The organism is Wolbachia endosymbiont (group A) of Aleiodes leptofemur (assembly GCF_964028465.1).
Classification (GTDB): domain Bacteria; phylum Pseudomonadota; class Alphaproteobacteria; order Rickettsiales; family Anaplasmataceae; genus Wolbachia; species Wolbachia pipientis.
Window position 1 is genome coordinate 1,265,878 of the sequence record NZ_OZ034782.1, and the last position, 57,671, is coordinate 1,323,548.

At 35.7% G+C, this 57,671-nt stretch carries 50 protein-coding genes, 1 tRNA gene and 10 pseudogenes (2 of these 61 only partly in view); 22 read left to right on the plus strand and 39 right to left on the minus strand.

What is annotated here, in order from left to right; translation table 11 throughout:
* From ABWU67_RS06745 to ABWU67_RS06765, 5 genes are all read right to left on the minus strand, one after another.
* Positions 1-980: the start of a type VI secretion protein gene (locus ABWU67_RS06745; protein WP_353281990.1), read on the minus strand. Its footprint begins 1,375 nt before the window's first position; only the first 980 of its 2,355 coding nucleotides appear in the window; the start codon lies at positions 978-980; the stop codon falls past the left edge of the window.
* A gap of 44 nt (positions 981-1,024) precedes the next feature.
* A complete protein-coding gene (locus ABWU67_RS06750) occupies positions 1,025-1,399 on the minus strand; it encodes a hypothetical protein (RefSeq protein WP_022626145.1) in 375 nt (124 codons plus the stop codon).
* Positions 1,400-1,493: 94 nt separating this feature from the next.
* Entirely contained in the window at positions 1,494-2,717 is a 1,224-nt protein-coding gene (locus ABWU67_RS06755) for a hypothetical protein (protein ID WP_264329821.1), read from the minus strand.
* A 122-nt stretch (positions 2,718-2,839) separates the two neighbouring features.
* A complete protein-coding gene (locus tag ABWU67_RS06760) occupies positions 2,840-3,868 on the minus strand; it encodes an NAD(P)H-dependent flavin oxidoreductase (RefSeq protein WP_353281991.1) in 1,029 nt (342 codons plus the stop codon).
* 5 nt (positions 3,869-3,873) lie between these two features.
* On the minus strand, positions 3,874-4,395 hold the full coding sequence (locus ABWU67_RS06765; protein ID WP_010082022.1) for a cytochrome b: 522 nt from the start codon (positions 4,393-4,395) through the stop codon (positions 3,874-3,876).
* 838 nt (positions 4,396-5,233) lie between these two features.
* Between ABWU67_RS06765 and ABWU67_RS06770 the strand changes: the two genes are divergently transcribed.
* Complete coding sequence (locus ABWU67_RS06770; RefSeq protein ID WP_174515946.1) at positions 5,234-6,430, plus strand: phosphoglycerate kinase; 1,197 nt, start codon at positions 5,234-5,236, stop codon at positions 6,428-6,430.
* Between the two features lie 49 nt (positions 6,431-6,479).
* Positions 6,480-6,767 carry a hypothetical protein gene (locus ABWU67_RS06775; RefSeq protein WP_012673373.1) on the plus strand — a complete coding sequence of 96 codons (288 nt, stop codon included), beginning with the start codon at positions 6,480-6,482 and terminating at the stop codon, positions 6,765-6,767.
* Between the two features lie 418 nt (positions 6,768-7,185).
* Here the strand turns inward: ABWU67_RS06775 and ABWU67_RS06785 are convergent.
* Positions 7,186-8,018, minus strand: a protein-coding gene (locus ABWU67_RS06785) for an IS5-like element ISWpi1 family transposase (protein ID WP_353281801.1) whose coding sequence is annotated in 2 segments (ribosomal slippage) — positions 7,186-7,649 and positions 7,649-8,018 — 834 coding nt in all. Because the reading frame shifts where the segments join, the coding sequence is not laid out codon by codon here.
* A gap of 125 nt (positions 8,019-8,143) precedes the next feature.
* Here ABWU67_RS06785 and ABWU67_RS06790 point away from each other — a divergent pair.
* Positions 8,144-9,002, plus strand: a pseudogene (locus tag ABWU67_RS06790) (IS630 family transposase).
* On the opposite strand, the gene ABWU67_RS06795 reads toward ABWU67_RS06790, so the two are convergent.
* The 8 genes from ABWU67_RS06795 to rsfS form a co-directional block, all read right to left on the minus strand.
* Positions 8,915-9,310 carry a hypothetical protein gene (locus tag ABWU67_RS06795; protein ID WP_353281993.1) on the minus strand — a complete coding sequence of 132 codons (396 nt, stop codon included), beginning with the start codon at positions 9,308-9,310 and terminating at the stop codon, positions 8,915-8,917. The pseudogene ABWU67_RS06790 and the gene ABWU67_RS06795 overlap by 88 nt on opposite strands.
* A gap of 65 nt (positions 9,311-9,375) precedes the next feature.
* Positions 9,376-10,356 (minus strand): Holliday junction branch migration DNA helicase RuvB, encoded by a 981-nt coding sequence (ruvB, locus tag ABWU67_RS06800; RefSeq protein ID WP_010963048.1) that lies wholly within the window; start codon positions 10,354-10,356, stop codon positions 9,376-9,378.
* The gene (ruvA, locus tag ABWU67_RS06805) at positions 10,353-10,925 is read right to left on the minus strand and encodes a Holliday junction branch migration protein RuvA (RefSeq protein WP_209472514.1); all 573 of its coding nucleotides are present in this window, start codon (positions 10,923-10,925) and stop codon (positions 10,353-10,355) included. The genes ruvB and ruvA overlap by 4 nt, the downstream gene beginning before the upstream one ends.
* A gap of 882 nt (positions 10,926-11,807) precedes the next feature.
* Entirely contained in the window at positions 11,808-12,215 is a 408-nt protein-coding gene (locus ABWU67_RS06810) for a transposase (RefSeq protein WP_007548764.1), read from the minus strand.
* A gap of 203 nt (positions 12,216-12,418) precedes the next feature.
* Complete coding sequence (locus ABWU67_RS06815; RefSeq protein WP_264329437.1) at positions 12,419-12,748, minus strand: transposase; 330 nt, start codon at positions 12,746-12,748, stop codon at positions 12,419-12,421.
* A 398-nt stretch (positions 12,749-13,146) separates the two neighbouring features.
* Entirely contained in the window at positions 13,147-14,397 is a 1,251-nt protein-coding gene (gene tyrS / locus ABWU67_RS06820) for a tyrosine--tRNA ligase (protein WP_007548582.1), read from the minus strand.
* A 1-nt stretch (position 14,398) separates the two neighbouring features.
* Positions 14,399-14,638: a hypothetical protein gene (locus ABWU67_RS06825; RefSeq protein WP_010963049.1), complete on the minus strand. Its 240-nt coding sequence runs from the start codon at positions 14,636-14,638 to the stop codon at positions 14,399-14,401.
* A complete protein-coding gene (rsfS, locus tag ABWU67_RS06830) occupies positions 14,629-14,946 on the minus strand; it encodes a ribosome silencing factor (RefSeq protein WP_006279567.1) in 318 nt (105 codons plus the stop codon). Before rsfS ends, ABWU67_RS06825 begins: the two co-directional genes overlap by 10 nt.
* 179 nt (positions 14,947-15,125) lie before the next feature.
* Here rsfS and ABWU67_RS06835 point away from each other — a divergent pair, with 179 nt between their 5' ends.
* From ABWU67_RS06835 to ABWU67_RS06845, 3 genes are all read left to right on the plus strand, one after another.
* Positions 15,126-15,623 carry an AAA family ATPase gene (locus tag ABWU67_RS06835; RefSeq protein ID WP_353281994.1) on the plus strand — a complete coding sequence of 166 codons (498 nt, stop codon included), beginning with the start codon at positions 15,126-15,128 and terminating at the stop codon, positions 15,621-15,623.
* A 258-nt stretch (positions 15,624-15,881) separates the two neighbouring features.
* Positions 15,882-16,328 carry an RNA pyrophosphohydrolase gene (locus ABWU67_RS06840; RefSeq protein ID WP_007548581.1) on the plus strand — a complete coding sequence of 149 codons (447 nt, stop codon included), beginning with the start codon at positions 15,882-15,884 and terminating at the stop codon, positions 16,326-16,328.
* Positions 16,325-17,092 carry a TatD family hydrolase gene (locus ABWU67_RS06845; protein ID WP_353281995.1) on the plus strand — a complete coding sequence of 256 codons (768 nt, stop codon included), beginning with the start codon at positions 16,325-16,327 and terminating at the stop codon, positions 17,090-17,092. The genes ABWU67_RS06840 and ABWU67_RS06845 overlap by 4 nt, the downstream gene beginning before the upstream one ends.
* A 27-nt stretch (positions 17,093-17,119) precedes the next feature.
* Here ABWU67_RS06845 and mdh read toward each other — a convergent pair whose 3' ends face one another.
* The 7 genes from mdh to ABWU67_RS06880 are packed head-to-tail and all read right to left on the minus strand — an operon-like array spanning position 17,120 to position 20,925.
* Positions 17,120-18,070, minus strand: coding sequence for a malate dehydrogenase (gene mdh / locus ABWU67_RS06850; protein ID WP_353281996.1), 951 nt, complete (start codon positions 18,068-18,070; stop codon positions 17,120-17,122).
* A 3-nt stretch (positions 18,071-18,073) separates the two neighbouring features.
* Positions 18,074-18,646, minus strand: a complete 573-nt coding sequence (locus ABWU67_RS06855; protein ID WP_006279573.1) for an NADH-quinone oxidoreductase subunit C — start codon at positions 18,644-18,646, stop codon at positions 18,074-18,076.
* Complete coding sequence (locus ABWU67_RS06860; RefSeq protein WP_006279574.1) at positions 18,639-19,145, minus strand: NuoB/complex I 20 kDa subunit family protein; 507 nt, start codon at positions 19,143-19,145, stop codon at positions 18,639-18,641. Before ABWU67_RS06860 ends, ABWU67_RS06855 begins: the two co-directional genes overlap by 8 nt.
* Positions 19,146-19,148: 3 nt before the next feature.
* Complete coding sequence (locus ABWU67_RS06865) at positions 19,149-19,502, minus strand: NADH-quinone oxidoreductase subunit A (protein ID WP_006279576.1); 354 nt, start codon at positions 19,500-19,502, stop codon at positions 19,149-19,151.
* Between the two features lie 18 nt (positions 19,503-19,520).
* Entirely contained in the window at positions 19,521-19,889 is a 369-nt protein-coding gene (locus ABWU67_RS06870) for an HIT domain-containing protein (protein WP_353281997.1), read from the minus strand.
* A 3-nt stretch (positions 19,890-19,892) separates the two neighbouring features.
* A complete protein-coding gene (locus tag ABWU67_RS06875) occupies positions 19,893-20,150 on the minus strand; it encodes a hypothetical protein (RefSeq protein WP_006279579.1) in 258 nt (85 codons plus the stop codon).
* 16 nt (positions 20,151-20,166) lie between these two features.
* Entirely contained in the window at positions 20,167-20,925 is a 759-nt protein-coding gene (locus ABWU67_RS06880) for a hypothetical protein (RefSeq protein WP_264329491.1), read from the minus strand.
* Between the two features lie 183 nt (positions 20,926-21,108).
* Between ABWU67_RS06880 and ABWU67_RS06885 the strand changes: the two genes are divergently transcribed.
* Together ABWU67_RS06885 and ABWU67_RS06890 are read left to right on the plus strand one after the other, a co-directional pair.
* A complete protein-coding gene (locus tag ABWU67_RS06885) occupies positions 21,109-22,638 on the plus strand; it encodes a UDP-N-acetylmuramoyl-tripeptide--D-alanyl-D-alanine ligase (RefSeq protein WP_264329492.1) in 1,530 nt (509 codons plus the stop codon).
* A gap of 50 nt (positions 22,639-22,688) precedes the next feature.
* Complete coding sequence (locus ABWU67_RS06890; RefSeq protein ID WP_353281998.1) at positions 22,689-23,639, plus strand: complex I NDUFA9 subunit family protein; 951 nt, start codon at positions 22,689-22,691, stop codon at positions 23,637-23,639.
* Between the two features lie 8 nt (positions 23,640-23,647).
* On the opposite strand, the gene ABWU67_RS06895 is transcribed toward ABWU67_RS06890, so the two are convergent.
* Positions 23,648-23,721: transfer RNA gene (locus ABWU67_RS06895), tRNA-Arg, on the minus strand.
* An 860-nt stretch (positions 23,722-24,581) separates the two neighbouring features.
* Here ABWU67_RS06895 and ABWU67_RS06900 point away from each other — a divergent pair.
* Positions 24,582-25,440: pseudogene (locus tag ABWU67_RS06900) on the plus strand (IS630 family transposase).
* Positions 25,441-25,465: 25 nt separating this feature from the next.
* Here the strand turns inward: ABWU67_RS06900 and ABWU67_RS06905 are convergent.
* The 11 genes and pseudogenes from ABWU67_RS06905 to ABWU67_RS06955 all read right to left on the minus strand — a co-directional run bounded on the left by ABWU67_RS06905 (position 25,466) and on the right by ABWU67_RS06955 (position 36,310).
* Positions 25,466-26,419, minus strand: coding sequence for an IS481 family transposase (locus ABWU67_RS06905; RefSeq protein WP_353281999.1), 954 nt, complete (start codon positions 26,417-26,419; stop codon positions 25,466-25,468).
* A 530-nt stretch (positions 26,420-26,949) separates the two neighbouring features.
* The gene (locus tag ABWU67_RS06910) at positions 26,950-27,498 is read right to left on the minus strand and encodes a hypothetical protein (RefSeq protein WP_353282000.1); all 549 of its coding nucleotides are present in this window, start codon (positions 27,496-27,498) and stop codon (positions 26,950-26,952) included.
* Positions 27,499-27,520: 22 nt separating this feature from the next.
* Positions 27,521-28,379 (minus strand): annotated as a pseudogene (locus ABWU67_RS06915) (IS630 family transposase).
* Positions 28,352-28,537, minus strand: a complete 186-nt coding sequence (locus tag ABWU67_RS06920; protein ID WP_353282243.1) for a hypothetical protein — start codon at positions 28,535-28,537, stop codon at positions 28,352-28,354. Before ABWU67_RS06920 ends, ABWU67_RS06915 begins: the two are co-directional and overlap by 28 nt.
* Positions 28,538-28,665: 128 nt before the next feature.
* Positions 28,666-31,182, minus strand: coding sequence for a leucine--tRNA ligase (gene leuS / locus ABWU67_RS06925; protein ID WP_341820332.1), 2,517 nt, complete (start codon positions 31,180-31,182; stop codon positions 28,666-28,668).
* 12 nt (positions 31,183-31,194) lie between these two features.
* On the minus strand, positions 31,195-31,791 hold the full coding sequence (locus ABWU67_RS06930; protein ID WP_353282001.1) for a murein hydrolase activator EnvC family protein: 597 nt from the start codon (positions 31,789-31,791) through the stop codon (positions 31,195-31,197).
* A gap of 45 nt (positions 31,792-31,836) precedes the next feature.
* Complete coding sequence (locus ABWU67_RS06935) at positions 31,837-32,163, minus strand: MerR family transcriptional regulator (RefSeq protein ID WP_006279880.1); 327 nt, start codon at positions 32,161-32,163, stop codon at positions 31,837-31,839.
* Positions 32,163-32,468: an integration host factor subunit alpha gene (locus ABWU67_RS06940; protein ID WP_006279881.1), complete on the minus strand. Its 306-nt coding sequence runs from the start codon at positions 32,466-32,468 to the stop codon at positions 32,163-32,165. The genes ABWU67_RS06935 and ABWU67_RS06940 overlap by 1 nt, the downstream gene beginning before the upstream one ends.
* A gap of 60 nt (positions 32,469-32,528) precedes the next feature.
* Positions 32,529-33,641 (minus strand): MFS transporter, encoded by a 1,113-nt coding sequence (locus ABWU67_RS06945; protein WP_341822167.1) that lies wholly within the window; start codon positions 33,639-33,641, stop codon positions 32,529-32,531.
* A gap of 437 nt (positions 33,642-34,078) precedes the next feature.
* Entirely contained in the window at positions 34,079-35,581 is a 1,503-nt protein-coding gene (locus ABWU67_RS06950; RefSeq protein ID WP_353282241.1) for a leucyl aminopeptidase, read from the minus strand.
* Between the two features lie 96 nt (positions 35,582-35,677).
* Positions 35,678-36,310 (minus strand): protocatechuate 3,4-dioxygenase, encoded by a 633-nt coding sequence (locus tag ABWU67_RS06955; RefSeq protein ID WP_022626196.1) that lies wholly within the window; start codon positions 36,308-36,310, stop codon positions 35,678-35,680.
* A gap of 424 nt (positions 36,311-36,734) precedes the next feature.
* Here ABWU67_RS06955 and ABWU67_RS07290 point away from each other — a divergent pair.
* The 10 genes and pseudogenes from ABWU67_RS07290 to ABWU67_RS07005 all read left to right on the plus strand — a co-directional run.
* Positions 36,735-37,451, plus strand: a pseudogene (locus tag ABWU67_RS07290) (DUF6444 domain-containing protein); the annotation flags it as partial.
* 54 nt (positions 37,452-37,505) lie between these two features.
* Positions 37,506-38,885, plus strand: a pseudogene (locus ABWU67_RS06970) (IS4 family transposase).
* Between the two features lie 7 nt (positions 38,886-38,892).
* Positions 38,893-39,024: pseudogene (locus tag ABWU67_RS07295) on the plus strand (transposase); the annotation flags it as partial.
* 104 nt (positions 39,025-39,128) lie between these two features.
* A pseudogene (locus ABWU67_RS07300) lies at positions 39,129-39,344 on the plus strand (PD-(D/E)XK nuclease family transposase); the annotation flags it as partial.
* Between the two features lie 510 nt (positions 39,345-39,854).
* Entirely contained in the window at positions 39,855-40,190 is a 336-nt protein-coding gene (locus ABWU67_RS06980; RefSeq protein WP_209473178.1) for a reverse transcriptase N-terminal domain-containing protein, read from the plus strand.
* Positions 40,191-40,241: 51 nt separating this feature from the next.
* Positions 40,242-40,559 (plus strand): reverse transcriptase/maturase family protein, encoded by a 318-nt coding sequence (locus ABWU67_RS06985; protein WP_256437793.1) that lies wholly within the window; start codon positions 40,242-40,244, stop codon positions 40,557-40,559.
* On the plus strand, positions 40,505-41,530 hold the full coding sequence (locus ABWU67_RS06990; RefSeq protein WP_197907114.1) for a group II intron maturase-specific domain-containing protein: 1,026 nt from the start codon (positions 40,505-40,507) through the stop codon (positions 41,528-41,530). The genes ABWU67_RS06985 and ABWU67_RS06990 overlap by 55 nt, the downstream gene beginning before the upstream one ends.
* A complete protein-coding gene (locus ABWU67_RS06995; RefSeq protein ID WP_264329424.1) occupies positions 41,527-41,670 on the plus strand; it encodes a hypothetical protein in 144 nt (47 codons plus the stop codon). Before ABWU67_RS06990 ends, ABWU67_RS06995 begins: the two co-directional genes overlap by 4 nt.
* A gap of 209 nt (positions 41,671-41,879) precedes the next feature.
* On the plus strand, positions 41,880-42,785 hold the full coding sequence (locus ABWU67_RS07000; protein WP_353282002.1) for an IS110 family transposase: 906 nt from the start codon (positions 41,880-41,882) through the stop codon (positions 42,783-42,785).
* A gap of 60 nt (positions 42,786-42,845) precedes the next feature.
* A pseudogene (locus ABWU67_RS07005) lies at positions 42,846-43,704 on the plus strand (IS630 family transposase).
* 29 nt (positions 43,705-43,733) lie between these two features.
* On the opposite strand, the pseudogene ABWU67_RS07010 reads toward ABWU67_RS07005, so the two are convergent.
* Positions 43,734-43,994: pseudogene (locus tag ABWU67_RS07010) on the minus strand (hypothetical protein); the annotation flags it as partial.
* 354 nt (positions 43,995-44,348) lie between these two features.
* The gene (locus tag ABWU67_RS07015) at positions 44,349-44,525 is read right to left on the minus strand and encodes a hypothetical protein (RefSeq protein ID WP_353282003.1); all 177 of its coding nucleotides are present in this window, start codon (positions 44,523-44,525) and stop codon (positions 44,349-44,351) included.
* A 117-nt stretch (positions 44,526-44,642) separates the two neighbouring features.
* Between ABWU67_RS07015 and ABWU67_RS07020 the strand changes: the two genes are divergently transcribed.
* Positions 44,643-49,106 (plus strand): NB-ARC domain-containing protein, encoded by a 4,464-nt coding sequence (locus ABWU67_RS07020; RefSeq protein ID WP_353282004.1) that lies wholly within the window; start codon positions 44,643-44,645, stop codon positions 49,104-49,106.
* A 94-nt stretch (positions 49,107-49,200) separates the two neighbouring features.
* Here the strand turns inward: ABWU67_RS07020 and ABWU67_RS07025 are convergent.
* From ABWU67_RS07025 to ABWU67_RS07035, 3 genes and pseudogenes are all read right to left on the minus strand, one after another.
* Positions 49,201-50,060, minus strand: a protein-coding gene (locus ABWU67_RS07025) for an IS630 family transposase (protein WP_156518142.1) whose coding sequence is annotated in 2 segments (ribosomal slippage) — positions 49,201-49,736 and positions 49,736-50,060 — 861 coding nt in all. Because the reading frame shifts where the segments join, the coding sequence is not laid out codon by codon here.
* Between the two features lie 34 nt (positions 50,061-50,094).
* Positions 50,095-50,338, minus strand: a pseudogene (locus ABWU67_RS07030) (integrase core domain-containing protein); the annotation flags it as partial.
* Positions 50,339-50,369: 31 nt separating this feature from the next.
* A protein-coding gene (locus ABWU67_RS07035; RefSeq protein ID WP_353281801.1) for an IS5-like element ISWpi1 family transposase occupies positions 50,370-51,202 on the minus strand; the annotation gives its coding sequence in 2 pieces (ribosomal slippage) (positions 50,370-50,833 and positions 50,833-51,202; 834 coding nt in all).
* 63 nt (positions 51,203-51,265) lie between these two features.
* On the opposite strand from ABWU67_RS07035, the gene ABWU67_RS07040 reads away from it, so the two are divergent.
* Entirely contained in the window at positions 51,266-51,868 is a 603-nt protein-coding gene (locus tag ABWU67_RS07040; RefSeq protein ID WP_353282005.1) for a transposase, read from the plus strand.
* 125 nt (positions 51,869-51,993) lie between these two features.
* On the opposite strand, the gene ABWU67_RS07045 is transcribed toward ABWU67_RS07040, so the two are convergent.
* Positions 51,994-54,792, minus strand: a complete 2,799-nt coding sequence (locus ABWU67_RS07045; protein ID WP_353282006.1) for a WPE palindromic element domain-containing protein — start codon at positions 54,790-54,792, stop codon at positions 51,994-51,996.
* A gap of 99 nt (positions 54,793-54,891) precedes the next feature.
* Between ABWU67_RS07045 and ABWU67_RS07050 the strand changes: the two genes are divergently transcribed.
* Positions 54,892-57,671: the 5' portion of an AIR synthase-related protein gene (locus ABWU67_RS07050; protein ID WP_341821883.1), read on the plus strand. It continues 220 nt past the right edge of the window; only the first 2,780 of its 3,000 coding nucleotides appear in the window; its start codon is at positions 54,892-54,894; its stop codon lies beyond the right edge, outside the window.

Sequence of the window (57,671 nt, forward strand, 5' to 3'; positions counted from 1 at the left end):
TGGCAGAAGTCTATACTAGAGGTCTTTTCAAGCTCTATTATTTCTTCAATTCCTGAGCTTTTAAGTAAGGTATTATCCTCACTAATTTGCAGCATGTTGATTTGTTTTTTAAATTCTTTTATTGCTTTGTTATTACTAGTAAATATCATTATTTCTGTAATGATAAATTCAGATTCAAGCTGCAAGCATCTATCTATATTACCTAAAGAGATTTCCCGGTATTCTTTTATGCTGAAAACAGAGCCAAATTTCTGTTGATTTTCAAATATTGTTTGAAACGTATTGAAACCAAAAGCTATTTTAAAATTTCTAATATATTGCGACAGGTCCCTTTCATGTATTGGATAATCTTTGTGCGTTAATGTAACAATATAGTGGAGAAATTCTATCATTTCAGAATATATTTTACCTTCACTAAACCTTAGACTCAGTTTTTTAGCTCCAAAAGGTCCTAAATCATCTTGAATTACGTCAGTTATCTTTTGCAACTCCTGATGGCTTTCTTGTAAAGACAACTTATGCTTATTCTTTATTCTATTGAAAAAAAACGAATTATTAGTATGCTTGCCAAAATCGCTAAACAATATTACAATGTATAGTTCATTTATATACTGTAATTTACTATCAGTTAGTTTATTAAACCACGTTGAATGTAGGTTGTCAGAGAAGTCTTCAGTTTTATTCCATTTCAAGCTCAGTTTATTGCGCTTTCTAACGGTATGAATCCAAACGGTAAAACACAGGCTATTAATATTTTTTGATATGCTTTTTCTAATTTCAGTTCTGAGGTCGCTGTAGTTATCAACAGAAGAATAATCTTCTAACTTGATTATTTTTAACAATTCTCCCTGTTTTGTTAGTATGGTTTCTTCATCGTAATGACAAGCATAAGGAACAAAATCTAAATCAATGCTTTCTAGTAATGCTAAGTTGTTCTTTTTTTTAAGCTTAGAGTTAACTGTTGGTACTTTTAACTGCATATGCGTATTCAATAAAGATAATTAAAAAAGATAAAAATACTATCTTAATTTTTATCTTTTTTTTCGCTATCGGATTGTAATTTTATATCTTTTGCAAAGTTAAATTTTTCTTTTAAGTAGTCTGTTGCCTTTTCTGTACTACCGAACATCAGGACCAGTACACCAAACATTATCATAAAAAAGATTAGACCTCTGAACACTACTGCAAGTATCACTGCAGCTATACACAACCCTATGATTGTTGAAGGACTCATATTTTCTACAGTATCTTTAACTGAAAATGAAGAAATAAAATTTTTTACCGTTTCTTGTATACCCTTTAATTCATCACTCGCCGAACTTGCTTCGCTAGAATATGATGCAAAAATGAAACTTAATAAGGCTATAAAAACCAAAACTTTATTCAATTGAATGCGCATCAACTAAACACCTTTTAAACATCCCTCAAATATAACAACTTTTATATCAATAGGCAAGAACTGAATTCACTTATCCACTACAAGTAACACATATTTAATTTTTACCGCTGCGAACATGCTGTAAGCTCTTATCATCAACAAGAGGACTCACATTAATGGATGTTAATTTACTTGATAGGAAGTTTGAATGCAATTCAGCTACTGCTGCTATAGCAAGCACTGCAACCATAGCAAGTAGTCCTGCTCCTATCAATCCTGATGTCATTGCTCCTGCAACAATGCACCCTATTGTGGAGAGAGCACAACCTGCTACAAGTGCAACGTGAAGATTTCTGTTATTGGGTTGGTTTTTAAGTAGGATATCTTTCTTAACTTGATCTGGATTTGCTTGACCATCTGAGTTTTCATTTTCTTGCATTTTTGGCTCTTTTTTTACAGTCTGCTCTGGCTGCACTTGAGTCTCGTTTTCTTTTGGGGATTCCAAATTTGATTCTAATAACTCAGTTTTTTCTCCACCCTCTGGTTGTAAGCCATTATCTCCTTCAACAGAGCTCAATGTTGAGTTTAAACTTTCCTCAGATGAAGTGCTTGTTACTAAAGTTAAACTGCTCCTTCTGCTACTTACTGGTGATTTCAAACTTTCTTTACTCGTTCTAGGTGAGTCTATTCCACTATCTGAGTCATTGCCACTACTGAGTTTAGAAGTTTTCTTCTCCTCTATTTCTTTCACAACCTTGCTATATTTTTCAAACACTTCCTCTGCAACATCTGAATTACTAAGTATTTTATTATCACCACTTTTTTTCTCAGCTACATTCAAGGGTGTTTCTTGTGTGTTGTTTTGCTCTTCAATATGTTTTAGCTGCATTTGATCTTCAATATTTTCTTCAACAGCATTTGGTATTGAGCTTACACTGCTGCTCCTGTTAGTAATATCCAAAATTGTTTTTACTATTTTTCCTCTTATTGTTTGTGGTCTTTGTGATTGTTCTCTTTCATTGTTAAATACTGTAGGTACAGCTAGTTCTTCTGATTTTATTACTTCATCTTTCAATGCAGGAAGAAAGTTTTCGATATAATACTTATAATGTTTTTGATATTCCTCTTGTTTTTCTGGTGATTTTTCTAATTGTTCTCTCAGCGATTTTTCTAATTCAGTTAATACCTCAGGACTAGCTCCTTCCTTGAACAACTCTATGCATTTTTTGATAGTTCCATCTCCCTTTTGTGGGCTTCCATATTTATGATTTTCTTTTGTTACCTTTTTGTATATAGTGTCGTGCAATTGTTGGTTAATATCTTTTTTAGAACTTAGCATAGACTCCTCCATACATAACAAAATGTATAGATACCTCTTTAGCGTTAATTTTACATTAAAACTGGGCAATTATGCCATATTATAAATAATTGCGGCAACTTGCTTATTGGAAGGTCGCTTAACTATTTGCTTTCTGGGCTTTCTACTTCTACAGATTTGCTATTAATATGATTCTTTGCTTGTTGAACTAACATATCCACTACTTCTTTTACAGGCTTTTCCTTATCAACCATGCCAACACTTTGGCCAGCCATTAAAGATCCCGTTTCAACATCTCCATCAATTACTGCTCTTCTTAAAGCTCCAGCCCAGAATTTTTCTATTTCAAGCTGCCCATCTTCTTTTGAGATCTGTCCCTTTTGGTATTCATCAATAACTTCTTTTTGACGCTTCATAAAGTCATCGCTTGCTTTGTTGGCTATAGCTCTTACTGGAATTACAGGAAAATCAGCACTTATCTGTACAGAAGGTATTGCATTACGTGCGGCTGATTTAATAAACACTTCCTTAAAATTTTTGTGGGCAATTGACTCATTAGTGCAGACAAATAATGTGCCTATTTGACAGCCACTTGCTCCTATTTCTAAGTAATTAACTATCACTTCGCCTCTACCTATTCCACCTGCAACAAACACTGGTATTTGTTCATTTTTAAAATGAGGCAATATCTCTTGTGCAAGAACAGAAGTGCTCACTGGACCTATATGTCCACCTGCTTCCATTCCTTCTATTATTAACGCATCTACTCCCATTTTCACTAACCTTTTCGCAAGGCTTAATGCTGGTGCAAAGCACATAACTTCAATGCCTGCACCCTTGATTTTTTCTATATTAGGCTTTGTTGGCAGTCCACCGGCAAGCACTATATGGCTCACTTTCGTTTCAATACACACATCTATCAACTCACTCAACTTTGGGTGCATAGTAATTAGGTTTACACCAAATGGCTTGTTAGTTAATTTTTGTGTCTCTATGATTTCTTTTTCCAGTAAGTCTGGGAACATTGCACCACATGCAATCACACCAAAACCACCAGCGTTTGAGATTGCCGAAACCAAATTTCTCTCTGAAACCCAGCTCATAGCACCACCCATTATAGCAAACTCACTGCCAAGAAAATCTGTTCCTTTTTTCCAGAGGCTACTTAACATATAACCTATATCATGCGTTTAAAAATGTTTTGTTTATCTATAAATGTGTGCTTCAAAGCGCCAAGTATATGTAAGATTATAAAGAGTACCATAAAATATGCAAGCATCGAATGTAGCTCGTTAGCCGTGTTAGCTAGATCTTTGTTTTGATTAATCAACAAAGGGATATGAAAAAAATATTTGATCTGTTTGCCAGAAGCAGAAGACATGACATAGCCAGATAGTGGCATTAGCACCATCAAAGAATATAAACCAAAGTGTACTGCTTTACTTATATTGATTACAAACCGAGAAAAATTTGCTGGAAGTGGTGGAACATAAGTAAAGACGCGAAAAAATATGCGTACTATGATTAATCCAAGAATAGTGATACCGCAAGCCTTATGAATAGCGTATATGTTGAACTTAATTTCATTGCTAAGTGGCAGGCTTTTCATATAAAGTCCAGAACAAAGCATACCGATAATAAAAACAGCCATCAACCAATGGATAACCCTTAAACCTAGGCTATATTTATCGTCTTCCATTTTGATTACCCTAAAGTAGCATTTATATAATAGAAAAACTATTTTTCAATCAAAATTATTAAAGCAATTTAGATTTACCGACAATGTAGCTATACAAATTCGACCCAGCCGAGAGTCAAGTAGCAGGCACTGGCATCTAAGTCATAGAAACGGATCAAATGCAAAACTTGCTTGACAAGCCTTACCAGTCCCCTTATCATGAAACTGAAGCTATTTATTTATCTTCTCTGTACAGATTAAATGACAAAAAAACTCAACGTATCTGGCGTCTCATGTTTAATTTTTTGCACTATGTGCACTCTATGTCTTTATCAAATTTCTAGGTTTTTACCTATACAAGCTGAAATACGCTTATAAAGCATTTAAAACATCAAAAAACGCCAACTTAAAAAATGGATAGTGAATAATTAGCTACCCTAGGGTTTCTTTTGCCTTTTTTTCTGTTTAGTAAATTTCTTAAACATTTATGACTAAAGGTTAGTTGCATTAAAAAGCAGCTAAATCGCGGTTATTAAGCGTTTAGAATAAAAAAACGCCATACTTGAAAGTATAATGTAAGTAATTAGCCAACCACGGGGCTTCTTTTGCCTTTTTTTCTGTTTAGTAAATTTCTTAAATATTTATGGCTAAACGACAATCGTCATCCCTGTAAAGGTCAAGTATCCCGCTACGTGTTAGCGGCTAAGAGATACCCGGCGGTATGACGGTTCGTGATGGCATGACGATAAGGTTCCAGTGTCAAGCGTTTGGCGTGCAAATTTCCTTAAACGTTCGTATAACTCAAAACTTTACTTTAGGTCAAACTGCTGTATAGTGGCTTTATAGCTTTAGTTTTACAATGAATATACCCAGTATAGAAAATTGTGATCTTCACAATAAAACCGTCTTACTCAGAGTTGACTTCAATGTTCCTATAAAAGATGGAGAAATTCGTGATGTCACTCGTATTTTGAGAGCATTGCCTACTATTCAGTATTTAGTGAATGCGAGTGCAAAGATTATTATTATATCACATTTCGGACGCCCAAAGGCCAGAGACAATAATCTGTCGCTAAAAAATGTAATTGACACTTTATCGCAGTTACTAAATAAAAAAGTGAAATTTATTGACGATTGCGTTGGTGAAAAAGTACAAAGAGCAGTAAGTGTTATGGATGCAGGAGATATAATATTACTAGAGAATCTAAGATTTTATGAAGGGGAAAAGGAGAATGATGCAAACTTTGCCAGACAATTAGCATCTCTAGTGGATATATATGTAAATGATGCATTTTCTTGCTCTCACAGAGCTCACGCTTCTATTTCACGCATTACAGAATTTTTACCTTCCTATGCAGGATTTTGCTTGCAAGATGAGCTAAAGTATCTTGAAAAAGCTGTATCGTTTAAAGCTAAACCTATTACTGCGATAGTTGGGGGAGCTAAAATATCAACTAAAATAAAAGTGCTTATGAAGCTAACAGAAAAGGTTAATTACCTAGTTCTAGGTGGTGCAATAGCCAATAATTTTTTGTCATTTAGCAAAGTAAATATAGGGAAATCTTTCTTTCAAAATGGTGTTGACGACCTTCTACATAATATTGTTGAAACAGCAAATAAAAACAATTGCAAAATAGTTGTGCCAGAAGACGTTCTGGTTGCAGTAAACTCTGATTACAGCACTAGTATTTCAAGAAGAACTGAGTCCATTTTGGACGGTGATATAATTTTGGATATCGGACCACAAACTTTGAGTACAATAAGCAGTATAATAGCAAGCAGTAAGACTCTGCTGTGGAATGGACCTATTGGTGTTTTTGAACATTCAGCTTTTGCAAGCGGTACAATAGGGGTAATGAAAATCGTAAGTGACTTAACGCACAAAGGAAAGTTAACCAGCATAATAGGGGGAGGCGATAGTCTATCTGCAATAAGCGCTGCAGGCCTTACCGATAAGGATTTTACATATGTTTCCACTGGTGGAGGAGCATTTTTAGATTGGTTAAGTGGCGATGAAATGCCGGGAGTTGCTGCTCTGCAAAAACGATTAGATTAAAACTTTTTTAAATTATTTCTTATAGGCTAGCTTTTTTGTGAACGTGATTATGTCGAAGACAGTTAAACTAATTTTGTGTTTAATAATACCAATAATAGGATTTATTTTTTATATTAAGGATCATTATTTTCACACCGGCTATGTAGAAGAAAATGTTGAAGTCAATTTTGAACCATTTTTCAGTTCACAACCAGCCACCGTTTCAGAATTAACTGACTTCGATAGAGGAGTGTTGAAAGTTTGTGGAGATTGGGGAGCACATCCAGATAAAGAAGATTTCAAAATTTTACTTAGTTGTCCGCAGCATCAAGAAGTAGTGAAAGGAATATATAAGTGATTACGCCAGATGCGGATTTGGAGTTACTTAAAGATGAACTGGCTAACATTTGGTTTACAAATAGTGGAAGTGAAAAAGAAACTATAGGAACAAATGGGTGTCATGCAAGTAGCTGACACTGGCATCCAGTTCTTTCGCGCAGTTCCATCAAAAACGTTGTAAAGCGCTTTCGTGTTTACCAACTTAGTGCCCAATCTGGATCCCAGACTGGGATGACAAGAAAGGAAGCACTGGGATGACACCATCATAAAGTGAACCAGTGTCAGCTACTTGCATGACACCCATTTGTTGTAAACTCACTTTTTCTTGATTTTTTGGTTTATCTTATCTACCTACTTTGCTACTCTGCTGAACGGATACCCTTTCTTAGGTATATTTTCAAACTCACCAATTAGAGGTTGTCCGGAAACTAGTAAATTCAAGCATATTCCCTCTTTAACATAACCCTACTCATAGCTAGGTATATGAAATTCTCAGTGGATGTTGTGAGTAAATCATACTCCTTCGATAGCCTTCTATTCCTATTAACCCAAGCAAAAGTCCTTTCTACAACCCATCTTCTTGGCTGTACTTTAAACCCTTGTTCTCTTGTTGGTAGTAGCTCAGGTGGAGTATCTTTGTGCACCCAAAATCTACATGGAGGCCTTTTAACAATTTCAATATCTATGTCATATTCTTCCTTTATGTGATTCTTTAAATTTCTTCCTTGGTATCCCATTTCAGCCCACATTTTTTTAACTTTAGTATATTTTGTTCTCATATTGTTTAATGCTATTTTAATACCATCTCTATCATTTTCGTTAGCAGCGCCTACGTAACAACCTAGTATAAAACCCTGAGTGTCTGTAATTATATGCCTTTTTCTACCCTTTACTTTTTTACTTCCATCATAGCCTTTGATCCCCCCTTTTCTGTAGTCTTTACAGATTGACTATCTACTATACAGGCACTCGGCTGCTCATTCATTCCTATTTTTCTTCTACTATATTTTGTAATTTCATAATTCATTTTCTCAAAAATTCCCTGCTTCTTCCATTGCCTGAACTGCTCATACACAGTCTTCCATAGCGGAAAATCATTTGGTAAATACCGCCATTGACACCCTGTACGCAATACATAGAAAATTGCTTCTAATATTTCTTTTTTGCTATACTTTGGCGGCCTTCCTCCTTTCTTGTATGATACTCTGAAGTGTTTTTCTATTCTTGCCCATTCCCTTTCGCTTAGATCTGTTGGATACTTTTTTCTCATCTTTACCCCGTACTAAAATTTCAGATATTATAGCCTTTTACTTGTTTCCGGACAACCTCTTATAGCTCTTTCCACAGAAGTCCGGATATGATAAGATTAAGGATAGATGGCGATAAGGAGGTTGGATGCCGGCAGCATATAGTTATGATTTAAGAAAAAAAGCAATGGAAGCACTAGACGAAGGGGAAAGCAGAGAAGCAGTGGCAGCAAGATTTAAAATTGGACGAACTACTTTGTGGGAGTGGAAGCAAAGAAAAAAAGAAACAGGCGACTTTCAGTCAAAAAACTCGGTAATGGAGGTTACAATCAGAAAATTATCGACTGGAATAAGTTTATCGAATTTGCTAAAAAACACGGTAGAAAAACTCTGTCGGAAATGGCTAAACTTTGGGGCAACGTTAGTATCGAAACGATCCACCGAGCTCTCAGAAAAATTGGATTTACGCGCAAAAAAAGACATATGGATACAAGGAAAGGAACGAAGAAAAACGTGCTGAATTCTTAAAAATTATAGCAACAAAAGAACCAGAAAACTTAGTGTATATAGATGAGTCTGGGATTGATAACACGGAGGACTATCCATATGGGTATTGCCAGAAAGGACAGCGATTTTATGCCCTAAAATCTGGAAAAAAAACTCAACGAATCAGCATGGTTGCAGCCTTAAGTAGAAGAAAGATAGTTGCTCCATTAACATTTGAAGGCCACTGTAATATGGATATTTTTAATGGATGGTTTGAGCAATTTTTGGCACCGATCTTAGAACCTGGACAAACTGTCATTCTTGATAATGCTACTTTTCATAAGTCTGATAAGCTTATCAAGCTCGCTAAAGGAGTCGGTGCAGAAATTTTGTATCTGCCGCCTTATTCTCCAGATTTTAACAAAATTGAGCATCATTGGTTTGCTATAAAAAACAGAGCCAGGAAAAACATTCCTCTATTCGAATCCTTTCGTCGTGCTGTTGATTCTGCCTTCCTATGACCTATTCGGACTATTATGAGAAATGCTATATATGTACATATACCATTACTATCCTTATGAATATAAGGTTTTGGTTTCTTTTTATTAGTGGTATTAGTAGAAGTGTTGTTCTGCATTATAAAGAACTCATTCCATTCTTCTGCATTATTAAGAGTGACGTATTTAGGTACATTCTCATCTAGTGTTGATTTAGGTACATTTTTAGTATCCGAAATCGAATTATTATCAGAAGGACTGATATTTAGATTAGAAGAAGTTTCAATTAAAGATACAGTTTCAGTGCTATTAGTTAACATATATGCCTCCATTATTTTTAATATATCAATGTTAGCATATAGATACCACGCCAATTAGTCAATATAAATTATGATGTTTAATGTTGAAAGCTCAAATACTCCTTTGCTTGATCGGTTAGAACGCGCCCTCTTGGTGTGCGCTTTACAAAACTAATTTTGATTAAATAAGGTTCTACTGTTTCTTCAATATTGCCAACATCTTCGGATAGCGCAATAGATATGGTGTCAATTCCAACAGGGCCTGAAGTGTTGAATAAAAATCTTAGATAATTCATATCAAGTTTATTGAGTCCCATTTTATCTACACCCAATTTTAGTAATACAGAATCAGCGACTTCATAAGTAATTTTTTTATCATCTTTCACTTCAACAAAATCCCTTATTCTTCTGAGTAACCTCAAAGCAATTCTTGGAGTGCCGCGTGCACGGCAGGCAATTTCCCGTGCTGCATCCTCTTCAATTTCAGCAGAAAGAACTCTTGCGCCTCTTTTTATAATATTAACCAGCTCCTCAAAGGAATAAAACTCAAGATGCAAAGGAATGCCAAAACGATCTCTGAGTGGCGCAGAAAGTAATCCAAGCCGTGTTGTTGCTCCAATTAGCGTAAATGGTGGTAGATCTATCCTTAAAGTGCGAGTAGATGGACCTTCACCTACTAATATGTCCAGGCAAAAATCTTCCATAGCAGTATATAAAACTTCTTCGATGCTGCGATTTAATCTATGAATTTCGTCGATAAATAGAACATCTTTTGCATTTAAAGTGGTAAGCACTGCGGCCAAATCTCCAGCTTTACTAAGTAAAGGACCAGAAGTTGCGCGAAAGCTAACTCTTAATTCTTTAGAAACAATTTGTGCTAAAGTTGTTTTGCCAAGCCCTGGAGGACCATATAATAAAACGTGATCTAAAGCTTCAGTTCTCGTCTGTGCAGCGTTTATAAACACTTTTAAATTTTGTATTAAGTCTTTTTGCCCGACAAAATCATCAAGTTGTTCAGGCCTGATGTTGATATTGCGCACATCTTCAGTATATTCTTTACCGCACGATATTGATTTCATAGTATTGAAAGCTCCTTAAGCGCCATGCGAATAATATCCTTAGTGTCCAGATTTGGCCTGTATTTTTTTATCGTATCATAAGCTTTCATTTTTTCATACCCAAGATTGATCAATGCTGAAAGGGCATCTTCATTAATTGGATGAAAATTATTGTTATTTATTTCTAGTTTACTCACTTTGCCACTCAATTCAGTGATGATTCGATTTATGAGTTTCAGGCCAAGTCCGCTCATCTTGAGTGCTACTTTATCTTCATTCATAATTGCCAAAAATAGCTGTTCTGGAGTTAATTTGCCCAAAATTGACATTGCAGTTTTATAGCTAACGCCGCTTACTTTAACTAGCAACCTCAAGCACTGCTGTTCTTCTTCGCTTATAAAACCATATAGCTGAGTAGTGTTTTCTCTGTTATTTGCATAGGTTTCGATAAGTAATTTGATTCTACTTCCAATTGCACAAGCACTTAAAGTTTTGGCTGAAAGATACACCATATAGCCAACATCATTCACGTTCAGGATTATGTGATCACTGCGCACTTCATCAACTATTCCGCTTAGATTTCCTATCATTTTTAGCACTGTATAGGGTTCAGTTTAAATACTCCTGGATCTTAGGTCAAGCAAACGAACATTATAACAGGGAAACGTGGCTAAAAAACCACTTGACAAACTCCGCCAGCCCCCTTATCATAAACACTGAAGCTATTTATTTATCTTCTCTGTACAGATTAAATGACAAAAAACTCACGTATCTGGCGTATCATGTTTAATTTTTTGCACTATGTGCACCTTATGTCTTATAAAATTTCTACCTACATAAGCTGAAACGCGCTTGTAAAGCGTTTAAAACATAAAAAACGCCAACTTAAAAAATGGATAGTGAATAATTAGCTACCCTAGGGTTTCTTTTGCCTTTTTTTCTGTTTAGTAAATTTCTTAATGTTTATAATTTAGATTAGTTGCAGCTTAAAAGCAGCTGAGTCGTGGTTATTAAGCGTTTAGAATAAAAAAACGCCATACTTGAAAGTATAATGTAAGTAATTAGCCAACCACGGGGCTTCTTTTGCCTTTTTTTTATTTGGTAAATTTCTTAATGTTTGTAGCTAAACGACAACCGTCATCCCGCTGCTTGTTAGCGGGATCTATGTTAAGGTATGACGGTTAAGTAAGGGATCTATGTTAAGAGATACCGCGAATGAATCGCGGTATGACGGTGTAGATAGTAATTCGTCATCCCGCTACGTGTTAGCGGGATCTCTTGTTAGCGCCGCGGCGGTATGACGGTTCGTGGCAGCGTGACGATAAGCTCGTCATCCCGCTACGTGTTAGCGGGATCTCTTGTTAGCGGCCGAGATACCGCGAATGAATCGCGGTATGACGTAGGACTGCTGTCATCCCAGTGCGTGGGCTTTGTTGCATCGCTCTTCGGATAGTAGGTAACGCACAATAAATTTATGAAGCTATCTCAAATTTAGCCATACCAATATCAGTGAACTTATTGAGCAAATAGCATTTAACAAGTAGTTCCTTCTCTCTATTTGTCTCAGATTTATTCCTAAAACTAAACCCGAATGTTTGTTTCAGTCGCGAGAAAAAACTTTCTATATAAGATCTTTTTCCATAACTCATCTCTTTTTTCCACTTCTTTATACCATCTTCATCATATGACTTTATGAGCTTGACTGCAGAATTTCTCTCAGCCATATAGTCTAACTTTGGATGCTCTGCTGCGTTGTTTTTCGGAGGAATTTTCGTTTTTATACCATATTGATTACACAGCTTATAGAGCTTTTCTCTGTCATATGCCCTATCTGCATATAGTACTTTTATGACATACTGAAAATCGACTTCTTTTAGCAAATCACAAGCTCCATAGTGATCAGCCGTTACTGTATTTTACAGCTATGGCTTTTTTGCTGTTTGTATTCAACATTACATGCAATTTTCTTGTCTGTTCATAGCTGCGATACTTTCTATCTTCGCTATTTTATTTGCTATGACCAGGAGTGTTGTTGTATATACTAATTCCTGTACTGTCTATAGCAATTTCGATATCTTCCATATTATTTTCTGCAATCATTGATCTTAATATTGAGTTTCTTAAACCTTCTTGATGATTGTGAATAGCTGATAACTTGCAAATTTTTCCCAATTTGCTCAAGGTATCCTGCTATAAACCCAACTGTTTGCCTCAGGCCTATTCTAAATAAACAAGTTATTATGTGCACCAAAATTACAATTTTATCGCTATAAATATTGTTGCCACCTGGTATTTTTGGACCATTCTCGTACCACTTTTCTATGGCTTCGTTGATATAATGAAAAATATTTCCTCTTTTTTCTAGAAATTTGTTATATTCGCTATGGTTACTGACCCTCATTTTTTGTGGCATATTTTTTCTTTCAAGGTTAAATGGCTATTTTATAATGAATTTTGTCAGTAGCCACCAGATTTTTTCAGTTGCTATGCAACAAAGCCATCCCAGTGTCAAGCACTGGGATGACAAGAAGAGGGTACTTGGATAAGAGGCATTGCCCTCCTGGTAGGCCCAAATTGCAATGTCCGTACAGTTATGGATTCATTCGCGGTATAGATTCCGCTAATGAGTAGCGGAATGACGAATTTGTTGTTTTTCAAATTGTAGGTAAACCTAAGCCACTTTAGCTATATATAATAGAATTTCGCTTTCTACTATCTTTCCAGTTGTTTTATACATAATTCTCGAATTTTGAAAATTTGCTCCATATCTAATTTCTCACTTGTATAAAATTTGTTTTCTTACTTCGAGACCTAATCTACCACAACTTTTATATGGCGCTTCTTTCCTGCAGATAATTTTATAAATGGCTGATCTTTAAAGCTTTCGAAATTTATTACATGATCAATATTGTTTACAACATTATCATTAATCTTGCATCCGTTGCCCTGTATTAAACGCTTTGCAGCGCCTTTTGAAGGTTCAAAACCGGTGTCATGTAGTAGGTCTACTAAGGATATGCCGCTTGCAACTTGTTCTTTTTTTATGATGTAATCAGGAAGTAGTGAGCTATCTTCATTCTCAAAAGCAGAAATTGCAGCAAATTGTGCAAGTTCCGCTTCTTTGTCACCATGACATATTTTTGTCACTTCTGTTGCCAAGACCTTTTTTGCTTCATTTATTTCTTGATCCTTTAAAGACTCTAATTTTCTAATCTCATCAATTGGCACATCAGTGAGCAATCTTAAAAAACGTCCAACATCTTGATCATCAACGTTGCGAAAATATTGCCAGTAGTCGTAAGGCTTTAGCATATTATCATCAAGCCACACTGCTCCACTTTCAGTTTTGCCCATTTTTTTTCCTTGTGCATTTAATAAAAGAGGCATGGTAAGGCCAAATAGCTCAGGTAAATTCAACTTTTTTCCAAGTTCAATTCCGTTTACTATATTTCCCCACTGGTCTGACCCTCCAATCTGCAGACGACAATCATATTTTTTGTTTAATTCAATAAAGTCGTAAGCTTGCAATAGCATGTAATTAAATTCCAGAAAGCTTAAGGTTTGCTCTCTATCCAGCCTGGTTTTCACACTATCAAAACTTAGCATACGATTTACAGAAAAATAAGCTCCTATATCACGCAAAAAATCTATGTATTTTATGTTATCCAACCAATCTGCGTTATTTACTATCATTGCACCAGTCTTGCTGTCATTAAAAGACACCATTTTCTCTAATATTCTCCTTATACTGGATGTATTTTGATTGATGTTCTCTACAGGCAAGATGCTTCTTGCTTTATCTTTGAAGGATGGGTCACCAATTTTTGTTGTGCCACCTCCAAGTAAGACTATCGGCTTATAACCAAATTTTTGTAGGTGACAGAGCATCATAATCTGAATTAGGTGACCAGCATGAAGACTTGGTGCTGTGCAATCAAACCCAATGTATGCAACTATATAATTGCTCTGCAATAATAATTGATCTAGTCCTTCAATGTTTGTGCATTGGTATAGGTACCCTCTTTCTTGGATGAAATTTAAAAATTCAGATGCGTGTTTCATTTTATAAACCCCAGTCTATCCTGTCATTAATGCCGAAGGTAACCCTAATAGAGAAGCCAGTGCCCAGACACTGGAACTTAATTATAAACAAGCACACTATACAACGTTTTCGATGAAATTGCATGAAAAACTGGATTCCAGTGTCAGCTACTTTCATGACACCACTACCTGTGCAGGAGTTGCCTTCAAAATTACAACGTTTGTGCAGTTGTGCACCAGCTATCCAGGCAATCAGTTCCATAACTCTTCTATTTTATAATACTCCCTTACTTCCGGCCTGAATATGTGAACCATTATGCCTTGAAAATTCAAAACTACCCAATTGCCTTCATCCATACCTTCTACATCTATTTTATCATGTGGCTTGAGGCTTTTTATTACGTGCTCAGCTAAAGCTTTAACGTGACGGCTTGAATCACCAGATGCAATAATCATATATTTTGCAATAACGGTTTTATTCTGCACATCAAAAGTTACTATATCATGACCTTTATTTTGATCTATTATCTCTTCAATTGTACTTCTTATCGATTCCATATCGCTAAGCATTGTTTACAGGTTATATGATTCATTTATAATTATATACTCAAAATTTCTAAATATGAACTATTTTCAACGCAACTACTTGTTAAAGGTATTACCTGCATCTATTTTATCATCATGTTTTTAGCATGTACAATGTATATACTTTTTATATAATTGAAAATAGCTTTTTACTAGTATTCATTATGGGCAAGACTCTCATCTACTTAATCGGCTTTCCAGGCAGTGGTAAGTTTACTACTGCAAAGGAACTGTGTAAAATCATTGGTGCAGTAATAGTAAGCAATAATCTATTCAATAATATTATATTTGATATTGTTAAATTACAAAACGCTGAAGTTCCAGATGACCTATGGGAAAAAATTTTTGCAGTTAGGGAAAATGTATTAGCAATACTGGAAAAACACTACGTAAAATCAAAACATTATATATTTACAAATGAATTGATAGAGGGTGATCCCTATGACCAAAGATTATATAACTCAGTGGTAAATTTAAGTAAAAAAATGGACATGGAAATTTTTTCTGTAGTATTACATTGTAATAATGAAAAACTAGTAAGACGTGTCCAATCAGAAGAGAGATATCAGGAAAATAAAATTACTGATCCGGATTTTGCTATAAAGAAAATTGAAGGGAAAAGGCTATTTATAGCCTTTCTTATAATAGTCCGAATGCGATAAGATATGTGTTTATGGCTATAGCAGGCCAGTAGCATATTACGGTCTGTTCGGATTATTGTAAAAAGGGCTATATACCTGAGGGTTCGCTTGAAATTGATAACTCGAACTTGAGTGCAAAGGAAGTTGCAAAGAAAATTGTTGAAGAGATGAAGAAAGAAAAAAATGGAAAATTAATTAAAACTTCTGTAACAAATCATTTAAAAACAGAGCGTACTCGTGGTTGAGCAGAAAGATAAGTACCGTCCTTGTGTTGGCATAATGCTATTTAACAGACAAGGACATGCCTTTATTGGAAAACGCTTTGATAGCGATTCTTACTGGCAGATGCCACAAGGAGGTGTTGATGATGGTGAGGAACTGGAACAAGCAGCGTTACGTGAGTTGCTAGAGGAGGTTGGTACTAATAAAGTAAAGGTTATAACTAAAAGCAAGGATTGGATATACTACAACTTGCCTGAAGAAGTTATACCAATATGCTGGAATGGAAAATATTCTGGTCAAAAGCAAAGGTGGTTCTTAATGAAGTTTTGCGGAGAGGATGAGGACATTGATATTAATTATACTGGTCATCCAGAGTTCAAAGAGTGGCGTTGGCAAGGTATAGATAGTTTAGTAGCCAGTGCTATATCATTTAAAAAAGAAGTTTATAAAACAGTGATAGAAGAGTTTTCTTCTATAATAAAAGCCTCAACAATAAGCTCATGATAGTAGATTCTCATTGCCACTTGATTTATTTTTCTGACGATGAAATACCAAAAGTAATTTCAAGGGCAGAGCAAAATGGTGTAAAGGTTTTGCATAACATATGCGTAAGCATTGACGATGTTCCTAAGTTATTAAAAATTTCTTCATCCTATGATCAGGTCTACTCCTCTGTTGGTATACATCCGCTTGATGCTGCTATAGAAAACGGTGAGTGTATACATGTTGATGAATTAGTTGAATTTACCAAGAACCAAAAGGTAATTAGTATCGGTGAAACCGGGTTAGATTTTTATAAATCTGACAACAAAGACAATCAGAAAAAAAGTTTTGCATTACATATAGAAGCGTCAAGAATAACTGGACTACCTTTAGTTATTCACACAAGAAGCGCTGATAATGAGATGATCGATATGTTAAGGTCAGAAATGAAAGCCGGTGCTTTTAGTGGAGTAATGCACTGCTTTGCTTCCTCTAAAGAACTTGCTTATCAATCTATAGATTTGGGGTTATATATTTCATTTTCTGGAATTATTACTTTTAAAAATGCGAGCTTACTCAGAGAAATTGCACAAAATGTACCACGCGAGCGTGTTTTAGTCGAAACTGATGCACCATATCTATCACCTGAGCCTTATAGGGGAAAAAAGAATGAACCAGCAATGGTGAAATACGTTGTTGATTGTTTGGCAGAGTTGTGGAATGAGTCACCAGAACAAGCAGCGAAGGTAACCACAAGCAACTTTTTTAGGCTGTTTGAGCTATAAAGAAGCTCTATAAAACCATTAATTTGCTTATGAACCTAAAGATTTCACCAGCTCTCTCACCGAGTTTACAGACTTATTAAACATTTCTTGTTCACTATCATTCATTTTAACTTCTAGGATCTTTTCAATTCCGTTTTTTCCAATAATTACAGGAACACCAATAAACAACTCTTCTACACCATATTCACCATTAAGGTAAGCAGCACATGGTAATATGCGCCTCTTATCTTTTAAATATGATTCTAACATGCATATAGCTGAAGATGCAGGAGCGTAGTATGCAGATCCAGACTTAAGCAGATCAACTATTTCTTTACCGCCATTGCGAGTGCGTTCAACTATTTCATCGACTTTTTTCTGTGTGATAAGACCCATATCGATAATTTGAGTAAGTGGAACTCCAGCAACTGAAGCACAATTGATTAGTGGTACCATAGTGTCGCCATGTCCTCCAAGCACAAAAGCAGATATATCTTCAACTGAGATATTTAACTCACTTGCAAGAAAGTAACGAAAACGGGAAGAATCAAGCACTCCTGCCATGCCAACAATCATATTAGTTGGAAGGTTTGAAAATTTATGCACCACTGAAACCATGGCATCCAAAGGGTTGGTAACCACTATTACAAACGCGTTTGGAGAATATTTTTTAATATTTTCGCCAACCTCCTTCATTACTTTAGCATTGGTTTGCAGGAGGTCATCCCTGCTCATTCCAGGTTTTCTAGCGATGCCAGCGGTTATTATAATTGCATCGGAGTTTTTTATATCTTCATACCTATTTGTGCCAGTAATATTGACATTAAATCCATCAATAGGGGATGATTCTGCTATGTCGAGTGTTTTACCTTGTGGTATTCCATCACTAATATCAAGTAAAACAACATCACCGACTTCCCTTAGTGCAATCATATGGGTGAGAGTTCCACCGATATTTCCTGCACCGATTAAAGATATTTTTTTTCTTTGTACTGTCATTTTCTACTCCTTTGTATTTACTTTTATGGTTTTACCTTCCCAAGGCGATAAGCTATCAAACATACGAAAATCTTGCGGTAAATCTATAGGATTATACACAACCTTTTTTGTCTCTATATCATATCTTACTTCCTCATAACCAGTGAGAGGGAAATCTTTTAACATTGGATGACCTTTGAATCCATAGTCTGTTAGAATCCTACGCAAATCAGGGTGATCAGAAAACTCTATTCCATACATATCAAACACTTCACGCTCAAACCACAAAGCCGTACTAAATATCTTCGCTACACTTGGAGGCATGTCGCTTTCACATAACTGAAGCTTTATGTGTACTCTAATATTATGCACAATGCTGAGCAGATTGTATATTAGCTCGAAACGCTTCTCTCTATTTGGATAGTCAACCCCAAAAATATCAACTAATAGTTCAAACCTACACTTTTCATCATCACGTAGAAAGAATAGGTACTTTTCAATTTCATCTAAAGTTGAATATATTACAATAATGCCATCATCTTTTTGAATGCACTCGCATTTGGTCTTTTTTTGTATATACTTTGCAGTTTTATCCATTCCGAGTCCGTTTTATTTTGTTTTGTAGGCATAGCATTCCATATAGCAACGCCTCAGCGGTTGGTGGGCATCCAGGGACATACACGTCAACTGGCACAATTCTATCACAGCCTCGGACTACTGAATAAGAGTAATGGTAATAACCACCACCATTTGCACAACTTCCCATGGAAATAACATACTTCGGGTCTGCCATTTGATCATAAACCTTGCGCAATGCTGCTGCCATTTTATTAGTTAGTGTGCCAGCAACAATCATCACATCTGATTGACGTGGGCTTGCACGAAACATTATACCATATCTATCAAGATCATAACGGCTGGATGCAGTATGCATCATCTCAACTGCGCAACATGCAAGACCAAATGTCATTGGCCACAATGAACCAGACCTTGCCCAATTCATTACATAATCTGTTAAATCACCAAATTTAGTGACAAGAAACCCTTCTTTTTTATAACGACCCCAGTCATCATTAGATAGAATTTGATTTGTCATAAACTACTCCCACTCTAATGCACCTTTACACCATTCATAGATAAAACCTATAGTGAGTATTGCAAGAAATACCATCATAGACCAAAATCCACCATAGCTTATCTTAGATAAAGAAACAGCCCAAGGAAAAAGAAAAGCAATTTCTAAGTCAAATATTATAAATAATATTGAAACTAGGTAAAATTTAATGTCAAAATTTTTCCTTGCACTGGATAGTGGATTGAAGCCACACTCATATGTGGAAAGCTTTTCACCATCTGGCTTACTCACTGCAAGAAACATAGGCAATATACCTAAAGCAAAAGATACTACAATTGATACGCAGATAAAGATTACTATGGTTAAATATTCGCTCATTTAACAAAACATATAACACTATGAGTTTACATGCTTTCCTAACTTTTTACCACCTAAAATATGCACGTGAAAGTGTGGTACAACCTGCTCTCCATTTTCACCGTAGTTAGTGACTAATCTATATCCTGTTTTTTCTAGATTATATTTGTGTGCTATCTCTCTTACAGTTTTGAAGAAATCCGCTATTTCCTCTTCAGGAGCTTTTAGAATGAAATCATCATATGAAATATATTGATTTTTTGATATAACTAAAATATGAACTGGTGCGTCAGGGTACTTATCATGAAAAGCTAGTACATTTTCATTTTCATGTACCCTCTCACAAGGTAACTCACCTCTTAATATTTGAGCAAAGATGTTATCGCTATCATAAACTTCATTGCTCATATTTTAAGAGCGACCTTTCCCTCTTTCTTCGTTTTTCTCTACATTAGGTGTAGATAGTGGTTTTATCGCTTCACCAGAAGCATCTTCAAGATTTAAAGAGCTTACAAGTTCCCTTACTTTTACCATGTCCTGCTGTTCTTTCAAAAAGGGTTCTATTCCACTTACCCTTTTTCCAGTAATAACTCCTGGTTGTAAGTGATACATATCCCCAGGAACAGTTAGACTATGATGTCTTTCCTCTATTTTTTTAGCTTCACTCATAATACTCCCCTATAACTTATTTTTGCATTCCACAACTTTGCGACTTACCTGCTTTTATAGCTTCTTGCGCCCATTTTTTCTCACCTGAAGCTATAGTTTCTGAAGGCTGACCAACATCAGACTTCACAACTTTGTCTGATGACTGCTTTTGATTATCATATTCCTTATACAATTTTTCTGCAATACCATACAGCAATTTTAAGTCTGTGTGAACTTTAAATTCTCCACCAGTAATTTTTGCTAGATCTTTAAGGTTACCGTCAACTTTTTGTTTAATTTCTTCAATAGCAAGCTTTTTTATCTCCTCTGGACTCTTTCCTTTATAGTCAGTTTTAATGTCTTCAATTATTTTTTTAACATCAACTTCAATTACAATTTTATTTTCTTCTCTATGTATAGTGATGTTTGAATACTCACTTTTTAGTGCTTTTATTTGTTCATCATTCAAATAAGGTATATCTCCCGTCAGAGTTCTTGACACTAAAAAACTTACCTTTCCTATCCCTTTCTTTTGCTCTGTTATTTGTACACCAAGATCCTTACTAGCCTGTGTGGTTTCTATAGGTGGATCATATTCCCTTTCTTCTTCAGGTACATCTATACCAACAGCTTTCTTTAACGAAACTGTAGCATCATGTTTCATTTCACCCGTTGAAGCAAACGGCTTCTTTATAGGGTAAATAAGTGCTTTAGGCACAAGAGCAAACACCCGACCTGTAGCTTCTACACCTGTTTTAACTGCTCCGCCTATCTTAGCCCAAATAGATTCTGCCATACATACCTCCAAGGTAGTTTCTATAACTAAATACATTTTAACTATAGACGAAAAAATTTAAACTTCTATATCCATTATAAGATAGAATTATAGGGATTGCAACCATTATTTGCACATTGTCTAAAACATGTAGTATTTTCGCTACTTTTATTGTTCAATTTATTATAAAGAATACTCTAAATTATGTTTAAATGGAACACAAATAATATCATTGATGCAACTGGCGGAAGAGACGTAAATGGTTGTAATTGGATACATAGCTCAAATATTTCAACGGACACAAGAAGCATAAAAAAAGGTGATTTATTTATTGCCCTCAAGGGAAAGAATTTTGATGGCCATAATTTTTTGCATGAAGCGTTTTTAAAAGGGGCTGTCGCTGCAATAGTGAGTGAGGGTAAATATAAAAGTTTCCCTCTCATGATTGTACAAGATACCCTGAAAGCTTTGCACGATATGGCATCATACTACATTAGAAATGTTCTTATTGATGCTAAAGTTATTGCAGTTACAGGCAGTGTCGGGAAAACCACTACAAAGGATATGCTGCATACTGTTTTATCGCAATATGGAGTGTCCCATGCAAACGAAGGTAACTTAAATAATAATATAGGATTGCCTTTGACAATTCTGAAAGCTCCAAAAAACTGCCAGTACTTAATTCTTGAAATGGGAATGAATAAAGCTGGTGAAATAAAAGAATTATCAAAAATTAGTAATCCGAATATTGCAGTTATTACCAACATCGAACCTGCACATACTGAAAATTTTTCATCACTATTTGACGTTGCACAAGCGAAGTTAGAAATTCTGTATGGTATGAAAAATAACGGTACTTTGGTTTTAAGCAGAGATAATAAATATTATGATTATCTCTCATCACACGCCAATAGAAATGTAATAAGCTTCGGTAAAGATAAAAATGCTGAAGTTTGTTTACTAAACTTAATAAGAAACGATGAATCTTCTGTCATTTCAGCACTATCTTCTGTCATCCCAGTGCTTGACTACTTGGATCCAGGAAGTTCAATTGCAAATGAGCATATCAGACGGTTGTATAATAAAGACTGGATTCCAGCGTCACGCGCTGGAATGACATCAAACCGAGTTGCTAATAGATTAAGTTTAAAAATCAGGCTGAGTGATAATCAAATTATAAACTGTAATTTACGTGTACAAGGTGAGCATTTTGCTTATTCGCTACTTGCTGTTGCAGCAGTTGTGCAAAGCCTCGGACTTGATTTATCAAAATTACCACTTGCACTTAAGAATTTTAGTGTAGCGAAAGGTAGAGGCAATATTCATAAGGTCAAATGCAATAAAAAATATATACATTTAATTGATGACTCCTATAACGCCAGCCCTGCTTCGATGAAAACTGCAATAAAAACTTTGAGTACATATTCTAATCAGAGAAAAGTAGCTTTGCTTGGTGATATGTTGGAACTTGGTGATGAAAGCATAGAGTTTCATACAGATTTGGTTAAGATTATCACAGAAAATAATATAGATAAAGTTTATACAGTTGGTAAATTTATGTTAGAATTGCATGAGCTTTTGCCAGATAATATAAGAGGCACGCATTTTAATGATTCTAATCAATTGAAAAGTGATTTAGCTAACATTATTCAGAATAATGACGCAATTCTAGTTAAAGGCTCGCGAGGAATGAAAATGGATCTTATTGTACGGGAATTCGTAATAAAATATTAAGCGAAATCATTGTATTAATTTACAGTAACAAATTATTAGGAACTTTAATTGTGACAAAACTTGTAATTATTTTTGGTGGAACGGGGTTTATAGGGAAACACATCGTAAGACGCTTGGCAGCAGAAGGATATTTAATAAAGATATTCACTCGTAATCAGGAAAAAGCTGCTTGTTTAAAATTGTGTGGCAATTTAGGACAAATATCAATATTTAAAGGCGATTTTTTTGATGAAAAATCAGTTCTGGATGGTATGGAAGAATGTGATGTAGCTATAAACTTAGTGGGAATATTATATGAAGCAAAAAAGCACGATTTTTACGCTGTTCACGTTAAAATAGCTGAAAGGATAGCAAAAGCTGCAAAAATGAAAAATGTACCTATGATGATACATTTTTCTGCTATGGGAATAGAAAATAGCAAGTTGTCAAAATATGCCAAAAGTAAATTGGAAGGTGAAAAAGCTGTAACTTCAGCATTTCAAAAAGCAATAATAATTAGGCCAAGCCTTGTATTTGGTAAAGAAGACAACTTCTTTAATAAATTTGCAAGATTAGCAACTATTCTTCCTTTCTTACCACTAATTGGCAATGGAACAACTAAATTTCAGCCAATATGTGTAACAGACTTAGCTGAAGTGGTATATCGTATTATCAGTTTTAATAAGCAAGACAAGAAAATTTATAACATGGGTGGACCAAAGGTTTACTCTTTCAAAAGCTTATTGAAGTTTATTCTGAATGTTACTAACAGAAAGTGTTTGTTGATCAATGTATCTTTTCCAATGGCAAAGTTAATAGCTTTCTTTTTAGAAAATAAAATTATTTCTATGCTGCTAAAACCAATAACCGGAGATACGAACCCTATGCTTACTCAAGATCAGGTGAAAGTTATGATGAATAGTTCAATCGAAAAGTCAGTTGACCTTGAAACAATGAAGGTTCGACCATTAGCAATTGAAAATGTGGTGCCAGAGTACTTGAAGATTTATAGAAAGTATTGATAAAAGAGTGTGCCCGGTGGGATTCGAACCTACGACCCACAGCTTAGAAGGCTGTTGCTCTATCCAGCTGAGCTACGGGCACACAACATATATAAAATGCTTCTTAGTACAAGTGAAGTCAAGTACTTCGTGTGAATATGATGTTTATCTTGCGACACCTTGTCATTGCAGTTGTGTGTCGCGCGCTGCCAAAATTGGATGCGAGAAGTCTATTTATTTTAGAAAATATTATATAGAAACTTACTTGACACCCTTCGCCAGCGCCCTTATCATGATAGTGAAGCTATTGTATTTGCTTTCGCCAATCTGCAGATTAAAAGGTAAGGATTACTTAATGTATCGGCGTCTTATGTTCAATTTTTTGCAGTATATAGATACTGTATGTCTTTACAAAACTTCATCTACATCTAGATTTTTATCTAAATAAGCTGAACGCGCTTATAAAGCGTTACAAGACATCAAAAAATGCCAATACTCGACAGAGATAGTAAAAGACTAGCTAACTCGGGGATTCTTTGTCTTTTTTTCTGCTTAGTAAATTTCTTAAACATTTGCAGCGTAAGTTAGTTGCAATTAAAAGCAGCTAAATCTTGCTTGTCAAACGTTTAAAACATAAAAAACGCCAATATTTTAAAGCAGATAATAACCCCAGGGCTTCTTTTGCCTTTTTTTTCATTTGGTAAATTTCTTAATATTTATAGCTAAACAACAACCGTCATCCCGCTACGTGTTAGCGGGATCTATGCTTTGAGATACCGCGAATGAATCGCGGTATGACGGTGTAGATGATGGTTAAGTAATTCGTCATCCCGCTGCTTGTTAGCGGCTAAGAGATACCGCGAATGAATCGCGGTATGACGGTGTAATGATGGTTAAGTATAGCTCTTTCCACAGAAGTCCGGATATGATAAGATTAAGGATAGATGGCGATAAGGAGGTTGGATGCCGGCAGCATATAGTTATGATTTAAGAAAAAAAGCAATGGAAGCACTAGACGAAGGGGAAAGCAGAGAAGCAGTGGCAGCAAGATTTAAAATTGGACGAACTACTTTGTGGGAGTGGAAGCAAAGAAAAAAAGAAACAGGCGACTTTCAGTCAAAAAACTCGGTAATGGAGGTTACAATCAGAAAATTATCGACTGGAATAAGTTTATCGAATTTGCTAAAAAACACGGTAGAAAAACTCTGTCGGAAATGGCTAAACTTTGGGGCAACGTTAGTATCGAAACGATCCACCGAGCTCTCAGAAAAATTGGATTTACGCGCAAAAAAAGACATATGGATACAAGGAAAGGAACGAAGAAAAACGTGCTGAATTCTTAAAAATTATAGCAACAAAAGAACCAGAAAACTTAGTGTATATAGATGAGTCTGGGATTGATAACACGGAGGACTATCCATATGGGTATTGCCAGAAAGGACAGCGATTTTATGCCCTAAAATCTGGAAAAAAAACTCAACGAATCAGCATGGTTGCAGCCTTAAGTAGAAGAAAGATAGTTGCTCCATTAACATTTGAAGGCCACTGTAATATGGATATTTTTAATGGATGGTTTGAGCAATTTTTGGCACCGATCTTAGAACCTGGACAAACTGTCATTCTTGATAATGCTACTTTTCATAAGTCTGATAAGCTTATCAAGCTCGCTAAAGGAGTCGGTGCAGAAATTTTGTATCTGCCGCCTTATTCTCCAGATTTTAACAAAATTGAGCATCATTGGTTTGCTATAAAAAACAGAGCCAGGAAAAACATTCCTCTATTCGAATCCTTTCGTCGTGCTGTTGATTCTGCCTTCCTATGACCTATTCGGACTATTATGAGAAATGCTATAAGATGTATGGTCCCAGAGTGTGATGGTGTGGATTTAGTATAAATAATTCTGGAGACTGTGTCCACTGATAACATATAAATTCATAAGGAGTAAGACCCTTAAGAGTTTTGAGTCTCTTTGCATAATTATAAGCCATAACAAAGTTATAAAGGTGTTCTTTAAGTTGCTGGTGCGATTGATAGTAATACTTCTTAACTGTAGCATCCTTTAAAGTTTTATTCATACGCTCGACTTGCCCATTCGTCCAAGGATGGCTAACTTTTGTCAAACGATGTTCAATAACATTCTCTTCGCAAACTCTATCAAATATATGTTGGAAAGCATACTTATGACGCTTCTGGTTTGTAAATTGTATACCGTTATCTGTCAAAATAGTATGGATTTTATACGGTAAAATTCTAATCAAATTACGTAAGAACTCAGCAGCTATGGGTTTTGTAGCACTGTTACACAACTCAACATAGGTAAATTTGGATGTCCTATCAATAGCAACAAACAAATGTAATTTGCCCTCCTCAGTTCTAACTTCAGCAATATCAATATGAAAGTAACCGATAGGATATTGTTTGAATTTCTTTTTTGACTTAACTTCTCCATCAACAGTTGGTAATCTGCTAATGTTGTGTCTTTGTAAACAACGATGCAAGCTAGAGCGAGTCAAATGCGGAATTGTAGACTGCAGAGCGTAAAGGCAATCATCTAGTGGCAGTAGTGTATACTTGCGAAATGTAACTATTATAGCTTCCTCTTCTAGCGTTAAAACAGTTGATCTTGGATGCTTTCGACCCATATCAGCATCTTTCGTAAATGAACGTTTTCTCCACTTAATAATAGTTTTTGGATTAAGGTTATAATGCTTGGAGAGTTTTGCTATGCTCTCTTTTCTATTTTGTATTGCTCTACGAATCGTCTGTGTTGTTTTGGCGCACCCATGTAATATCTGTCCCATAATGACTCCTTAAATGATGATGATAGTATACCATCACTCTCTGGGACCATACATCTAACTATTGCATTCCAGAACAATTTGATGCATCATTCTTTTTGTAAAAAACATTCCACACTTTCTCTCCACTTTTTCTGGGTAAGGTCATTTTTGCCTTGACCAAGAAAAAATTCAGCTATTGCCTTACTTTCTCTTGCAACAACTTCTTCCTTAACAATTTTTCCTTTCTCATCAACGATACTTATAAAAGTTTCTTTTAGTGAGATCGCTATAATATTCCATGAGACTGCTCCTACTAATAAAAGTTTAAATTATTTTTGAAGAACTTATTCTACTGAATTCGTTACTTCGTGCTAAAATAATGGACTCCATCATTCAACAGCAATTACAGTATGTTTACCCTTTTTCTTGTTATTTTTCTAATCTATAGCTAGCGTTCAAAACCATATTCGAAAATACGTTTTCGGATTTTTTTTAATGCTGTTTATTTCATCCTCAACATCGTCTCTACCTTTATGAACTAAGTAGCAGCATTAAAAATTATAACGTACCCCTATCTCTAGAGTTGCATCTGGTATTTGTTTTGCTTTTATACCACTTAGTTGCCCACCCATGGTCATACCAACTGCACCAATTATCTGCGGAGTAATTTCATAATCAACACCTAACTTTAGTTTATAGGAAATAGAACTCAGTATTTTATCTACTACAGATGAACCAGCAGCTTCACCACCTGATTCTGGAGCACCTTGTGTTTCTTCTTCCTTTTCTTTTTCTTCTTGTGAACTATTGCCATCACCATCAACTGTATCACTAACACCAAAGCCAAAAGGTGTTATTTGGAGATATCCTCCTAAACCTCCGCTGACATATAGTTTAACGGGATCAATATCAAGGTCAGGATAGAAGCGGTAGTTTGCCAATAAGCTAGCTCCTATGCTCTTTAATGACTTAATATTACTGAGAACCTCAAGTTCAAATTTAGAGTTTTGGTCATAGTGGTAACCAAGAACAACACCAGGTTTCATTTTAAAGCCACCACCCCAACCAGCACCAAAGTTTAAACCTGCATAGTATAGCATTTCTCATAATAGTCCGAATAGGTCATAGGAAGGCAGAATCAACAGCACGACGAAAGGATTCGAATAGAGGAATGTTTTTCCTGGCTCTGTTTTTTATAGCAAACCAATGATGCTCAATTTTGTTAAAATCTGGAGAATAAGGCGGCAGATACAAAATTTCTGCACCGACTCCTTTAGCGAGCTTGATAAGCTTATCAGACTTATGAAAAGTAGCATTATCAAGAATGACAGTTTGTCCAGGTTCTAAGATCGGTGCCAAAAATTGCTCAAACCATCCATTAAAAATATCCATATTACAGTGGCCTTCAAATGTTAATGGAGCAACTATCTTTCTTCTACTTAAGGCTGCAACCATGCTGATTCGTTGAGTTTTTTTTCCAGATTTTAGGGCATAAAATCGCTGTCCTTTCTGGCAATACCCATATGGATAGTCCTCCGTGTTATCAATCCCAGACTCATCTATATACACTAAGTTTTCTGGTTCTTTTGTTGCTATAATTTTTAAGAATTCAGCACGTTTTTCTTCGTTCCTTTCCTTGTATCCATATGTCTTTTTTTGCGCGTAAATCCAATTTTTCTGAGAGCTCGGTGGATCGTTTCGATACTAACGTTGCCCCAAAGTTTAGCCATTTCCGACAGAGTTTTTCTACCGTGTTTTTTAGCAAATTCGATAAACTTATTCCAGTCGATAATTTTCTGATTGTAACCTCCATTACCGAGTTTTTTGACTGAAAGTCGCCTGTTTCTTTTTTTCTTTGCTTCCACTCCCACAAAGTAGTTCGTCCAATTTTAAATCTTGCTGCCACTGCTTCTCTGCTTTCCCCTTCGTCTAGTGCTTCCATTGCTTTTTTTCTTAAATCATAACTATATGCTGCCGGCATCCAACCTCCTTATCGCCATCTATCCTTAATCTTATCATATCCGGACTTCTGTGGAAAGAGCTATACTTATCTTCTGACTTACTTGCACTATTACTAGCTGCACCTGCTAGAGATGAAGTAAGCAACACAGCCAAAACGCACAATCTCTTTATTTTCATATAACTCCTCATACAAAAAAATATATAATGCATAAGTATATATCCTTTATATTAAAAAAGATATAACTACATGTCAAAAAAAGTATAGCCATAAAATCAGATTATATAAAACGTACTACTCAGGTCTTTTATATAACTATATTTACTATCTTATTTGGTACAGCATATACAGTGCGAACTTTGCTTTGATCGATCTTACTGGACACAGAGTCTATCGCTATTTTCTTCAATTCTTCTTGAGGTAAGTTAATTGCCACCTTGATTGTTGTACGTAATTTTCCATTGATTTGCACTGCTATAGTTACCGTATCGTCAACTAATAATGATTCATCAGCTTTTGGCCAAGGTTGACCTCCTATTTCTTGCCATAGGCTTTCAGCTAGATGTGGTATGAATGGTTCGATTACTCTGATTAATATACATATACCTTCATCAATAAGAGATTTTCCAGTTTTTACGTCTATTTCAGCTATTAAATTCGTCATCTCACGAAATTTTGCCACTACACAGTTTAATCTGCAGTTTTCCAAGTCATCTGTAAGTCCGTGTAAGAGTTTATGAATTTTTTTTCTGTACTCTAGAAGTCCACCCATAACATTTTCATTATCATAGTGTATATTTACAGGTCTTAGCTGCATGACCATACGCCACAATTTATTTACATAACGAGAACAACCTTCCACGCCATCATCGGACCATTCCATATCTTTCTCCGGAGGAGTGTCGGACAACACAAACAAGCGAGCAGTATCAGCACCATACTTTTCTATGATAAAGTTTGGGTCAACTGTATTCTTTTTCGATTTGCTCATTTTTTCAACTTTGCCCACTTGAACTTTTGCACCTCGCGCTATTAATTCTTTTGCTTCTGCGGGAAATAGCCACTTACCATTTTCGTCTTTATAAGTTGCATGGCAGACCATTCCTTGAGTGATTAAAGTAGAGAAAGGCTCTTTAATATCAAAATAGCCACATTTGGTTAAAGCACGGCAGAAAAATCTTGAATAAAGCAAATGCAGAATTGCATGTTCTATCCCACCTATATAATAATCAACAGGCATAAAACGATTACATGCATCTTTGTCTATTGATTTATCTTCACTACAGAATGCAGCAAAATACCAGGAAGATTCAAAAAAGGTGTCGAATGTATCAGTTTCACGCTCTGCTTGCTTTCCGCACTTTGGACAATCAACAAATTTCCAAGTTGGGTGCTTATCCAGCGGATTGCCACCACTTGTAAATTCTACATCTATTGGTAGAACTACAGGAAGGTCTTTTTCTGGCACTGGAACAGTTCCGCAATCTTTGCAATATATGATAGGTATAGGGCATCCCCAATAACGCTGCCTTGAAACTCCCCAATCGTGCAAACGATAGTTTATTGTTTTTTTGCCTATTTTTTTTTCTTCAAATTTTTTAACTATGGCTTCCTTTGCTTCACTAACCATTAATCCGTTTAAGAATTCGGAGTTAAACATTGTCCCGTCTCCAGTATACGCCTCCTTTGTCATCTGAGTAGCTTGACACTGGGATCCATTGTAAGAATTCTGGTCACGCGCTGGAATGACACCTAAGTGGGCTGAAGAAATAACGGGAATTATCGGCAAATTATATTTCTGTGCAAATTCAAAGTCACGCTGATCATGTGCAGGGCAACCAAAAATCGCGCCTTCCCCATATTCCATCAACACAAAATTCGCTATGTAAAGCGGCAATTCCTTATCAAGAAATGGATGTTTGACGTTTAATCCGGTGTAAACTCCTATTTTTTCATCGTTCTCTCTTTTTGATTTTATTTCCTGGATCCCAGTGTCAAGCACTGGGATGACAACAGAAGAACCATTCTTTAAATCCTGCACAATAGGATGCTCTGCTGCCACTGCACAAAAAGAAGCCCCAAACAAAGTATGAGGATAAGTTGTAAAAACTTTTAATTTCTTATTCAGGCCAACTACTTCAAACTCTATAGTTGCTCCTTCAGATTTTCCTATCCAACGCTCCTGCATTGTTTTGACTTTTTCTGGCCAATTTTTCAAACTTTGCAGGCACTTGAGTAAATCTTCAGCGAAATCAGTAATCTTTAAAAACCATTGGGACAACTTACGTTTTTCAACAACTGCACCTGATCGCCATCCTTTTCCATCAACCACCTGTTCATTTGCAAGCACTGTTTGGTCCACTGGATCCCAGTTAACCCATGATTCTTTTCGATAGGCAAGCCCATGCTTTAAAAAATCCAGGAAAAATTTTTGTTCGTGTTTGTAATAATCAGGCTCACATGTGGAGAGTTCACGCTCCCAATTATAAGAAAGACCTATAGATTTCAACTGTGTACGCATATTATCTATATTCTCTTTTGTCCATGTTTCGGGGCTAATATTGTTATCCCTTGCTGCATTTTCAGCTGGTAATCCAAACGCATCCCAGCCAATTGGATGCAAAACCTCAAATCCATTAGCTCTCTTGTAACGCGCTATCACATCCCCTATTGCATAGTTACGTAAGTGTCCCATATGAATTTTACCAGATGGATATGGAAACATTTCCAACACGTAACACTTTTCTTGTTTACCACTCTTGCTTACAGAAAAATCCCATTTATCTTGATAAAATTTTTCAACACTTTTAAAATCATATTTCATATAAATCCAAATTCAATTACAGTTCATATGCATCAAAGGATCAACCGCTTGGCCATTATGTCGTATTGTGAAACACATCTGTGGATCTTTATCTTGTGTGCTTGATTTACCTGCAGATCCAATTACTTGACCTTGCTTTACTTTATCGCCAATTTCAACATGTATGTTTTTTAAATAGGAGTACACAGTCATGTAATTATCTTTGTGTTCCACTATAATTAAATTCCCATACCATCTCAGCCCTTTGCCTACATATATCACTTTGCCTGGTGCAGAGGAAACTACGTTCGTTCCATTTTGAGCAGCAATTTTTATGCCATCCTTACACATTTCATCAGAAGAGGTAGCTGAACCTTTAACTGGCATTACAAATTTACAATTTACCCCCACATTTTGTGTATTATTGTTATCTTTGTATATCCTATTTATGATGGCTTTTCTACTTTCTTTTTGCACTGAAGGCTCCCTAATTAAATGGTACTCTCTTGTATATTCCAGATCTCTTTTTCCGTAAAATTCTTCGCCTTTAAGCAGCACAGGTGCAGGTTTTTGCAGGCCACAGCCTATTAATATTGCTAATAATATAAGAAATGAGGCTATATGCCACATTTTAAACTCTCACAAAACTCCAAAATTTTAGCGAGACGTAGTGTTTCACGCCTGCTTGTTACTTTCCTCGTTATTTATTTTACTAGTTAAATAGTCCCTCAAATCGGTGAGTTCTTGCAACAAATTCTTTGTGACTTTTATATCATTACCAAATTCTTTTTGCACTCCTTTTATTGTATATCCTTTATCATATAGCATGTATTTTACTTTCTTTATGGCCTCTATACACTTGCGATCATATAGCCTTCTTCCTTTACGCTTTGTAGGCTTAATTTGATGAAATTGACCTTCCCAAAATCTCAAAACATGCTGTTCCAAATGTAGCTCTTCAGCTACTTCCCCAATCGTATAAAATAATTTTTCCTTGTTCATTAATTATTGATTGATTTTTTTATAATTTTTGAAGGCCTAAAAGAAACTGAATTTCTTGCCTGAATCATCACTTTCTCCGATGTATTTGGTATATTTCCTGGTCTTTCCTTCTTTTTCTTAACCAAGAATGTTCCAAATGACGATATTTTTACTATTCCATCCTTTACCAAGCTTGTCTTTATTTCGTCCAATATATCATCTATTATCGAAACAGAGTCTTCCTTTGATAATCCTATTTCTTGGTTTATATCTCCAGCTATCGTTGCCTTAGTTACTGTTGTGTCTTTTGTTGTAACGTGATCCATTATTGATAAATATTACAATACGTAAATATAATATAGCAATCGACTCGAGATTCAGCTACTTTATTTTTTAGAGTATGTCTCTTTTGTTGCATAATTTAAAATACCGGCAACTATCAATATTGCAAAAAGTGCCATTTTATGATCTGTAAAAAGTGCTAACATTGACACTATAACTCCACTGCCAATAAACATAAATCCATTGATAATGGATGATGATGTGCTGATGTATTTTCGTTTCACAATCTCGCTGCCGACAGTAAAATTAAGCATATGTCCTCCCGCAAAAAACCCGAACATTAACATACAAAAGTACACAACGTGGACTGTTAAATGGCTGTATAGTAAAATAATAATTGAGACGCCTTGCAATAAAGCAAAAGCAGAAATTACATGTTTCCTATTTTTAAATAAGTTTGAGATTCGATCTGCAATTGGAGCACCAACTGCAAGACCAAGCCATAGTATTGCAGTTGCTATACCTGACTCCATTGCATTGAGTTCTGAGTTGCCCAGTAACCTTGGAGCCCACAAGGTATTAAGTGCTAAAAATGTTCCAAAAGTAATAGCACCCACCACTGAAGTTATCCAGATATCTCTTAATTTTAGCACTGTTAATATAGAGCACATTACTGTCTTCATAGAGCTTTTTATTGTGCGCTTTTCTGAGCTGCTTTCTGGAAGTGTGTTTGGACAAAAAAGCGTAAGTACAAATATCAACACACCAAATAGTATTATGCATACAATCAGATTTTTCCAATATGCATCTTCGGCAAGCAAGTTAGAGAACAGTATTTGAATTACCAAAGCAGAAAGGCTTGAAATTGTCTGCACTAGTGAAAACATTAGTCCAAATTGGGCAGCGGAAAAACATATGCTACTTGTGTGAGCAGCACCAATAAAACCAAATGATGCTCCAGTTGCAATCAACACTTGAGACAAAATCAAATGGGAGAAATTGTCACTATTAATAAGGACAAAAAACCCCAAGATCATAGTTGATAACGAGAAAAAATAAATTTTTTTACTGGAAAAAACATTAAACGTTGCTCCACTAAAAAATTGTAAGATGGCGAAAGTCCAAGTATATGCTGAATTAGCCAGTGCAACTTGCGCGATTGTAAGTCCAAGTTCCTTTTCGAGATTTACACTTATAAAGGTATAAATTATCTGCATGTTGCTGAATATAACAACCAAGTTACTAATCAGCCAAATGAACCAAGCCTTAGCTCTGCTTTCCATAAGATTTATTTTTATAAGTAATCTATTAGAAATTTAACACTAAGTCTCTTTTTAAGCTATTGTTTCCTGACTACTGTTATAGCTAACCCAAAAAACGGTTTCCCTACGTCATGCCGCCGCGGTATCTCTAGATCCCGCTAACAAGCAGCGGGATGACGAGCTTATCGTCACGCCGCCACGAACCGTCATACCGCGATTCATTCGCGGTATCTCAGCCGCTAACAAGTAGCGGGATGACGGTTGTCAGGGTGTCATGAAAGTAGCTGACACTGGAATCCAGAAAAAAAGAAATATGTATCAGCTACTTTCATTTGCTGCGCCTCGAAAATAAACGTTCATGTAGCTAAGCCATAAATCCAGTATAAAGACCTTTAATCATTGGCTTCGTAGTACTTCTCAACCAACTTATTAAGTAACCTTACACCAAAACCTACTGCTCCTCTTGGACAAATGTCAGTACCTTTCTCGTGCCAAGCAGTGCCTGCGATATCTAAATGTGCCCAGCAAGTTTCATTCACAAAACGCTGTAAAAACTGTGCAGCCATTATGCTATCTCCACCAGAGCCTGCAGGAGCGATGTTTTGAACATCAGCAATCGGTGAATCAATAATTTTGTCATAAGTTTCATTCATAGGAAAACGCCATAACTTCTCATTTACTTCATTTCCTGCATCAATCAGACGGTTTGCTAATTCATCATTATTTGAAAAAAGACCAGCATATTCGTTATTTCCAAGTGCAACCACTATAGCACCAGTTAAAGTTGCAAGATCAATCATAAATTTTGGTGAGAATCTATCTTGCGTATACCATAAAGCATCTGCAAGTATGAGCCTTCCTTCTGCATCGGTGTTCAACACTTCTATTGTTTGTCCAGACATTGAAGTTACTACATCACTTGGTCTTTGAGCATTACCACCCACTGCATTTTCTGCAAGTGCGACCACACCGATCGCATTTACTTTTGCTTTTCGTCCTGCTAAAGCATGCATCACCCCAACCACAGTAGCAGAGCCTGCCATGTCATATTTCATTGACTCCATACCACGTGAAGGTTTGAGTGATACTCCACCAGTGTCAAACGTTACACCTTTACCAACAAAAGCTATAGGCTTTTGTTCTTTAGAAGCTCCATTCCATTTTATCACTACTAATTTTGGTTCTTTACTACTTCCTTGTGCAACTCCAAGCAAGGCTCCCATTTTTTTCTCTTCCATCTGCTTTTTATCAAGCACCTCGATTTCAAGGCCAAGCTTAGTAAGTTCTTTTTTTATATGATCAGCATAGGATTCTGGATATAGAATGTTAGGAGGCTCTGTTATAAAAGAGCGCGCAAGGAATATACTCTCACCTTCTTGCCTTAAGTGCTCAAATGATCTTTCAGCATTACTTAATTGTTCATCTTTTACTAATACGGTAATCTCCTCTACCTCTGTAATTTTCTCATCCTTTTTAGTTTTATACTTATCAAACTTAAAACTACGCAGAAACGCACCATATGCAACATTTGCTGCACTACCTTCGATTAAAACCGCTGCTTTTTTAATTTTTAATCTGCTTAGCTCACAATATATTTTACCACCAATATTTAATTCTTTATTTTCATTCCATTCATCCTTCTTACCCAGTCCAACAACTATAACATTTTTTTCTTCTGGCAAAGCAGTAGAGAAAAATTCACCAAAACTTCCATTGAAATCGCTAAATTGCTTTATATTATCTATGACCTGTTTTCCTTGCAAAACTCCGCCATCATTTACGGTTTCGTTGTCTTCAAATAAACCCATTACTATTGTTTTAAAATCGGGCGAAATTTTAGAAATTGTTATTTTCATTGCTGGTATCTCCGTTGCAAATAATTGTAAACTGTACATAAAACATAGCAAAAACATCAGTAAGATATTTTTCATATACATCCTAAGTACAATAACACTTAAGTTTACTATGGACTCCCTTACATGCAAGGTTTTTTATCTTTTATTAGAGAACTTATTATATCCGCCCAAGGTAATGTTAAACGTATAGGTTTTTATGACCTGATCACTGTAAGTAAATGGTGTTATGAGAAGGCTTGCAAGCCCATTACTAACAAAATCTTCAAGAACAGGATCAGCGCAATTATGGTCAGCAAAAAACATTTGCGTTGTGAATTCTGGAAAATCCGGATGTTGAACTAGAAAGTTGATATGTGGAGCTCTATCACCAATTTTACCAGGTGCTATCGTAATAAAATTATAATAGCCAAGATTATTCACTACAAACCTTCCTGATCCAGCAAAATTCAGATCATCCTCTATATTCTTATCGTAATGGTTCACGCCGCGTGAATTCGCGTGCCATATAGAAACTACAGCATTTTGTATTGGTAAGCAGTTTATATCAGTAATTCTACCCACTATGTGTATTAATTCCCCTATTGCACTATTTGGAGAACCAGGTTTCCTTCTTAAATTGTTTGAAGAGCTAAAATTTTTTGGCCTTGCATCAAGGTCATATATTTCCGGAGTTTTAATGCAGTTGAGCAAAACAGGATCAGCTGCAAATAGCGGCAAACTGAATATCATTTGTACTAAAAGTGCTAACAAGATATTTTTCACATTCATTTCATTTATAATAGACTTCTTGCATAACCATATAACAAACTTTTATTGGAAATAGAAACGAAAAAACTTGCTTGACACCCTTCGCCAGCCCCCTTATCATGAAACTGAAGGTATTCAGTTATCTTCATCTGTGCAGATTAAACAGCAAGAAAACAACGTAGTTGGCGTATTATTTTTAATTTTTTGCACTATGTGCACCTTATGTCTTCACAATATTTCTAGGTTTTTACCTACACAAGCTGAAACGCGCTATTTAAAACATTAAAAAACGCCAACTTAAAAAATGGATAGTGAATAACTAGCTACCCTAGGGTTTCTTTTGCCTTTTTTTCTGTTTAGTAAATTGTATCCGTTCAGCGGAGTGGTAGAATAAGGTAGACAAAGCAAGATAATAAAGATAATCATAGAGCAAAAGTGAGGTAATGTGGTAAACCTTTTAGAACTTTGCAAAAATTTACAGCAAAAAATAGAAAAACTGAAAGCAGAGATAGAAAACTTAAAAGCAGAAAATAAAGCTTTAAAGATAGAGAACGCTGAATTAAAGGAAAGGCTTGGTTTAAACTCGAAAAATTCATCTCTACCGAGCTCTAAAGAATTGTACAAAACAAAAAAGGACAAGCCAAAAAGCGAAAGGAATGTTGGCGATCAGGTTGGGCATAAAGGAAATTTTCATGCCACAATGGAAGCGGATAAAGTAGTAAAAATAGAGTTGCCTAATATTTGTGAATGCGGAGGAGAGCTTGTAATATGCGAAAAACCTTATGTTCACCAAAAAGTTGATCTTCCGGAAATTAGGCCTTATGTAGTATAGCCTTTCTTATAATAGTCCGAATGCGATAAGATATGTGTTTATGGCTATAGCAGGCCAGTAGCATATTACGGTCTGTTCGGATTATTGTAAAAAGAGCTATAATTGGAACATGGTCGTTGTTGGAGATGCAGAAAAAGAAAAAGTAGCAAGTTACCAGAAGGTGTTACGCCAGATACATTTGGTCCAAGGGTTAAGTCTATAATTGCAGCACTCAGCGGATTTTACAAAAACTCAAAGCGTGAAGTGGCTAGTATCATAAATGACATTTTTAATTTGAACATAAGTGTTGGCAGCATATCAAATCTTACTATTACCCACAAATATAAATGTACTTATAAATAAAGTATTACAATATTAAAGTTTGCAAATATTGAGGGTATAAAAATGGCAAACGAGAGTAATGAATGGGCTAAAAATGAATTTGGAGATGCTGTACTTGGAGATAAAAGATTAACTGACCGATTAGTAAAGATTGCTGATAGTTTGATAAGTTTACCTGAAAGCTCAATTAATGAGGCATGCGGAAGTTGGTCAGAAGCAAAAGCAGCATAACGTTTTTTTCAAAATGAGAACGTAAAAGAAGTCGATATTCTAGCTTCACACATTGATAAAACAGTTGAAAGAACAAAAGCTCATAAAAGAATTCTTGTGATTCAAGATACAACTTATATTTCATACTCAAGCCATAAGCGGATTGGGAACTATTGCTGGAAAAGGAGCAGTAATGCATACAGCCCTTGCTGTTAGTACGGAAGCTGGGAATACTGGATCAAAAGATTTACTCGAGGCAACTCATTTCTGAAGAAGAAAAAAGACTAAAGAGCCATCGTAACAACGTTCATATTGAGGATAAAGAAAGTATGAAATGGCTAGAAAGTTTAAAGAAAACAAATAATATTATAGATCTGGCCCAAACCGAAGCTATAACTGTATGTGACAGAGAAGCAGATATGCATGATTTTTTTGAACTTGCACATAATCTTAACTCAGCAATTTTAGTAAGAGCTCGCCACAACAGAAATGTAAATAAAAAATTCATGCATACCAGGAACAAGCAAAAATTATGGTCATTTATCCAAGGCCTCCCTTGCGCTGGAAAAGTAGAAGTTGAAATCCCTGCTAGAGATAACAAGCAAAAAAGGACAGCGTTTTTAGAAATTAGATTCGGAAAATTTATCACATGAAGGCCATATAAAATGTAAAGAAGGTCACATAAAATATAAACCGACAGAGTCTACAACTTCACGCAATTCATGTTGTTGAAAAAAACTCTCCTCCCGAAGCAAGTCCTCTAGAGTGGATGCTTTTTTCCGGTCAGTACTTTTGAAGAAGCTGTTGAAAAAGTTAGTTGGTATTGTTTGAGATGGAAAATAGAGATATTGCATAAGATTTTAAAATCTGGTCTCAAAGTTGAGGAATGTAGACTTGGAACAGCAGAAAGATTAATGAGGTATTTAACAGTCATGAGCATTATTGCTTGGAGAATTTTCTTTATTACATCAATTGCAAGAACTAACCCAACATTACTATGTACTGCCTTATTAGCTGAGGAAGAATGGAAAGTTTTATATGTTAAAATACACAGGAAACCATGTCCAAATATAGCCCCTACTATAAAAGAAGCCGTTTCGTGAACTTGGAGGTCATTTAGCAAGAAAAAGCGACCCAAAACCAGGACCAATTACTCTTTGGAAAGGGTGGAGACGTCTCTTTGATCTAGCAGAAGGATGGAGACTTGCTCATGAACCTCATATTTGTGGGTAATAGTAAGGTTTCTAAGGGAGGGAGTAGTAGTAATACTGCTTCCTTACCTGACCAGTTTGCTCGTGATAAAGGTTTTGAGAAACGAGCTCAACTATATGCTGCTAAGGCTTACTCAAGGCAAGCTGATAAATCTGGTAAGTATAGCCTTTCTTATAATAGTCCGAATGCGATAAGATATGTGTTTATGGCTATAGCAGGCCAGTAGCATATTACGGTCTGTTCGGATTATTGTAAAAAGAGCTATACATTGATTTAAAGAAGGTTTTCTTTATTGCTATCTCTAATTGTAATTTATTTCCTGATAAGCTTGATTATATATCCAGCCACACTATAAGAGATGAGAAAACCAATGAGCATGACTTAAAAGATTTTCAATTTGTATTTATTGAACTACCTAAATTTCCTAAGAATAAGGAAGAACAGCTAGAAAGCATAGTGGATCGTTGGTTATTTTTCTTCAGTGCGACCCGGAAAGCCGTGGTTTTGTGATGGTTAAATTCCATCTTCCCTAGACATCGGGGATAATGTATGTCTCACATTTCAAAGGATGGCAACCCTTGGGATGCAAGCATGAGATAAAAGCAGGTAACACTAAACCTCATGGTGAATCCCTGCAAACAGAGTTAGATATGATTACGAGAGGAACCTATGTTTGAATTGTCGTCAAAGCATAGTATGCGAAAAGAGGTTGAACTACGCATAGACCAAAATGGTACGAAGCAAAAGGGGAACTAAAGATTGAAGACTTTAGTTATTGATGTTCCCAGCTTCCGGCAAATAGTAGGAATCTAAGTTTAACGTGAAACGAAGCTATGGAACGGAGTAACCACATAAAAGCTCTTATATTCATTAAATATAAGTAGGTAGCCAACCACAAGCTGCTATGTGGAAGGATTGTTTAAGAAGCTAATGCCCAAAGTAATATCTGGGATATGCAGACGTAAACACTTTAATTTGGAAGGTAAAGTGGTGAATAGTAGTGAATATGTTATGGACCAGCAAAAAGCTAGGTATGAATGGAATGGAATTCCTTGGCGAAAGCTGAAGAAATCTTCATTTAAGCTACAAAAACGAATTTACCAAGCCTCTAAATGTAATGATATCAAAAAGATGCATAATCTTCAAAAATTATTGCTCAAATCAACAAGTGCAAAAACACTCGCTGTTAGGAAAGTAACACAGGACAATAGGGGGAAGAAGACTGCAGGTATTGATGGAAAGGCTAATCTTAATCAAAAAGAAAGATTACAACTATCATATTCTTTAGATATAAAAGAAAAAGCAAAGCCATCAAGACGCGTCTGAATCCCAAAACCTGGTAAGCCATCCGAGCATCGCCCGCTTGGTATACCTACTATATCACAAACACTTGTAAAAATGGCTTTAGAACCAGAATGGGAGGCAAAACTTGAGCCAAACACTTATGGTTTTAGACCTGGTAGATCATGTCATGATGCAATTGAAGCCATATTTGATGTGCTAAAACAGAAAACAGCATATGTATTAGATGCTGATATTTCTGGATGTTTTGACAATATTAACCATAATAAACTGCTTGAAAACCACACCAACGTTAAAGAAAATCATAAGAAGATGGTTAAGGGCAGGCGTTATGGAAGATGGAAAGTTTCAATCCACAAAACGTGGTACAATTCAAGGAGGCACCGTTGCTAGCTTGTGTTGCATTACACGGATTAGAGCAACATGTCAAAAAAGCATTAACAAACGAACTCTTTCAATGCATGAAAAGAAAATATGGTAGGATATCGCATAAAAACGCGCAAAAGTCTATTAGTGTAATTTTCTACTGTGATGATTTTGTCATCATACATGAAAACGAAGAGATTATTCTTAAAGCAAAAATTTTAGTTGAAGAATGGTTAGAAACCATTGGACTAAAATTAAAGCCCTCTAAAACAAGAATTTCTCATACATTAAGAACCATTGACGAAACAAAACCAGGATTTGATTTTCTTGGATTTTCAATAAGACAATATCCAACAAAAGAAAGTAAAAAAGGTTACACATTATTAATAAAACCAAGTCGTAATTCTATAAAGCAGCATACATTTGCTATTAAACATAAACTTAGAGAAATGCGTGGGGCGCCACAGGAAGTAATAATAAGGAATCTCAATCCAATAAACAGAGGATGGAGTCAATATTACTCTTCGGTAGTTTCATGTAAAATCTTTAGCTCATTGGATAATACTATACATAGAAAGCTCTGGAAGTGGGCAGTCTTTAGGCACCCAAACAAAGGGAAATGCTGGATAAAAAGAAAATACTTTAAAAAGTATAATAACGATAACTGGCGTTTTATGACAAGTAACAAGATACATCTTATTATACACAGCGATCATGTTATTAAACGACATATCAAAGTGCAAAAAACCAGATCTCCATATGATGGTGATTGGGTATATTGGGGTAATCGTCTTAGAGAAATACCAGATAAGCCATCGAGAGTAATAAAACTATTGAAGTTACAACAAAGTAAATGCGGTAATTGTAGACTATGGTTTGAAAGTGATGATATAATAGAAATACATCATAAAGACCGGAATAGACGAAACAATATGATCAAAAATTTATCTTTGTTACATGGGCATTGTCACGATGAATTACACAGGAGGTGTGCATGACAAGCACCAAATTAGAGAGAAGCCGTATGAGGCGCAAAGTCTCACGTACGGTTTTGAAGTCGAGTGAGGAGGGGCGACCTTCTTCACTTAGACAACAGTATGCAGATGAAACTACAGATGAAGACCTAAGGCAATTGTAAGTTAAAAACGTGATATAAAAGAGATAAGAGAGAAAGATAACCCTGCTCACTAGGAATAGCGGGCGTGCGCGACCGAAAGGAAATTGGTATTACAACCGTTGGTATCAAGGTACGCTAGCCCTATCTCTCGATACGTTTGAATAGTTGCTTGGGACATATATATGCACCCGTTTACAATCTTAAATTAACTAAAACTATCGAGGTTTATTATGGTTACATCTTATCAAAATTTTATTGGCATTGACATCGGAAAATTTAAAAATGTCGTTGCAATTCACAAACAGAAGAATGCTGTCGAATTTGATAATAATGCTTCTGGTTGGCAACAATTATTTCAAGAGTTTTCAGATATTCTACCTAATGCTTTAGTGACTTTAGAAAATACAGGGAAATATGAGCTTGGCTTATCACATTTTCTTACCGACAAAAATATTGCCGTGCATCGAGCTAATACTCGTAAAGTAAAAAGCTTTATTTTATCTCACGGAACTTTAGCAAAGTCTGATAGATCAGATGCAAGAGCTCTTGCTCAATATGGATTTGAACGCCATAGAACTATCTCTCTATTTGTACCTACCTCTACAGAACAATCAACTTTGGCTGCACTTTGTCAACGTCGTGATGATATTACGCAAATGAGAACTCAAGAAAAATGCAGACTTGAAGCACCGGAAAATGATCATATAAAAGAAAGCTGTCAAAAGACCATTGAGTTTTTCGATAGTCAAATAAACGAACTCAATGATACTATACAAAAGATTATTGATGAAAGCCGCGAATTACAACAACACCAAAAAATTCTTAAAACAGTTCCTGGAATAGGTAAAAAGTTATCACAAGATTTTTTGTGTTTAATGCCAGAGCTTGGTTACTTAAATAGAAAAGAAGTAGCAAGTCTTGCCGGAGTTGCACCGCATCCAAAAGAAAGTGGTAAAGCTGTTGGTTACCGAAGGATTACAGGTGGTAGAAGTAACGTTCGTTCAAAGCTCTTTACAGCCGCTATGGCTGCTACAAGGTCAAAATCTATACTTGGCGCCTTTTATTCTAAGCTTGTTGAAAGTGGTAAGAAGAAGATGGTGGCTATAACAGCCCTAATGCGTAAAATTATAGTATAGCTCTTTCCACAGAAGTCCGGATATGATAAGATTAAGGATAGATGGCGATAAGGAGGTTGGATGCCGGCAGCATATAGTTATGATTTAAGAAAAAAAGCAATGGAAGCACTAGACGAAGGGGAAAGCAGAGAAGCAGTGGCAGCAAGATTTAAAATTGGACGAACTACTTTGTGGGAGTGGAAGCAAAGAAAAAAAGAAACAGGCGACTTTCAGTCAAAAAACTCGGTAATGGAGGTTACAATCAGAAAATTATCGACTGGAATAAGTTTATCGAATTTGCTAAAAAACACGGTAGAAAAACTCTGTCGGAAATGGCTAAACTTTGGGGCAACGTTAGTATCGAAACGATCCACCGAGCTCTCAGAAAAATTGGATTTACGCGCAAAAAAAGACATATGGATACAAGGAAAGGAACGAAGAAAAACGTGCTGAATTCTTAAAAATTATAGCAACAAAAGAACCAGAAAACTTAGTGTATATAGATGAGTCTGGGATTGATAACACGGAGGACTATCCATATGGGTATTGCCAGAAAGGACAGCGATTTTATGCCCTAAAATCTGGAAAAAAAACTCAACGAATCAGCATGGTTGCAGCCTTAAGTAGAAGAAAGATAGTTGCTCCATTAACATTTGAAGGCCACTGTAATATGGATATTTTTAATGGATGGTTTGAGCAATTTTTGGCACCGATCTTAGAACCTGGACAAACTGTCATTCTTGATAATGCTACTTTTCATAAGTCTGATAAGCTTATCAAGCTCGCTAAAGGAGTCGGTGCAGAAATTTTGTATCTGCCGCCTTATTCTCCAGATTTTAACAAAATTGAGCATCATTGGTTTGCTATAAAAAACAGAGCCAGGAAAAACATTCCTCTATTCGAATCCTTTCGTCGTGCTGTTGATTCTGCCTTCCTATGACCTATTCGGACTATTATGAGAAATGCTATATTTAAAAATTCCGACACCTGATGTTTAGCAACAGCTTGAATAAATTTCTTATTAAATCTTGAATCGTTATATAGATCTTCTAAATTTTCATCGTAGTGTTTTGCTTCATTTACAGCAAGCTTTATTATCTCTTCTATACCACTTAGAAGTTTCCTATACAATTTGTCGTATCTATTCCCTAGCACGTGTGTAGCGAATGTTTGTTCAATGTATTTTGTTATGTAATTTTGCAGCGTATTATCTATCGTGCTTATATTCATCAGCCTGCTTTAATATTATATTAACTATTTTACACATAAAAAGGTTAATGTTGAATTAATAGAATACTTCTGAAGTCAAATTTTACTGAAAATTATGGTATTTAAGATATAATTGTCAGCATGAAATAAAAACATAAATAAAATGGATCTTGTAACAAAAGTGAAGCTCAAGATAAAGATGAATAAGGGTAAAATCATAAATATACTTATCATTTGTGGTGTAATTTTTTTCATATACCTTATTCATGAGCCAGTTGTAGATATGGTAGAAAAAATTATAAGTAAAATAAAAGGTCTCTTTTAAAAATAGAAAAAGTGAACTTTTTCCATCATCCAAACTTGAACCTGGAAAATTTAGTTAATGCATAAACTACTTATGTTGGCTATGAGTTCAACTGTATAAAATTCCGGTAAATTAAAATAAGTATTCATAAAAATATTGTTTTCTATAAACAGAGTATCTATAGCCTTTCTTATAATAGTCCGAATGCGATAAGATATGTGTTTATGGCTATAGCAGGCCAGTAGCATATTACGGTCTGTTCGGATTATTGTAAAAAGAGCTATAATACTGATTTAGAAATAAAATATTTGCATTTCTAATTTTGACTTGTACAATTAAAACACTTAGATTTATGTGGGGGAATTATGATTAGTTTGAGAAGAAGCGATCAACCAGGCACTTCAAGGGAAAGTGCTGAAGTAGTTTTTGTTCATCAACCGCCCATGGAGGTAGGGAGGAAATTATTTTTTTTTGCAGAATCTTTTATGAGTAATGCTTACATCTTATTCGAATCAGCTAAATCTCACCAGATGTCAAAAAGGGGATTTGCTAAAAAAGTCTTAAAAGAATTTCCGGTTTCATTCGCTGGGGCGATGGCAGGTTGTGCAGTTACCGGTTCCTTTTTAGGAGCTGCACCTTCAGCGACATTATTTGCCAGAAACTTTACTATTGCGGTTATTAGTGGTCTGTCTATGAGAAAAAGAAAAGCTGAGAAAATTGTTGAAGTTTTTGAATCCAAAGCTAAGATTGCTTCCGATCTAATCTTATTGGAAGCTGGAATTAAAATTTTCCAAAGTTTTGAAAAGCAATTTATAGAATTGACAGGTAGTCGACTTAATACTCCAGTCCTGTCAAAGCTATCATTATGTGCTGTCCTTAGAGCAGTATACTATGCTTGTGAAAAATTGGAGGATTTATCGGTTGATTCGATAATAGAAGGTGTTCTTTTAGGTAACATTAAAGGATTAGATGAGTCTTCAATGAGCTTTAAGCACAATGGAAAATATGTGTCTTCTAATAAAGTATACAATCAAACGGGTATAATTATAAAGGAAGAATCAAACTCTGTGTATTTACAATTTTGCGGAACTTCTGCCGATCGATACGGCTACAGACATCCTTTAAGCTTTGAGGAAGAAGGGGTTGGCGCTATAATGAAAAAGCGAAAAACAGTCCACGTGAATCGCAATTCAACTGTCCAAGAAGATGAGTATCAATATACTTTAGGAGGAATAAATTTAGAAGAGAAAGCTCAGGAAATACTAGAACAAATCAAAATCAAAGGAATAGCTCAGAAAGGTGATATTGCTTCTCTTAAAAGTGAAATAAATAGTATAAAGGATTTGATTATAAATCAAGGTCCAGGAGGTGGACAAGGTCCAGGAGGTGGACAAGGTCCAGGAGGTGGACAAGGTCCAGGAGGTGGACAAGGTCCAGGAGGTGGACAAGGTCCAGGAGGTGGACAAGGTCCAGGAGGTGGACAAGGTCCAGGAGGTGGACAAGGTCCAGGAGGTGGACAAGGTCCAGGAGGTGGGGAAAGTAGACAATCAGAAGGTTCTAGTAGTGATAATAGTCCAATAGCAATGCTACGTTGTTTGTCACTTCGTCGAGGTGACACCAGAGTTTCTTCAGATAACTCAAGTGGAACTGGTGGAACTCAATCAGCTTTAGAATATGCTGAATATGAGAAAGCCATTTTAAAGGCAGTGAAGAAAGGAAATTCAAAGCCGATTTGGTTTGAAGTAAAAGGTCCAGTGGCATTATTTACTGGAAGAGAAAAAGAATTAAGTGATTTACATAGTAGGATACAAAGTTCAGAAAAAACGTCAGTGATATCACAAATGGTGTCTATTGTTGGGTTGGGTGGCATAGGCAAAACTGAGTTAGCTAGGAAGTATGCGCAAAAATATTTCAGGGATTACGACGAAAATGTAATATGGATAAATGCTGGGGGCAAGGCAGAGCTTGTACAGTCTTTTCTTGGATTAGCTAGAGATAATAGGTTGGGGATTAATCTTGATTGCAGAGATGGAAAGAAAAAGACTGCAGGAGATATTGTGAAAGAAGTATATAGTTTTTTTGCAGATAGGAAAAGTCTCTTTATTTTTGATAATGCTTGGAATGTTAAGTGTCTAAAGGAGTTTTTACCATTGTACTCTCTAAAATCTAGTGATAACAAGCCTTATATTTTAATTACTTCTCGTGATCGAGAATTGGAAGGAATAGGATGTATAGAACTAAAAGGGTTGTTATCAGATGATGCGTTGCAATTTGTAAAAAAAGGACTGGAGATAAAGGATGATTCTCAAGACGAAGAAATAGAAGAATTGGTAAGTATAGTGGAATTTTTTCCCTTAGCTCTACGACAAGCAGTGTCACATATTCTAGATCAAAGGTCAGGTAGGTTTGGTCTTAGTAATTATTTGAATCAATATAACAAAAAGAAAAAGGAACTGCTTGGTTCTGATGTGTTTATGGGTGTTGATAATACTTATACTAGTACAACTTTTACGACGTGGAAGGTTACACTTGATATGATATTAAGTAATAAAGAACATGGATGTCTGGCTTTAGAGATTTTGGACATTGTGTCTTATCTTGAACCTCGGAATATCGATAGGAGAATGTTTTTAAATTTAGCGGGAGGTGATGAGAATAAGTTGGAGTTAGCTATTCGTTTGCTTACAAGATATTCTATGGTGAACGGTAAACAAGAACAAAGCACACTAAATGTTCAAAGATTGGTTCAAGAAGTAATCCGATTACAATTAGATGATCAGAAAAGAACGAAAGAGGTTATCAAAAAGACTTATGAATTACTAAAAAGTCTTTTCCCTGTTGGTATTGAAGGTGTGGAAGACTATGATAGGAAGGAACAGTTGTCACCACACTTAGAGGAGTTTTTGTTTCATGTAGAGAGTTGGGCAGCAAAGGATCCTGAAAGTGCATCAGATGTAGAAAGATGTTATGTACAGCCTTTATTATGGTTATTGGCTGAAGCATATTCCGACCTGGAAATAGCAGAAAATGAAGTATCAGTGCTTACAAAGCTCTTGAGGATTGAATCCCGACTTGATGCAACTCAGGTGAAGGTGGCTAAAGTATTTATAAAACTTGGTAATGCTACTGGATTTTTACAAGACGATATTGGAAAGATCTTATATCTTGAAAAAGGTATAGAAATTTTAAAAAATTATCCTGGTTGTGCTTCTGAAACAGCTTATGCACTATTAAATCTTGCTGATGCTCAGCGAAATTTGGGAGAAAATGTTGCAGAAATCAATAGTCTTGAGAAGAGCATAGAGATTTTTAGAGAGCTTTATAGAAATCAGGGTTCTCCTTATGATCATGAAGTATCTGGAGCTTTTGTAAAACTGGTTGATGCTTGTCATACTTTGGGCTCTTATGTGGAAGAAACTAGTTTCATTTTAAACGAGGATTTACTGTCTACAGTTTACGAATGTTATTATCATAAGGATGAATTGTCATTAGCCAAGGTTCTGTTAGCTGTTGCTAGGGTTGGGAGTAACCCACATATAAAGAAGGTTCTAATTAAAAGAGCTATGTCCATTTTTTTAGACAAGCACGATTCTTCTCTTTCAACATCTAGATATGTCATGGAATGTTGTGATCTTGAGAATGAACTGGAGTATTCTATAGCAGAAGAAGAGTTTTCTGATAAACTTATTAGCTTTGTTTTTGAGCAAAATTCTTTTTTGAGTAAATACCAAGCAACTGATTTACTATTAGAAATAGCTCAACATTATAAAGAACAAAATAATATTTATTATGAGATGATTGCGCTTGAAACTGCCTTTGCTACTTGTGTTTTTTTTAATCCGAGTGGTGATTTTGCCTATCACAAATTGATTGACCTTTTGTGCAGAATTGCTAGTGCTCATAGGGATACTGACAATTATTATGAAGAAGTCGATTGTCTTGAGGAAGCCTTGAGTTATTATGAACAACTTTCTACTAGCGATCTTGATACAATGTTAAAAATAAGATTAAGACTCGGTATTGGTTATAGAGATTTAGAGAATTATGATATGCAATATTATAATCTTGATATGGTATTAAAGACTTTAAAAGGTTCAGTTAGTATCAATAATGCAAAATATCATACAATAGTAGCTGAAGCGCTAGAAGGCTTTATTGATACTTGCTTATATTTAAAAAAATATAAGCAAGTATTTAGCTACGTTAGTCAGAGCTCGGAAGTTATTAGTTTAGTTGATTATTCTGACGAATATCAGGCTTCTACTGTACACAGAGTGCTATTAATGCTTGAAAAAGTTTATAACATTTTAGGTGAGCATGCTAAAGGAAGATCCTGCAAGGAGAAAGCTTTGTTGGTTATGGAAAGATTAAATGAAGTGGATTTCCAAACATCAATTGGTATACTAGAGGAGTCTAGTGGTGTGCATGCGTATCCAAGAAAAGAACAGGGGGGTGGAGAGGTCTCATCATCTGGGTATTCGTTAAATAAGAAAGCAAGGGAAATAGAAAGTGTAGAAATTGCTCACAAGGATTCATTGGATAAAGAAGAATTTACAGGGAAAAAAAGGAAGTTATTAAATGCTGATGATAGAATAAAAAGAGTAAAGAGTACTGGAAAATTTAGTAGTCAGGTTGCCGAATTTTCTAAGCAAGTGTCTGAGAACAGAACTATGGATGTTGAAGAAGCACTTATTGCAGAGATTAAAAATGTAGATCCAAATGCGGTAGGTTCAAGAATTATGAATGTTGCAAAGAAGTTTAAATCGTTACCCAATAATTATCTTAATGAGGTATCGGTTGTTAGTAACTCGACTGGATTTCAGAAATAATATGTAATATCTTCTTTAAAAGACAAGATTTTATCTGACACAGAAGAATTGATGTAGTAAAAATTATAGCATTTCTCATAATAGTCCGAATAGGTCATAGGAAGGCAGAATCAACAGCACGACGAAAGGATTCGAATAGAGGAATGTTTTTCCTGGCTCTGTTTTTTATAGCAAACCAATGATGCTCAATTTTGTTAAAATCTGGAGAATAAGGCGGCAGATACAAAATTTCTGCACCGACTCCTTTAGCGAGCTTGATAAGCTTATCAGACTTATGAAAAGTAGCATTATCAAGAATGACAGTTTGTCCAGGTTCTAAGATCGGTGCCAAAAATTGCTCAAACCATCCATTAAAAATATCCATATTACAGTGGCCTTCAAATGTTAATGGAGCAACTATCTTTCTTCTACTTAAGGCTGCAACCATGCTGATTCGTTGAGTTTTTTTTCCAGATTTTAGGGCATAAAATCGCTGTCCTTTCTGGCAATACCCATATGGATAGTCCTCCGTGTTATCAATCCCAGACTCATCTATATACACTAAGTTTTCTGGTTCTTTTGTTGCTATAATTTTTAAGAATTCAGCACGTTTTTCTTCGTTCCTTTCCTTGTATCCATATGTCTTTTTTTGCGCGTAAATCCAATTTTTCTGAGAGCTCGGTGGATCGTTTGGATACTAACGTTGCCCCAAAGTTTAGCCATTTCCGACAGAGTTTTTCTACCGTGTTTTTTAGCAAATTCGATAAACTTATTCCAGTCGATAATTTTCTGATTGTAACCTCCATTACCGAGTTTTTTTGACTGAAAGTCGCCTGTTTCTTTTTTTCTTTGCTGCCACTCCCACAAAGTAGTTCGTCCAATTTTAAATCTTGCTGCCACTGCTTCTCTGCTTTCCCCTTCGTCTAGTGCTTCCATTGCTTTTTTTCTTAAATCATAACTATATGCTGCCGGCATCCAACCTCCTTATCGCCATCTATCCTTAATCTTATCATATCCGGACTTCTGTGGAAAGAGCTATAATATAAGACTCTTGTCTAATCCTACCAATGTTTTTCTGAAAAGCAAATATGTTTACTGTCAAAAAATGTTTGTATAGGTGTAGAAGTATTCGCTGAGTGAGGTCTTGTTTGATTATAAGAACGCAACCAAAGATCAACATCAACCTGTAGATCTTTCAAAGAACTAATGTTGTAACGCTCATCTTGTATAATTCTATGAAATCTTTCATATATGCTATAAGAGGTTGTCCGGAAACTAGTAAATTCAAGCATATTCCCTCTTTAACATAACCCTACTCATAGCTAGGTATATGAAATTCTCAGTGGATGTTGTGAGTAAATCATACTCCTTCGATAGCCTTCTATTCCTATTAACCCAAGCAAAAGTCCTTTCTACAACCCATCTTCTTGGCTGTACTTTAAACCCTTGTTCTCTTGTTGGTAGTAGCTCAGGTGGAGTATCTTTGTGCACCCAAAATCTACATGGAGGCCTTTTAACAATTTCAATATCTATGTCATATTCTTCCTTTATGTGATTCTTTAAATTTCTTCCTTGGTATCCCATTTCAGCCCACATTTTTTTAACTTTAGTATATTTTGTTCTCATATTGTTTAATGCTATTTTAATACCATCTCTATCATTTTCGTTAGCAGCGCCTACGTAACAACCTAGTATAAAACCCTGAGTGTCTGTAATTATATGCCTTTTTCTACCCTTTACTTTTTTACTTCCATCATAGCCTTTGATCCCCCCTTTTCTGTAGTCTTTACAGATTGACTATCTACTATACAGGCACTCGGCTGCTCATTCATTCCTATTTTTCTTCTACTATATTTTGTAATTTCATAATTCATTTTCTCAAAAATTCCCTGCTTCTTCCATTGCCTGAACTGCTCATACACAGTCTTCCATAGCGGAAAATCATTTGGTAAATACCGCCATTGACACCCTGTACGCAATACATAGAAAATTGCTTCTAATATTTCTTTTTTGCTATACTTTGGCGGCCTTCCTCCTTTCTTGTATGATACTCTGAAGTGTTTTTCTATTCTTGCCCATTCCCTTTCGCTTAGATCTGTTGGATACTTTTTTCTCATCTTTACCCCGTACTAAAATTTCAGATATTATAGCCTTTTACTTGTTTCCGGACAACCTCTAATATGGAAGATATCGAAATTGCTATAGACAGTACAGGAATTAGTATATACAACAACACTCCTGGTCACAGCAAGGAAAATAGCACTGACAGAAAATATCGTGGCTATGAGCAAACGAGAAAATTGCACGTAATGTTGAATATAAACAACAAAAAAGCCATAGCTGTAAAATACAGTAACGGTTTCTACTCTGATCACTATGGAGCTTGTGATTTGCTAAAAGAAGTTGATTTTCAGCATGCCATAAAAGCACTATATGCAGATAGAGCATGTGATAGGCACAAGTTTTATAAGTTGTGTAACGAATATGATATAAAGACAAAAATTCCACCAATAAACAATGCGGCAGAACATCCAGAAATAGATTATATGTCTGACAGGAATGCTGCTATTAGGTTAATAAAATTATACGGTGAAGATGGCATGAAAGAATGGAAAAAAGAAGTAAATTATGGGAAAAGATCTTATATTGAAGGGTTTTTCTCAAGATTAAAGCAAATATTCGGATTTAGTTTTAGGAATAAATCTGAGATAAATCGAGAAAAAGAACTAAATGCTATTTGCTTAATAAATTCACTGATATTGGTATGGCTAAATTTGAGATAGTTACATGAATTTACCATAAATCACCATCTCATAAAGTGTGATGCAACAAAGCCATCCCAGTGTCTGGGCACTGGGATGACACCCTTTTGGATGGAAACCAGTGTCAGGTACTAGGATGACACCATTTACAACCACTCTCCTACCCTTTCTAGCTGTTTATAGCTGTTAAATCTCAGGAATTTATCAAAATATGGAGAGGCAATAAAGGGTGTGGAATTACTTAAATAGTTAGATAAAAAACCAGGCAGATCATTTTTTAATTCTTGCATTTTGTATCTATAATTTTGTATAGAAATAACTTTTATTTTATCATAATCAAGTTTCCAATAAGCAAGTTCTGAGACTTCTCTTTTTGTTATATGTTCTACCGCTAAGGCTTGTAAAATTAATTGCGGAAAAAATCCCGACATTACTTCTTCATTGGAAGGTGGTGTACCAAGCTTATAGTCTATAATTGCCACTTGCCCACTTGGTAGATACTCAACTCTATCACATCTTGCTATCAGTGAAATTTCTTGTGGCTTATTTGTCATCCAAGCAGTTTCATACTGATCACAAGAACCAGTGTCACGCGCTGGAATATGAAATATCGGACAGGAAAAGTTCTTTTCCAACTCAACATAATTGCTTCGAGTTTCATCAAATTCGACAAAAGATTGAATTATCCTTTGCAGTCTTACCCACCACATATTTGAAAAATTAAACTGACTAGTCGAGAATGCTTTTCGTGCAATGCTCATTGGCGATTTTTTGTTGCGTAAATATCTTGCAAGAATGTTGTGTACCATAGTGCCAAATTCCAATATCGATGGCTTGAAATTCAAGTCTCTTAATTGTTTAAGACCCAGTATATATTCAACGTAAAATGAATAAGGATTACGAATTAGCTTTTCTATTGCACTGCAAGACATCACCTGCATTTTTTCTTTTCTAACTTCGGTTTGAGGTTTTGGCATAGGCTGAGTACATGGAACAGTACATTCAGGCGTATTTAATATCCTTAGCCAATCACGATACGGCTGCTTCCCCTCCTTGAGTAGAATTTCCAAACGCTGCAATAGAATTGGCTTTCTATGGCTTAGCGATCTTGTAATATAAACCTTACTTGCACAAAACAAATTGTGTAAAGTATAAAAAAAATACCCCTGCTCTTCTTGCACAGAAGGAAGATTAAATTTTTCTCTCGTAAGTGCATTCAAAAGCGGACTTTGAAAGCTTGGCGCTTCATTAAATCCAGCAAGTATTACAACTTTGTTGTGATATAAGCTGAATTTATTCAAGTCACTTGCTACAAAGAAAAACTCTTTCCCTAAAAATAAGGTCAGAATTTGGCTATATAACTCTAAGGAGCATTTAATTCCTACACCCTCACATGCATTTGAGAAATTACAGGTAAAATTACCTATTTCACTATTTAGCTCTGAAAAATTTATACCAGATAATATATTAATACACTGCAAATGAGTTGCTACCACATCGAAAATAGAGCAATTTATAGAACGAAGTAAAGGATTAAATATAACCTCTAACTTACTGATAATAAGTAATATATCTTCTTTGTATTTTAGCTTTTTATGGGCATTGATAGCATTTATAATATCGCTCAGACCATTTGTACTAAAGTTGCGTAATATCTCTATTTCAAATTCAGATAAAATCCGAGTGTACTCTTCTTGAGTGTAACCAAAAGTCACTAGCCTATGTTTAAGGAGCGAAAGTAATGACACACTGCTCCAATTTGAGGTCAAAACTTCGATACTATAAAGCAGAAGCGTTATATAAGGGTAATTTTCCGGTATGGCACTGTGTTGCCTTGATAAACATGCTATACGAGCTGCAAGTAATTTATCAAAGACGACCAAAGAAATGTTTTCATAACCTTCATTTTCTATAATTAATGATGTCACTTGTGCTTCTTCCTCTCTGGAATCACAAGTGATGACTTCAATATTGCCAACATGTCCACTACTAACTTTGCTTAGATCGGCAGTTGTATCAAAGACGTAATCTAGATATTCCTCAGGACTTCCTGTTATCCCAGCCCTTTCTTCTGTCATCCAAGTAGCTGACACTGGGATCCAGTTTTCATTATACAGCCACCTGGTGCGCTCATTTAAAGTTAAGTTTTCTGGATCCCAGTGTCTGGGCACTGGAGAACACGCTTCTGGCAGAAAACTAACATCCCTTCTATCCACTTTTAAATAATCGAGCAGATCTTTCAGGCAATATTGATAATGTTTTTTATCAAGCGATTTCCAGTCTTTCTCTTTAATTTTCAAATTCAAGTTAGGCAAAATTATTTTTCCAAATGGCAGATCATATATAGCCCTAATTAACGACTTATCCTTTCCAATTCCAACAAAGATTATATATTGGTCTTTTTGTAAAGAGATTATCATATTGTTTATGTAATCACTCTTATGTTTTAATATATCTACTACTTCTAAATCTTTTAAAGTTTTACTCCAAGTCTCAGTGAGTAAGCTTATGAAATTCTCTATTTTTTTTGAATGTTCATCAAATTGATAACAATCCGTTGTTTGGGTAGATTGAATTTTATCAAGCAGTGATGGCAGGCTATAAGCTAAATCAATTGGAAAATTATCATTATTTTTTCTATTCCACTCCAATATGAATTGAATGAGTAGCAGTGTCCTTTTTGTTGGCTTGATAACTTTAACCCTATCAAGATTTAATATTAAATCTTCCTCATCAATATTCTCTAGCGAAACTATCTCTGGCAAAATTATGCATTTTTTAGCGTTATGATTCTTGAATGCACTCAGCAGCGCTATCACATCCCTCTTGCAAGGAAGTATGATTTTTACTTCAGGAATTTTTTCTCTTTCATATTCAGAAAATATGTGCTGAACCAGCACATCAAAAAGAGATTCATCCACATTAACGGTAAAAACTCTTCCCACTAACAGTAACAATTAATACAATATTTTATTGTATAGAAATTATTCAAAATATAAACGTGCTTGTATGCTATTATATATTAAAATTTTTTATAACATTACATGGCAAACATTAGAATAGAAGTTTTAAATAAATGCGAGCAAATTGGCCGCAGATGGTTAGTCAACGTTTACTCGATTTACATACGCAAAGGATTACCATCCAAATTATATGAAGAAATTTGCGGGCTATTTTATAATAAAGTCATACAAGACTGCCGTTATTATTCCTACAATGAAAACCTTGAAGAAGTTCCGTATGATTTCATAGAACCACAAGCAAAGTGGGGCTTGGAAATAAGCTTCTTACCTGGCATGACCGATAATGTAGGCAACACAGTGAAACAAATTGTTAGAGAATATTTAATAAACAAGAACTACATTGATGAAAATGTTTATATCAAAGCAAGAAGTTCAAAATTGATTCTAAGTCAAGGGAATTTGCCAACTGAAGATGATATAAAGCAAGAATTCAACCCTATCACTGAGTATTGCACACTTATCTGTAAGAACTATAGCTGGAAATATTATGGTAAATCGAATACCCCACCTGGTGTCATCCCAGTGCCCAGACACTGGAATCCAGAAAACTTCAAGCAATTGTATAATGAAAACTGGATTCCAGTGTCAAGCACTGGAATGACAGGAAAGGGTATTGGGATGACAAGAGAGGGCACTGAGATGACAGAGGGTAGTACTAAACCTGTTAACCTAAATGTGAGTGACCAAGAGCTTGAAAAAATTAGTAGAGATGGAATCGATGGCAATGGCACTTTAGGTCTCTCCCTTGCAGCAATGAAGGATATAAAGGATTACTTCAAAAAACTCGGTAGAAATCCATATGATATTGAACTTGAATCTCTGGCACAGACTTGGTCTGAACATTGTAAGCACAATATCTTTTGCTCTCCTATTGATGAAATAAAAGATGGCCTATATGCACATTATATCAAGCGTGCAACGCGTGAGATAAATTCTGACATATGTGTGTCAGTTTTCTCTGACAACGCAGGAGGAATAATTTTTGATGACGATTACTTGATTGTAGATAAAGTTGAAACCCACAATAGCCCTTCAGCTCTTGATCCATTTGGTGGAGCAATGACTGGGGTACTTGGAGTAAATCGTGATATAGTTGGTTTCGGGAAAGGCGCGGAGCCTATAATGAATACCTATTACTTTTGCTTTGCCAAAGAAGCAAAAGGCAAATTTTATAGGGATAAAGAGCGCACTGATGAGATCTTACCGCCAAAATATATAATGAAAAAAGTGATCCATGGTGTTAATGTTGCTGGTAATTGCTCTGGTATTCCAACACAACTTGGATCGGTATATTTTGACGATAGATTTTGTGGCAAGCCGTTAGTTTTTGTTGGCAGTGTCGGAATTATTCCGCGCAACATAAATAACGCACCTTCACACATTAAAGGACCAAAAAATGGCGATAAAATCGTAATTATTGGTGGAAGAGTTGGAAGGGATGGAATTCACGGTGCAACTTTTTCTTCAGAGGCATTGTCGGGAAACAGCCCTTCAACAATTGTGCAAATTGGTGACCCTATAACACAAAAAAAATTATCCAACGCCGTCGTAGAAGCAAGAGATCTTGGTCTTTATAATGCAATAACGGATAATGGAGCAGGCGGTCTATCATCGTCCATCGGTGAAATGGGGAAGGACGGATTCGAAGTTGATTTGAGCAAGGTTCTCCTTAGAAACGATGGTATGGCTCCGTGGGAAATATGGATATCAGAATCACAAGAGAGAATGACCTTAGCAGTGCCAGAAGAAAATCTTCCTATGTTTAAGCAAATCATGAAAAAACATGATGTGGAGGTTTGTGTGATTGGAGAGTTTAATGAGAGTGGTAAAGCTGTTGTTAAATGTCCTGAAGGGACAGTAATAATGGATATGGAAACCGAGTTTCTGCATGACGGTAATCCTAAAGTGCATTTACAGACAAAGCCGTGGACTGGAGGGTGGATTCAAGCGTCAGCTACTTGCATAACATCAAGCCAAGAAGTCGAACTAAAAGAAATGCTGAGCAGACCAAACATACGCAGTAAAGAGTTCATAGTGGTGCAATATGACCATGAGGTTCAAGGGTCGTCAGTGCTGAAACCACTGCAGGGCAAGGGAAGAGTGTGCAGTGAAGCTATTGTTTCAAGACCAATCCTTTCTTCAAATAAAGGTGTTGTAAAATCGCAAGGATTTGGCTCAAGTTATGGAGAAATTGACACCTACCACATGGCAGCATGTGCAATTGACACCGCGATACGCAACTATGTAGCCGCAGGAGGAAATATAAATCATCTAGCGTTGCTCGACAATTTTTGTTGGTGTGATGCTTATAATCCAGAAAGGTTGTGGCAACTAAAGAGAGCTGCAGAGGCTTGTTACGACTTTGCAACTGCATTTAAAACACCATTCATATCCGGAAAAGATAGTATGTTTAACGACTTTAAGGGATATGATGAAAATGGCGAGAAAGTGATGATATCTGCACCACCTTCATTACTCATTTCAGCAATTGGAATTATAGAAAATATTGAAAATGCGGTATCGCTTGATGTGAAAATGCCGGGAGACTTGATATATGTACTTGGAGAAACACTTGATGAACTTGGTAGATCTGAATATCAATTATACAGTGGAATAGGTAATAACAACGTACCAAAAGTTGATGCAAAGAGCGCTAGGAAGTTGTATGAGCGTTACAACCAAGCAATAAAAGATGGCATAATTGCCTCTGCAATTGCACCAAACTTGGGCGGATTAATTATTGCTCTGGCAAAATCGTTAATTGCAGGAGATCTCGGTGCTGAAATCGATCTTTCACTAGT

Bases quoted from the DNA above. Each gene is read 5' to 3' on its own strand.
- ABWU67_RS06750 (WP_022626145.1), bottom strand. From the start codon at position 1,399: ATGCGCATTCAATTGAATAAAGTTTTGGTTTTTATAGCCTTATTAAGT.
- ABWU67_RS06755 (WP_264329821.1), bottom strand. From the start codon at position 2,717: ATGCTAAGTTCTAAAAAAGATATTAACCAACAATTGCACGACACTATA.
- ABWU67_RS06760 (WP_353281991.1), bottom strand. From the start codon at position 3,868: ATGTTAAGTAGCCTCTGGAAAAAAGGAACAGATTTTCTTGGCAGTGAG.
- ABWU67_RS06765 (WP_010082022.1), bottom strand. From the start codon at position 4,395: ATGGAAGACGATAAATATAGCCTAGGTTTAAGGGTTATCCATTGGTTG.
- ABWU67_RS06770 (WP_174515946.1), top strand. From the start codon at position 5,234: ATGAATATACCCAGTATAGAAAATTGTGATCTTCACAATAAAACCGTC.
- ABWU67_RS06775 (WP_012673373.1), top strand. From the start codon at position 6,480: ATGTCGAAGACAGTTAAACTAATTTTGTGTTTAATAATACCAATAATA.
- ABWU67_RS06795 (WP_353281993.1), bottom strand. From the start codon at position 9,310: ATGGAGGCATATATGTTAACTAATAGCACTGAAACTGTATCTTTAATT.
- ruvB (WP_010963048.1), bottom strand. From the start codon at position 10,356: ATGAAATCAATATCGTGCGGTAAAGAATATACTGAAGATGTGCGCAAT.
- ruvA (WP_209472514.1), bottom strand. From the start codon at position 10,925: ATGATAGGAAATCTAAGCGGAATAGTTGATGAAGTGCGCAGTGATCAC.
- ABWU67_RS06815 (WP_264329437.1), bottom strand. From the start codon at position 12,748: ATGCCACAAAAAATGAGGGTCAGTAACCATAGCGAATATAACAAATTT.
- tyrS (WP_007548582.1), bottom strand. From the start codon at position 14,397: ATGAAACACGCATCTGAATTTTTAAATTTCATCCAAGAAAGAGGGTAC.
- ABWU67_RS06825 (WP_010963049.1), bottom strand. From the start codon at position 14,638: ATGGAACTGATTGCCTGGATAGCTGGTGCACAACTGCACAAACGTTGT.
- rsfS (WP_006279567.1), bottom strand. From the start codon at position 14,946: ATGCTTAGCGATATGGAATCGATAAGAAGTACAATTGAAGAGATAATA.
- ABWU67_RS06835 (WP_353281994.1), top strand. From the start codon at position 15,126: ATGGGCAAGACTCTCATCTACTTAATCGGCTTTCCAGGCAGTGGTAAG.
- ABWU67_RS06840 (WP_007548581.1), top strand. From the start codon at position 15,882: ATGCTATTTAACAGACAAGGACATGCCTTTATTGGAAAACGCTTTGAT.
- ABWU67_RS06845 (WP_353281995.1), top strand. From the start codon at position 16,325: ATGATAGTAGATTCTCATTGCCACTTGATTTATTTTTCTGACGATGAA.
- mdh (WP_353281996.1), bottom strand. From the start codon at position 18,070: ATGACAGTACAAAGAAAAAAAATATCTTTAATCGGTGCAGGAAATATC.
- ABWU67_RS06855 (WP_006279573.1), bottom strand. From the start codon at position 18,646: ATGGATAAAACTGCAAAGTATATACAAAAAAAGACCAAATGCGAGTGC.
- ABWU67_RS06860 (WP_006279574.1), bottom strand. From the start codon at position 19,145: ATGACAAATCAAATTCTATCTAATGATGACTGGGGTCGTTATAAAAAA.
- ABWU67_RS06865 (WP_006279576.1), bottom strand. From the start codon at position 19,502: ATGAGCGAATATTTAACCATAGTAATCTTTATCTGCGTATCAATTGTA.
- ABWU67_RS06870 (WP_353281997.1), bottom strand. From the start codon at position 19,889: ATGAGCAATGAAGTTTATGATAGCGATAACATCTTTGCTCAAATATTA.
- ABWU67_RS06875 (WP_006279579.1), bottom strand. From the start codon at position 20,150: ATGAGTGAAGCTAAAAAAATAGAGGAAAGACATCATAGTCTAACTGTT.
- ABWU67_RS06880 (WP_264329491.1), bottom strand. From the start codon at position 20,925: ATGGCAGAATCTATTTGGGCTAAGATAGGCGGAGCAGTTAAAACAGGT.
- ABWU67_RS06885 (WP_264329492.1), top strand. From the start codon at position 21,109: ATGTTTAAATGGAACACAAATAATATCATTGATGCAACTGGCGGAAGA.
- ABWU67_RS06905 (WP_353281999.1), bottom strand. From the start codon at position 26,419: ATGGGACAGATATTACATGGGTGCGCCAAAACAACACAGACGATTCGT.
- ABWU67_RS06910 (WP_353282000.1), bottom strand. From the start codon at position 27,498: ATGCTATACTATGCAGGTTTAAACTTTGGTGCTGGTTGGGGTGGTGGC.
- ABWU67_RS06920 (WP_353282243.1), bottom strand. From the start codon at position 28,537: ATGAAAATAAAGAGATTGTGCGTTTTGGCTGTGTTGCTTACTTCATCT.
- leuS (WP_341820332.1), bottom strand. From the start codon at position 31,182: ATGAAATATGATTTTAAAAGTGTTGAAAAATTTTATCAAGATAAATGG.
- ABWU67_RS06930 (WP_353282001.1), bottom strand. From the start codon at position 31,791: ATGTGGCATATAGCCTCATTTCTTATATTATTAGCAATATTAATAGGC.
- ABWU67_RS06935 (WP_006279880.1), bottom strand. From the start codon at position 32,163: ATGAACAAGGAAAAATTATTTTATACGATTGGGGAAGTAGCTGAAGAG.
- ABWU67_RS06940 (WP_006279881.1), bottom strand. From the start codon at position 32,468: ATGGATCACGTTACAACAAAAGACACAACAGTAACTAAGGCAACGATA.
- ABWU67_RS06945 (WP_341822167.1), bottom strand. From the start codon at position 33,641: ATGCAGATAATTTATACCTTTATAAGTGTAAATCTCGAAAAGGAACTT.
- ABWU67_RS06950 (WP_353282241.1), bottom strand. From the start codon at position 35,581: ATGTACAGTTTACAATTATTTGCAACGGAGATACCAGCAATGAAAATA.
- ABWU67_RS06955 (WP_022626196.1), bottom strand. From the start codon at position 36,310: ATGAATGTGAAAAATATCTTGTTAGCACTTTTAGTACAAATGATATTC.
- ABWU67_RS06990 (WP_197907114.1), top strand. From the start codon at position 40,505: ATGGAAAGTTTCAATCCACAAAACGTGGTACAATTCAAGGAGGCACCG.
- ABWU67_RS06995 (WP_264329424.1), top strand. From the start codon at position 41,527: ATGACAAGCACCAAATTAGAGAGAAGCCGTATGAGGCGCAAAGTCTCA.
- ABWU67_RS07000 (WP_353282002.1), top strand. From the start codon at position 41,880: ATGGTTACATCTTATCAAAATTTTATTGGCATTGACATCGGAAAATTT.
- ABWU67_RS07015 (WP_353282003.1), bottom strand. From the start codon at position 44,525: ATGCTACTGGCCTGCTATAGCCATAAACACATATCTTATCGCATTCGG.
- ABWU67_RS07020 (WP_353282004.1), top strand. From the start codon at position 44,643: ATGATTAGTTTGAGAAGAAGCGATCAACCAGGCACTTCAAGGGAAAGT.
- ABWU67_RS07040 (WP_353282005.1), top strand. From the start codon at position 51,266: ATGGAAGATATCGAAATTGCTATAGACAGTACAGGAATTAGTATATAC.